Source organism: Rossellomorea vietnamensis (assembly GCF_008180615.1).
GTDB lineage: Bacteria > Bacillota > Bacilli > Bacillales > Bacillaceae_B > Rossellomorea > Rossellomorea vietnamensis_D.
Map to the genome: position 1 here is coordinate 1 of NZ_VTEH01000003.1, position 57,671 is coordinate 57,671.

The window sequence follows — 57,671 nt, forward strand, 5'->3', positions numbered from 1 at the left end:
CTCTTTGTATGAAAACTCCTTTGGCCAGAAGGCAACACTAAGCTAAGCCCTCCATCTTCTCATTTTTTTGGGGGCCAAGGATCATCTGTTAGCTAATTTATTACTTATTGATTATTAGGCAGACTTATCTTCTCTCAATTCTATGTTGTAGCCTTTCTTCTTTAGATATTGAATTATTTTTTGGTCTTTGTTTTGTTCTTTCTGCTGATAATAATCAGGGCCTAGTTCCTGATAGGGTTCTTTTGTTTTTAGAATGTTATAAGCAATTGTTAAAAGTAAATGAGCAGATGCGATACGAGCTTTGGCTTTCCCTTGTCGTTTCATAATTCTTTTTCGATGTGCAGAAATGCGGTTAACCTGTCTGTCTGTAGCGAATGAACACTCTACGGCAACCGTTCGGAGAGCTTTGTTTCCATWGGTCGTTTTACTTTTTTTTTAATCCCAGCACTCTCATAGTTTCCTGGACTTACACCAGCCCAAGACGCCAAACGCTTTGCTGATCCAAAAACCGACATGTCCACTCCCATTTCGGCTATAAAAATCGCGGCTGAGTCTTTATTCACGCCAGGTATCGTATCTAACAGTTCGCATTCCTCTCGATACGGAATGAGTACCTGATCAATCTGTTCGACTATTTTATCGATGGTCTGATCCAGGTAGGAGATATGTTCCCAATGAAAACGCAACATATCACAATGGTGTTTGCGGATACGTCCATTTAGCGCTTCGTAAATTTCTGTCAGGGAGGCCTTTACTCTTGGGTCCACCATTTGTTGAAGGGAGTGGAGTTCAATCTTTTCTCCGTTAATGAGAGCTTCAAGAATACGACAGCCGGTAACACCAAATAAATCTGAAAACACAGAGGTTAGCTTAATATTGGCGTCTTGAAGTATTTTGTGTATTCGATTGCGCTCGGCAGTACGAGAATTAATCAGCTTTTTTCGATACCGAGTTAAATCACGCAAATCACGAATATCCACTGGTGGTACAAAACTGCTTTCGATTAACCCTGATCGCAGTAATTTTGCCAGCCATTCGGCATCTTTAACATCTGTTTTCCTTCCTGGAACATTTTTAACATGCCGGGCATTGGCAAGCACCAGCCGCACACTATGTTCAAGTACATTCCAGACTGGCTTCCAATACACACCGGTGCTTTCCATGACGGCATCTGTTACTTCGTGTGAGGCTAACCAATCACTTAACGCCAGAAGACCTGATGTAGTGGTTGGAAAAGTTTGAATTTCTTTTTTAGGTCTCTTATCCAAAGGACCGAACAAAACACAAGCTACTACTGTTTCTTGGTGTACATCTAGGCCTGCACACCGCTCAATCATTGCTTCCATTTCAACGTCACCTCATAATAAATTACTAACAATACAAGCGACAGGCGAATTAATACAAAATTTTTGTATACGTACCACACACAGGCACAATAGATGGTTCTTCAAGTCTGTCACAACCAGTTTTTCGTACAGGGTATCTTCAATTAGAAGATCCACCAAAGAGTCTCCGGACTGGCAGTATTGTTAGGCTCATTATGGTCAGACAATTATAAAAGCAGACCTTTATATAGGGTAACGTCTATTTTGATGATAGATGGTGGCGGCGGGAAGCGCCGTCATGGGAGTTTTTCGTAAACTTTGTTATACAAGCGACAGGCGAATTAATACAAAATTTTTGTATACGTACCACACACAGGCACAATAGATGGTTCTTCAAGTCTGTCACAACCAGTTTTTCGTACAGGGTATCTTCAATTAGAAGATCCACCAAAGAGTCTCCGGACTGGCAGTATTGTTAGGCTCATTATGGTCAGACAATTATAAAAGCAGACCTTTATATAGGGTAACGTCTATTTTGATGATAGATGGTGGCGGCGGGAAGCGCCGTCATGGGAGTTTTTCGTAAACTTTGTTGCTATTTAACATTAAATGCGGAGATATCACCTTAAATCACCGAAAATAATGGGAAGAAAGAAAAGAGCTGCATCCTCTAATTAGAGAGGAAAACCTTAGTATCCGGGGAAAAATCCGGCTCTTGGGACTTTTCTGAAAGCTACAATACATGCGAAGACAGCCTTTTTGTATTGAGATTCTTTATTCCTTTAAGAGGGACTGTCCCTTTTAATACGGTGACGCAATGAAGTGTGCCCTTGGAAATTGGCTTGTTCTTATTCTAAAACCCTTCGAACTGAATATGAAAGTTATAAGGAAACTTCGAAGGGGATGGTTCCCATGAACATCGATGGTGTGTTTTCAGGCGGCGGAATCAAGGGGTTGGCACTAATTGGCGCTTACAAGGCTATCGAAGAAAAAGGCTTTAGATTTCAACGGGTTGCGGGGACGAGTGCCGGCGCAGTTATAGCCGGGTTCATTGCAGCCGGCTACAACAGTGACAGCCTGCTTAATATAATGGATGAAATTGATTTGCCAGATTTACTGGATAAAAATCCATTGCTTTCTTCATTGCCATTAGTCCGGTGGCTGAAAGTGTATTGGAAACTGGGGCTTTATAAAGGGGATGCTCTGGAGCAGTGGATAGAGGAAAAGTTAAGGGTCAGGGGAATATATACCTTTGCTGATCTGAGGCCGGGCGCGCTGAGGGTAGTGGCATCAGACCTGTCCAATGGCCGGCTGATGGTGCTGCCTGATGACCTGGAGAAATACGGTATTCCCAAAGAAACTTTTCCGGTAGCAAGGGCAATCAGAATGAGTGCGAGTCTGCCTTATTTTTTTGAACCGGTGAGGCTGAAATCACTGGATGGGTTAAGTATAGTCGTCGACGGAGGGGTCTTAAGCAATTTCCCGATGTGGCTCTTTGATAAAGAAAATACAAAGAAGGTAAGACCTGTCTTGGGGATCAAACTCAGTCATGATGCACAGGATAGACCGAAAAACGAAATCCACAATGCCATCGACATGTACGGAGCACTGTTTCAGACGATGAAGGACGCACATGACTCCAGATATATTTCCAGGAAGCATTCGGCAAATATCATTTTCATACCGACTGAAGGCGTGTTGACGACTGAGTTTGAGCTGACGGAAGAAAAGAAAAGAGAACTTGCCGGGTATGGATATAATCAGGCGAAAGAATTTCTGCGGATATGGAGTTACGGCTAAGAGAGAGGGAGACCATAGAGCGGTTGACATTGCTCAGAAGTAAGCTGATTTTTCCCCAAGAATTCATTTAATAAATAAAAAAATCGAGCTTAGAGAGAGGCTCGATTTTTTCTATTTTTTTTACCCTCAATCACTGTGAGGTTAGCCTGTGACTTTTTTCGGTATGACTTTTTGCGGAATGGGTTTGGAGCACTTGCTTTAACAGGTGCAGCTATTTTCTTATGATTATACCGCTTCTTGGATTGTCTTGCGGCCTTCAGGAAAGCTTTTTGATCCTTATTTTTTCCACTGCTTCCCCCGCCCATCATCACTTTCCGGAAAACAAAATAAATGATTCCCGCAATAGCTGCAAAAATGAGTATTCTTTGAAGAAGTGCAAGTGGATCTCCTATTAGCATGGAAACCAACCCGATTGATGCAAATAGAATAATAGCCCCTGCAATTAGCGTACGAGCACTCAAGAAGGTCACCTCCTTTGGAATTGGATATAAGCGCAGTAGTCCTTTACCTATATTTTAGACTATTTCTGTCCTTTTTAACCGTAATTCTGATTTGTTTTCCAGAAATTCTTTTCTCTGAACTATGGTTACATTAATAGAAAGAACTTCCATGAAAAGATAAAGGGGGAGTTTATTGTAAAAATAATATTTCATAGAAAAAATGAAGTAATGCAGGCTTAGTACAGATGGATTATCCAGTTTTCTCAAGTCAGATAGTGCTTGCTTATTTTTCAAAGTCCAGAAGGCATTAAAGTTCTTGAACTTGAAATTCACTCTATTTCCTTAATATCGGTATTAATGAAAAACTTTTAAGGAAATGGACATACTACCCAATGGAGGTGTTTATATGTCTGCAAGAGAACAAGAACCATCAAGTGATAAGAAGCTGGAACAGAATAAGCAGGAGAAACCATTATCATTTATTGGAATGGTGGTCACCACCGGGTTCGCCGGAGGGATTCTGTGGAGTCTGATATCTTACATCTGCTACATGTTCTCCTTTACTGAAATCGAACCTAATATCATTCTGGAACCATGGGCTGCGGGCGATTGGAAAGACAGCTGGCTTGGGATCGTCATTTCCATATTGGCATATGGCCTGATTTCCATTGGTGCAGCGCTGGTATACTATGCTGCTTTACGAAAACTTACATCCATGTGGGTGGGGGCGGGGTACGGCATAGCCCTGATGCTGGTTGTGTTTTTGGTATTGAACCCTCTGTTCCCGAGCATGAAAGGGTTGACAGATACCGATTATAACACGCTTATTACCGCAGCTTGCATTTATATCCTTTATGGTGTATTCATCGGTTATTCCATTTCTTATGAAGAGAATGAACTCCGCCATCAGCATGAAAAAGAAGATGCGGCAAGTCATTAGAGTTCAGACATTGTAGTAGGTTTGTCAATTAGTTTGTGTTAGAATGTTCATGTTGAACATTCTATTTTTATGGGTGAATACATATGGATAAAATTCTTCTGCTAAATGGTCCGAATCTGAACCGTTTAGGGAAAAGGGAACCAGAAATTTATGGAACCACCACGCTCGGGGAGCTTGTAGGCAAGATGAAGAAAGCTGCCTTGGCGGCCGGATATGAACTGACAGCGGAACAATCGAATCATGAAGGGGTACTTATTGATTTCATCCATATGGCTGAAGATGCAGGATATACCGGTATAATTTTTAATCCCGGCGCCTTCACTCATTATAGTTATGCAATCAGAGATGCCATAGCCGGAATAGATGTCCCTGTGATCGAAGTTCATATTTCAAATGTTCATAAACGGGAAACCTTCAGGCACAAATCTGTTCTTGCAGAAGTGACGGCCGGCCAGATTGTCGGGCTGGGTCTGCTTGGATATGAACTGGCCCTGCAGGCTCTTGTAAAAACATAAGGGAGATGAAGAGGTTGAGTAAAATTGATAAATTAAGAGAGAAATTTTCTGAAAACAATATTGATGGTATACTGATTACCAGTACATACAACCGCCGTTATATGACCGGATTCACTGGTTCATCAGGTGTGGCGCTTATTACGGCTGACAGCGCGGTTTTCATTACAGACTTCCGCTATACAGAACAGGCCGCTGAACAGGCGCAAGGGTTTGAAATCGTTCAGCATAAAGGACCGATTCCTAACGAAGTGGCAGCACAGGCAGAGAAACTGGGCATAGAGAAACTTGGATTTGAAAAAAATTACCTTACCTATTCTGCTTTTGAAAGCTACCGCAGCAAAGTTGGTGCTGAGCTGGTCCCTGTAAGCGGTCTGATTGAAGATATCCGTTTAGTCAAAACGGAAGCAGAAATGGCAATCATCAAGGATGCTGCTGATATCGCTGATGCTGCATTCAAACATATCCTTGATTTCATTGCTCCTGGGAAAACGGAACTCGAGGTATCCAATGAGCTCGAATTCTTCATGAGAAGAGCAGGGGCGGCTTCATCTTCTTTTGATATCATCGTCGCTTCAGGTCTGCGTTCTGCGCTTCCTCATGGTGTTGCGAGCGATAAAGTCATCGAAAAAGGCGATTTCATCACATTGGATTATGGTGCCTACTATAAAGGATACTGTTCAGATATGACTAGAACGGTTGCTGTCGGGGAGCCATCAGAAAAACTGAAAGAAATCTATGATGTTGTCCTTCAATCACAGCTGAAAGCAATGGATGGGATCAAGCCGGGTATGACTGGTGCTCAGGCAGATGCAATTGCAAGGGATTACATTAAAGAAAAAGGCTACGGTGAAAATTTTGGCCACTCACTTGGTCACGGCATCGGCCTTGAAGTTCATGAAGGACCGGGACTATCCCACCTTTCTGAAACAGTATTAAAGCCTGGCATGATTGTAACAGTTGAGCCGGGAATCTATGTCCAAGGTGTCGGCGGCGTTCGTATCGAGGATGATACAGTCATCACCGAAAATGGCAACGAAACACTTACACACTCAACAAAAGATTTGATCATTCTTTAATAAAATTTTTGCGGCAAGAACAGAATATGGCATAATGAACATGCAGTAAATAGTCATTCTTCGGCTATTCAAATATTAGGAGGAACACTCATGATTTCAGTAAATGATTTTCGTACAGGTCTTACAATCGAAGTAGATAACGGAATTTGGCGCGTAATGGACTTTCAGCACGTTAAACCGGGTAAGGGAGCAGCGTTTGTACGCTCTAAATTAAGAAACCTTCGCAATGGTGCGATCCAGGAAAAAACATTCCGTGCAGGTGAAAAAGTAGCGAAGGCACAAATTGACAACCGCAGAATGCAATATCTTTATGCAAATGGGGATATGCATGTATTCATGGATACAGATTCCTATGAGCAAATCGAATTGACTGCTTCAGCGATTGAATATGAATTGAAATTCTTAAAAGAAAACATGGAAGTTCAAATCATGATGTATCAAGGTGAGACACTGGGTGTTGAGCTGCCAAACACAGTTTCATTGACTGTAACGGAGACAGAGCCGGGCATCAAAGGAGATACGGCTACTGGCGGATCCAAGCCGGCAACCGTAGAAACGGGCTTGACTGTAAACGTACCTTTCTTCGTCAATGAAGGAGACACTCTCATCATCAATACAACGGACGGTTCATACGTTTCCCGCGGGTAATATTGATTGATCAAAAAGCTGGAGGGCTTAGCCCTCCAGCTTTTTTTGTTAGATAAGAGAGTATGCCGTTCCTGCATTTGTAATTAAGCAAGTTTTAGGGAGCCGTCTTCAGCACCAGAGGTCCGTCCTTACTGTGAGGAATCAGCCCCTCATATCCTCATTTGTATCTTAAAGGAAAACACGGCCCTCACAACCGTAGTTACTGCTCTTATACCTGTCTTAATGAATGTCCGCCACGACAAAAAGCAGTTTCACCTCATACAGATCTCAACGAAAATCAATTTCTCCAGACTGAAGCCGCCTCAACATTATACACATCTCAGTGATAATGCCTCTCTCCCAACCGAAGCAGTCCCACCTTCATACACATCTCGACGAAAATGCCTCTCTAAATACCGAAGCCACCCGAACTTCCTACAGATCTCAATGAGAACCCATCGTTCCTGACCGAAGTAATCCCGATAACTTACACATCTCAACGGAAATTCCTCTCTCCTGGCCGAAGTAGCTCCCTCTTCATACATGTCTAAGTGGGAATGAGCACTCTCCAGCCGTGGAGGGATATTTTCCCTCGCCCTTTAAAGGGGTACTTGCACTTTTTTAAGTAATAATCTACTGCTTTAAAGCACGAAAAGGGACTGTCCCTCTCCGCGCTTTAAAGCGCCGAAGCACAGTTTCTTTTAGTTTCTCTACAATAATAAAGTCATAATCTCCTGATCTCCGAATACATTTTAATAACAAAAGGCATGTACTACAAATTTCAGAATTGTACTTACAGCAAAATAAGGAGGAGGGAATATGGAAGAGGTCCTATCAATAGTTCCATCCATTATCGCAGAAAAAATCATTAGCATGCCATCCCATATTCAGCCGCTGATTGAAGAAATAAGAATAAGGATTGACCGTCCGCTGGAAGTGACAGCCAGGGGCATACCTTATTTTCTTCCCTATGTCGTAACAAGGAAAGATGGAGAGCAGTTAATCAATAAGCTGGCGAACCATTCGTTTTATACATTGGAAGAAGAGTTGAAAAGGGGTTATATCACGATAGAGGGCGGCCACCGGGTGGGACTTGCCGGAAAAGTGATTCTTGATGGAGGAAAAGTGAAAGCAATCAGGCATCTTGCCTCTTTTAATATAAGGATTGCCAGGGAAGCCATCGGAATTGCTGCTCCATTGATTCCATGCCTGTATGACGGGGGGTGGAAGCACACTATGATTATCGGGGCCCCACAGAGCGGGAAAACGACCATGTTGAGGGATATCGCTAGAATTGTCTCAACAGGCTTTTCAGAGAACAATATTGGGCCCTGTAAAGTTGGAATCGTAGATGAACGTTCCGAAATTGCTGGGTGCGTGCATGGAGTGCCGCAGCTTCAATTTGGGCCGCGAGTGGATGTGCTCGATGCCTGTCCTAAAGCAGAAGGGATGATGATGCTGATCCGATCGATGAGCCCTGAGGTCATAGTTGTGGATGAAATCGGACGCCAGGAAGATGGCCAAGCCATCCTGGAAGCCGTTAATGCCGGTATATCCCTGATAATGACAACCCATGGCCATTCGTTAGAGGAGATTTCCAAGCGTCCGAACCTTAAGGAAATTGTGGAGATGAATGTGATAGACAGATATATAGAATTGGCCAGAGGAGACCACCCAGGCCAGATAAAGGATATCAAAAATCAAGCGGGATATTCGCTTTTGAGCAAAGTGAGCGTGACATAAATGATCAAGATCATCGGTGCTGTGTTTATTATCCTCTCGACGTCCTGGGCGGGATTTGAAGCTTCAAGATATCTGAGTGAACGGCCAAGGCAATTAAGGATACTGAAGTCAGCTCTTCAATCGCTGGAAGCGGAAATCATGTATGGACATACTCCTCTTCATGAAGCTGCACGCAAACTCTCGAAGCAGCTTCAGCGTCCGGTTGCCTGGTTTTTTGAAGTGTTTGCTGAAAAGATTACCACCCAGGAAACAACTGTCCATGAAGCTTGGGAGGCCAGTCTGAAAGAAGTTTGGAAGTTGACGGCATTTAAGTCCAGGGAGTATGAGATCCTCAGTCAGTTCGGAGAGAGCCTGGGGAAACATGACCGATTAACACAGCAAAAGCATATTGTATTGACACTGACCCATTTGGAAAGAGAAGAAACAGAAGCACTGGATAAGCAAAAAAGATATGAAAAAATGACGAAAAGTTTAGGGTTTCTTTCAGGCCTGCTTCTCATCATTTTATTGCTGTAGTGATCAGGAGGAGAAAAGATGGGAATTGACGTAGATATGATTTTCAAAATTGCCGGAGTTGGAATAGTGGTGGCTTTTCTTCATACCATTCTCGATCAGGTCGGAAAGAAGGAATACGCCCAATGGGTCACGCTGTTTGGTTTTATTTACATTTTATTCATGGTGGCATCTGTTGTAGATGACTTGTTCCAAAAAATAAAATCAGTATTTCTATTTCAAGGGTGAGAGGGGGAACAGGCCATTGAAATCATACAAGTAGTGGGAATAGCGCTGGTATCCACTTTCCTCGCCTTAATTATTAAAGAACAAAAGCCTAACTTTGCCTTTCTGCTCGTCGTTTTTGTAGGCTGTGCCATCTTCCTCTTCCTGGTCGATCAGATTTACGAAATCATCCGTATGATTGAGAAGCTGGCAGCCAACGCGAACGTAAATATGATATACGTTGAAACCATCTTGAAAATCATTGGGATTGCTTATATAGCGGAGTTTGCATCACATATTACAAAAGATGCGGGACAGGGAGCGCTCGCGGCAAAGGTGGAATTGGCAGGGAAAATACTTATTTTAGCAATGGCGGTGCCAATCCTGACTGTCATCATCGAAACTATCATCAATATGATTCCTGCCAGTTAAGGATAAAGGAACTGCCTTCAGAGGTGAAAAGATGCGTCGATTATTGAAAATTATATGTTGTACTCTACTTTTTTTTATTCTTGGAACAGTCACTGCTGCAGCTGAAGGAGAAGACGCAGAACAGAATACACCAATGGGAGAAAAGTTATTGGAAGAGCAATTGGAAAGACTGGAAATGGATGAATTGAAAGTGTATTGGGAAGATGTGATGACCCAATATGGCGGCTTTTTGCCAGAAAGCCAAAAAGGCAGTCTGGTCGACTTTATTAAAGGGGACAAGCAGTTCTCATTCAAAGCGTGGTTTTCCGGAATCCTCCATTTTGCGTTCCAGGAGTTGATCATGAATGGGAAGCTTCTAGGGACCTTGATATTGCTGACCATTTTCAGTATGTTTCTGCAATCTCTGCAAAATGCTTTTGAAGGGGGCAATGTCAGCAAAGTCGCCTATGCAATAGTTTTTATGGTCTTGATCATCATTGCCCTCAACAGCTTTCATGTCGCAATTGATTACACCAAAGAAGCGATCGGAACGATGACTAATTTCATTATAGCGCTTATTCCATTGCTGCTGGCGCTCATTGCTTCTTCAGGTGGTCTGATATCAGCAGCGTTTTTCCATCCCCTCATCATTTTCCTGATGAATACAAGCGGCCTTCTTATACAGAATATCGTGCTTCCGCTGTTATTTTTATCAGCATTACTTAGCATCGTCAGTACATTGTCGCCGCAATATAAGGTAACCCAGCTGGCAAACCTTTTGAGAAACTGGAGCATTGGGCTTCTCGGGATTTTCATGACTGTTTTCCTTGGTGTCATTTCTGTTCAAGGAGCCACGGCAGCAGTAACAGATGGGATCACTGTCAGGACAGCCAAGTTTGTAACCGGTAATTTCGTACCAGTAATCGGAAGAATGTTTACAGATGCAGCCGACACTGTTATCAGTGCCTCTGTCCTGCTGAAGAACACCGTCGGAATCGCCGGGGTGGCCATCCTCTTGATGATTGCCGCCTTCCCTGCAATAAAAATCCTGATGATTGCTCTGATCTATAAGCTTGCAGCCGCCTTACTGCAGCCTTTAGGAGGAGGACCGGTCATCACGTGCCTGGACACGATCAGCAAGAGCGTCATTTATGTATTTGCGGCACTGGCAATTGTTTCGTTTATGTTTTTCCTCAGCATCACCATCATGATTGCTGCAGGAAATATCACTCTGATGGTCAGGTAAGGAGGGGGAAAATGTCATTTTTAACAGAGTGGATCACCAATATCATTGTTTTTATCTTATTGGCTAGTGTGGTCGATATGCTCCTCCCTAGTTCCAATATGCAGAAATACACGAAGGTTGTCACTGGGCTTCTTCTGATCACCATAATCCTGACTCCGCTCATGAAATTATTCAGTGCTGATTTTGAAGAAACCATTGGTGCCATCAATTTGGAAGGACCAATCAAGACGGCTTCAGTAGAAAATTCAGTAGAAATGAAGAAAAAAGAAATACAAGCCTCACAACGTGCATATATTTTAGAACAGATGGCTGTCCAAATGAAAAAAGATGTAGAAGAGGAGATGATGAACCAATATGATTTAACGGTTACGCATATCCAGCTGGAAGCGGAGGATCTCGAAAACCTGCCGGAAAGCATCTTGTCTGTATCCATTCACTTGGATACCTCCAAAGAAGAAGCAGTCACAGCAATTAAAACAGTAGAAATTGATACTTCCAAAAGTGTTCCAAAAGACGAAAGCAGCGACGGAATCCAAAGCATGCTTTCAGAAAAATGGAATATACCAGAAGACAAACTAGTGATCATGATTGAAGGAGGTGCAGAAACCAAAAATGAAATTTGATCGAGATCCGCTCCAATTCTTGAAAAATTTATTCTCAAAAGAATCAGAAGAGAAGGCAGAGCCCGGAAAGAAGCCGGGAAAGTACCAATACTTCTTAATTGTCCTTCTGTTTGGGGTCGCGATCATGCTCATCAGTGATATGTGGGGAGGCGGCGAACAAGAGGCATCAATGGTAATGGAGACTGGTACTCAACCTGAAGAGGATGTGCCGGCCTTTGGAAAAAAGGACTCTAAGGATTCCGTCATGGAACAATACGAAGACCGGTACGAAAACCAGCTGAGGGAAGCTCTTGAAGAAATTGCGGGAGTTAGTGATCCTACCATTGTCATCAATGTCGAGTCGACAGAGCGAAAGGTATATGAAAAGAATTCTTCTTCCCAGACGCAGTTGACGAAAGAAACAGACAGGGAAGGCGGCAATAGATCCATTGAAGATAAATCTTCGGATGATCAACTGGTCATCATTAGAAACGGAGATACTGAAGTTCCTGTCATTCTGGAGACAAAGAAACCTAAAATCAGCGGCGTTCTTGTAGTAGCCAAGGGTGCTGATAATATACAAGTGAAAAAATGGATCATTGAATCTGTGACTAGGGTGCTTGATGTTCCCAGCCACCGGGTAGCAGTAATGCCTAAAAATTAAGGGGGAAATTAAATATGTTATTGAAAAAGCAAACAGTATGGTTATTGACAATGTTGAGCCTTGTGATCGTTCTATCAGTCTATTACATTACTTCTCCGACACAGCAGGCAGCCGATATGGCCTCAAGTGAAGAAGGAACTCCGGCTCAAAGTGAAGAAACATCTGCAGGCAATGAAGAAACAGCTGCTGAAGGTGAAGTGGATGTCGTTACAGAAGCAGCCGGTGATGAAGTCTTTGAAACTCTTCGTATGGAGTTCCTAGATCAGCGTTCCAAGAGCAGAGAAGAATTGGAAACAAAGGTAGCATCAGCTGACCTGTCAATCGATGAAAAAAATGAGGCAATTGAGCAAATGGATCAACTTAAAGAACTTGCCGAAACTGAAACTGTCTTGGAAACGTTGATTAAATCTATGGGCTTTGAAGATGCATTGGTAAGAGCAGACGGGGAACAAGTCCGCATCACTGTTAAAGCGAAAGAACACTCTGCTGCAGATGCCAATAAAATCATCCGATTGGTGAATGATGAACTTGGCGGACCCATGCAAAAAGTGGCTGTTCAATTCCAGCCAGCAAACTAATAAGACCAGAGCCGGCGCCTTCAGAGGCGGCGGCTTCTTTTTATGGGGCTGCATTAAGGTTAGACCGCATGAAAAGGGGATGATTTATATTGGAACCTCATTGCCCGCTAGTGACACAGTAAATCGTCTCTCTGCAGCAAGGCTAGGGAGGATCTTTTCATAGTATTTCGGAACATCATAGACATAATTAAGCGGACTAATCAGGTAAGAAACTATAAAACCGACTAATCAGATAAGCAACTATAAAACCAACTCTTTAATAGAGTAACAAGCGGTAAACATTAAGGGAATATTTCACCGTTAAACAAATATTTCCTTCTCAATTCACACTAAATAGAGGAAGGTTTTTCCCTTATAAAAAGAAAAGTATCTATTTTTCAAGGTTTTTAGTCAAATAAGAGAAATTTTTCCTCTATTTGAGCTATTTTCACGGTTATTATGGAAATAAGGGAAACTTGTTCCTCTAACCGAGAAACGGGGAGTGCATGAAAAGTTGCCCGCTGGTTCCGCATGAGTCCGCATCCCTTCCTCTCCAACCAATCCTTCGATAGAGATAGAACCTAAATTTAATGAAGTTAAACATTGTACCTCAGCAAACAAATCTTGTAATATCAATGTCCAGTCCTCTTTATGCAGAATTAAGCTACCCTTTGACTTCCATTCCCCTGCCTCAAATAAATTTTTGAAAACTAACGCCATAATGGAACGGAAATCTCCTGTTCAGCAGGAATTACTGATTAGGGAAAAAAGTTCCGAGTTGAGTGGGGATATACGGGACTTGAGATTTCCAAGAGAGCGATAGTTTATAAAAAACTTTCTTTAAAGACTTTTTAACCAGAAAAGCGAGAAAACCTATTTGCACTCGAGATCTCCTCAGAAGCACCTTATGAATCTTGTTTCTATTCAAAAAAGGCGCAGCCATTAAGAGGATGCACAATGATCCAGCCTTGAATTTCAGGGAGATATTTACAAGAATGCCTCCCTGTGACTTTGAAAATATGAAAAAGAAGCTTACAATAGAAATAGGACTAAGTATGGGATGGTATAGCAAGCTCTTTTTAAAGGAAGTTGTTTTCTATAGGACTTGAACTCCTTCTTGATGGTATGTGGATTAGAGCCGAAGGTGTGCGCCTGGGACGGAACTCCAAAAGAGCATTTTAGTAAGAAAACAAGGATTCAATAAGATTAGTTGTATTATCATATTGAATTCTTACAAGGTCTTATCGTATGATATTAGTAGCTAGTCCTAATTTTGATTAATTACTCTAAGGGGTGTCATTATGTTAAAGATCCAAGAATTACGCGAGTTGATTAAACTTGTTGATCAATCAAGCATTGATGAGTTTTCATACGAACTGGATGGCAGCAAAATTAAAATGAAAAAGAATAAGGCTGTTACCTATGTGGAAGAAAAAGCAGCAATTCAAAATAGCGAAGTACATAAAGTGGAAGAAGCAGTTTCAACTCCGGCGGCACCTGCACAAGCGCCTAAAGCACCAGAGGCTCCGGTTAAAGAGGAAGCCCCTGCTCCTGCAGCGGATGAGAACCTTCATAAAATTGTCTCTCCGATGGTGGGGACTTTTTATCAATCTCCTTCACCAGATGCGGGTGCTTATGTAAAAGCGGGAAGCAAAGTTACGGACGATTCAGTTGTGTGCATTGTGGAAGCGATGAAGCTTTTCAATGAAATTGAAGCGGAAGTAAAAGGCGAGATTGTAGAAATATTAGTGAAAGACGGTCAATTGGTTGAATACGGTCAGCCGCTATTTTTGGTTAAGCCTGAATAAGGAGCGAACATTCTATGATAAAAAAGCTGTTAATAGCAAATAGAGGAGAAATAGCTGTACGTGTCATTCGAGCCTGCCGCGAAATGGGGATAGAAAGCGTGGCTGTTTATTCCGAAGCTGACAAAGAGGCGCTTCATGTACAGTTAGCCGATGAAGCTTATTGCATCGGGCCGACTGCAAGCAAGGACAGTTATTTGAATTTCACCAACATCATCAGTGTAGCCAAGCTGACGGACTGTGATGCCATCCATCCGGGATATGGATTCCTTGCAGAAAATGCTGATTTTGCAGAGTTATGCCGGGAATGCAACATTACCTTTGTTGGTCCTTCACCGGAGGCAATCTCCAAAATGGGTACCAAGGATGTAGCGAGAGAGACGATGAGGGAAGCCGGAGTCCCGATTGTACCGGGTTCACAGGGAATCGTAAAGGATGCCGAGGAAGCGGTTTCATTGGCAGAACAAATCGGATATCCGGTTATTATTAAAGCAACAGCTGGCGGCGGGGGCAAAGGAATCCGCGTAGCTAAAACAGAGCAAGAACTGGTTAAAGGCATTAATATCACCCAGCAGGAAGCAGCGACTGCTTTCGGCAATCCTGGTGTGTATATTGAAAAGTTTATTGAAGATTTCAGGCATGTTGAAATTCAGGTCCTTGGCGACAACTTTGGAAACGTAATTCACCTTGGTGAAAGAGATTGCACCATCCAAAGGCGCTTGCAGAAACTGATTGAGGAAACTCCTTCACCTGCTCTGGACGAAAAAATCAGGAGCGAGATGGGAGAGGCTGCGGTGAAAGCCGCCCAGGCTGTTGACTATTCAGGTGCGGGTACAGTGGAATTTATTTTTGACCATGTGAACAAAAAGTTTTACTTCATGGAAATGAATACACGTATCCAAGTGGAGCATCCTGTTACGGAACAAGTAACAGGAGTCGATCTTATAAAGCAGCAGATAAAAATGGCTTCTGGGGAACAATTGGAGTTAAAACAAGAAGCCATCGAATTCAATGGATGGTCAATTGAATGCCGGATCAATGCTGAAAATCCCGAGAAAAATTTCATGCCGTCAGCTGGAAGAATTGAATTATACCTTCCTCCCGGCGGATTGGGTGTAAGGGTCGATTCGGCAGCTTATCCCGGTTACATGATTCCTCCTTATTATGATTCCATGATAGCCAAGCTGATCACGTATGGTGCGACAAGGGAAGAAGCCATCGCCAGGATGAAAAGGGCATTGAGTGAGTTCGTCATTGAAGGTGTTCATACAACTATTCCGTTCCATCTGAAAGTATTGGAGCATGAAACGTTCGTAAGCGGTGATTTCAATACGAAATTTTTGGAGATACATGAGGTAATGAAGTCCTAGTCAAAGCTGTGATATAATAAAATATAAGTATTCAGGCGAAATCAGTGGAGGTGTACATTCATGGCTGAAAATCAAAACCAAAACCAAAGCCTATTGCAAATGTCACATGGTAAAGATGGTTTAGGGAAAATTGAAATAGCACCGGAAGTAATTGAAGTCATTGCCGGCATTGCTGCTTCAGAGGTAGAAGGAGTTGCGTCCATGCGCGGTAACTTTGCCAGCGGTGTTGTAGAAAGGCTTGGAAAGAAGAACCATGGCAAGGGAGTTAAAGTCGAGCTTGCCGAGGAAGGCATCCAAGTGGATGTTTATTGCATCATGCAATTTGGTGTATCCATCCCGAATACCGCTCAAAAGATTCAAGACAACATCAGACAGGCGCTTCTTAATATGACAGCATTAGAAGCTGACGAAGTGAATATTCACGTTGTGGGAGTCCAGTTTGAGAATCAGAAGACAGAGCAGGAACTGGAAGAAGAAGAATAAGCTGGTGAAAAAATCAATGACTGAATGGTAAAAACCAAAGGCTGCAGCCTTTGGTTTTTGTTTGTAAACTGGAAGATGAGAAGTTTAATAAATCATCAATTGTGATAATTTTAAACAAGACACTTTATTGAAGGTGCAAAGACTTTTAAGAGGAAAAGTTACTTGGCATCTCTTGTTATATGTCAAAGAGCACATTTTTCAGAATAGCGGATTTATTGGTGTTTGCGTGCTTTCATACACTGGGTTATGCTATTATCATTGATATGACGAAATTTGATGAGAATAAAAGGAGTACAAAGGAATGAAAAGACGTACAGCGCGTGAAAAAGCTTTACAAGCATTGTTTCAAATGGATATGTCCGGAATGACTGCTGAAGAGGCATTAGTGAATATATATGAAGATGCCCCTTCTGATGAATATCTGGACAGCCTTGTGAACGGGGCGACAGACAACAAGGAAAAAATTGATGGATTGATCAGGGAAAACCTAGAAAAGTGGTCTTTTGACCGATTGGCTAAAGTGGATAGAAATATCCTGCGTGTAGCCGTTTTTGAATTATTGGAAGTGAATGATGTACCAAATAAAGTCGTCATTAATGAAGCAATCGAGATTGCCAAGTCATACGGAGATGACCAATCAGGAAAGTTCATTAATGGTGTGCTCTCAAAAGTTAATTCAATGATTGAAGAGCAGGGTGAACAAGGGGGATTATAATGCCCGCAAAACTGATCGATGGAAAGAAAATTGCCAATCACTACAGAAACTCCATTGCCGAGGAAGTTAAACAGCTTAGGAAAGATGGTATGGCACCGGGGCTTGCTGTCATCCTTGTAGGCGAGGACTCCGCTTCACAGACTTATGTTCGTATGAAACGGAAAACCTGTCAGGAAATGGGGATTCATTCAATATTAATAGAATACGGTAACGAGGTCGGCGAGAACGAACTTCTTGAAAAAATCCAGCAGCTTAATGATGATAAGGCCATTCACGGAATCCTGGTTCAATTGCCCCTTCCAGAAGGGATCCAGACGGAGAAGGTGATTGAACAAATCTCTCCTGACAAAGATGTTGATGGGTTTCATCCTGTGAATATAGGAAGAATGATGATAGGTGAAGATTCCTTTCTTCCTTGTACTCCATATGGGATTATGAAAATGCTTCAATATGAGGGAATATCACCCTCAGGAAAGCATGCAGTTGTAGTGGGCCGAAGCAATATTGTCGGAAAGCCGGCTGGTCAGCTGCTTCTTAGGGAGAATGCAACCGTAACGTATTGCCATTCAAAAACGGAGAATCTTGTCTCCTATACAAGAAGTGCCGATATTTTGATATCTGCTGCAGGACGTCCAAATTTCATTAGTGGAAAAGATATCAAACCAGGTGCGATTGTGATTGATGTAGGAATGAACCGTGATGAGAATGGCAGGCTGTGTGGAGATATAGATTTTGAGACCGCAAAAGAAACAGCAGGTTATATTACACCGGTTCCGGGCGGTGTCGGACCGATGACTATTACCATGCTCATGTTTAATACAGTCAAATCTGCGAGGCGGGCAATCGGTTAAAATTAACCTGAGAGTATGTTTTTGGTACACCCGCCCGATTTTTTGTTAAAATAGTACTATCCAGAAGGCTGCATTCCAGACAACGGAAAGCAGCTTTTTGTTAAGATTGGCGCTTACATAATGAGTGTTAGTTAAACGATAGATTCAATAATAATGAAATTAGATTATTATAGTGACAAAAAGGCTGAGGGGAGACGAATAATGGATAATTCCCAATACCTGACGATTCAGGCATTAACAAAATATATCAAAAGAAAATTTGATAAAGACCCTCACCTTTCAGGAATTTATGTGAAGGGTGAAATTTCGAATTTCAAACGCCACTCAAGCGGCCACATGTATTTCACCTTAAAGGATGAACGGGCAAGGATACTGGCTGTGATGTTTTCTTCCGCAAACGCTTCAATGAAATTCAACCCTGAAAATGGAATGAACGTTCTGGTGAGGGGCGATATTTCTGTCTATGAGTCAGGAGGGCAGTATCAAATATATGTAAAAGAGATGCAGCCGGATGGCATCGGTGACCTATTCCTGGCCTACCAGCAGTTAAAGGAAAAACTTGAGAAGCAGGGGTTATTCTCGGAAGGCCGAAAGAAGCCTATCCCTAAATTTCCCCGCAAAATCGGTGTTATCACCTCGCCGACAGGTGCAGCTGTCAGGGATATCATCACGACCATCGAGCGCAGATATCCTATTGGAGAAATCGTTGTTTATCCCGCTTTAGTTCAAGGGGAAAGGGCTGCACAATCAATCGCGGAATCCATCAAAAAAGCTAATAAAAATGAAGAAATTGATGTTCTGATTGTTGGGAGAGGCGGCGGCTCGATTGAAGAACTGTGGGCTTTCAATGAAGAACGGGTCGCACTCGCTATTTCTAACTCAGAAGTGCCAGTGATTTCTGCCGTCGGGCATGAGACTGATTTTACGATTGCCGACTTTGCAGCAGATATGAGGGCCCCGACCCCGACGGCCGCTGCTGAATTGGCCGTTCCTCATATCGATGATCTCCTGGAACGGGTACTAAACCAAAAAATCATGCTCATCAGAGGGATGAAAACCAGGTTGAAGAGTGAAAGGGCAAGGTTGAAAAGCGTCACTTCTTCCATTATCTTCAGAAATCCACGCCGATTGTATGAACAGAAAATCGAGGCTGTTGACTATTTAACAGAAAAACTGAATAGAAACCAGCGTGTAAGGATGCAGGCGGGAAGAGAAATACTCGGGCACTTGGATTCAAACCTGAAGAGAGTACATCCCAGAAGACTGTGGGAACAGAAAAATGAGCAGCACCTGCGTACCGCTAAGCAGCTTCAAACCAATTTCTCCACGATTTTAAGGCAGAAGCAAAACGATTTCAGCAGGACCATTTCTACACTAGAGGCCTTAAGCCCGCTGAAAATAATGGATAGAGGGTACAGTCTTGTATACTCCAAAGACGTAAAACTCGTTAAATCGAAAGATGCTGTAAATGAAGGGGAAAAGGTAACGGTTCACCTTCAGGACGGGAAGCTGCATTGCCATATAGATTCAATAGAGGAGAGTGAAAAATGATGGCTGAAGAAAAGAAGATGTCATTTGAAGAAGCAATGGAAAGACTGGAAACCATTGTCCAGCGTCTGGAAGAAGGAGAGGTTCCCCTCGAGGAAGCACTGCAGCAATATCAAAAAGGCGTAGAGCTGTCGAAGTATTGTCACGATACACTTAAACACGCTGAAAAACAAATGACGAAGTTAATGACGGATGAAGGAGAAAAAGAATTCTCATTATCTGAGGAGGAGAATTCGTGACTGCTGTATCATTAGAAAGTTTTACAAAAAAATATAAAGAATTGGTAGAAATCCGGCTGGATGAGCTGGTTACAGGACTTCAAGCCCCTGAAAAAGTCAAAGAAGCTATGAGCTATTCCTTAAAAGCAGGCGGAAAAAGGATCCGGCCGGTACTTTTATTTGCGACTCTGCACGCTTTTAGAAAAGATCCTGCAATCGGGCTGGAAGCTGCTGCTGCCCTTGAAATGATTCATACATATTCTTTGATCCACGATGACCTGCCAAGCATGGATAATGATGATCTCAGGAGGGGGAAACCCACAAACCATAAAGTTTACGGCGAGGCAACAGCTATTCTGGCGGGTGACGGACTTCTCACTTACAGCTTTGAAGTACTGTGCGGAACCAAAGGCAGCTCACCTGAGAAAATCATACGCCTTATTTCCCTGTTAGCAAAATCAGCTGGTCCGGAAGGCATGGTGGGCGGACAGGCTGCCGACATGGAAGGTGAGAATAAAAGCCTTACAGTTGAAGAGCTTCAATATATACATAAGAATAAAACAGGAAGACTCCTCGCCTTCAGCGTCATGGCAGCTGCCATTCTTGCAGACGCATCCGAAAGCCAGGTAAGGTCATTAGAGGACTACGCCTATCATATCGGTCTCGCCTTCCAGATCCAAGATGATATCCTTGATGTCGAGGGCAGGGAGGATAAGATGGGGAAAAGAGTAGGAAGCGATGAGAGTAAATTCAAAAGCACATACCCTGCACTTTTAACGCTTGAAGGAGCAAAAGAAAAGCTGGAAAACCATCTTCAAAAAGGGAAGTCGGCCCTTTTGTCTTCTGATCTCGATAACGGTCTTCTAGTGGATATCGCTGAAATGATTGCATCGAGAGATCACTAGTTCTGCCTATTTGAGATATTGGCCGATTCGTGATATAATGATGGTAATTGAATAAGGATGGTGCAGTATTCTAGTCGATCTACCAGTTCTGAAGGTGGGCCTAAAAATCCACTAAAGGGCACATCGATGAAGTTCCTGGTTTTGGCTTGAGGCGCCCAGCCTTGGGTCGAAGCTGGGAGTAAGGCACAAGGGCGATCCACAATGGCATGTGGGCGTTGACCCTTGCGCCGCGGAGGTTCCGTTTCTAGGCCGGCACGATGCATGAGCAATAGAACGGAGTATAGACCTGCGATGCGGTGACAACCGCTAGCAGCGTAGCCTGCCTTGAGTGAAGTGTGAGGGGATTATGGTTACAAGGTACACATCAGTTGGCCATTGATATGTGCTTTTTCGCCCATATGAAATCCACTTTGCAAAAGAGGCTAAGAACCTGGTTAAAGGTTGTTGAGGAAAACTCCTAGACTGTTCCCATTTGAGACATATATTGAGGATTATAGTGCGGACTAAGTGGTAATCCAGTCTAACTGCTGGTGACACAGTTAAGTCGGGTTTAAAGGGAAACCGCCGGTATGGCGACATCCGGTATCCGATTGGGAAAACCTACTGGACCTAAGCTGCAATTTTTACTCAATGTATGACCATCCTTTTACATATGAAAAAATATCCTTGCCTAACATAGATTATTTATATAGAAACGGTGTGTATCTGCCTTATGAAGGACGTTTTGAAAAATTCAATAAAATGGAGTCTCAGCATTGCCGTTATCACGTTTGTGTTAGCGGCAATTTTTTCAATCATTTCCAACTTAATTCTGAACGAAGTTACCTGGGTGATCGGCCTCGTAGTTGTGCTTATCATTGTTTTTATAGGTATCTTTTTTGATATGCTTGGAATAGCTGCTACAGCTGCAGATGAAACCCCTTTCCATGCAATGGCTGCCAAAAAGGTCTACGGAGCAAAGCCATCCATTCGTATTGTCCGTAATGCGGACAGGTTTGCCAGCTTTTGTAACGATGTAATCGGGGATATTTCCGGAATTATAAGCGGGGCGGCCGCAGCGATTGTGCTGCTTGGCCTGACCATCGATCTGCAGATTAACAACGGTTCTCCTATGGAGTATGCGATAAATGTATTTTTGACAAGCTTCCTAGCGGCTTTGACCGTCGGGGGGAAAGCCATCGGAAAAACAATGGCCATTCAGTATTCTAAGGATATTATCTTTCAAGTAGGAAAAGTGTTACAATTTGTGGAGGATAAATTTCACATTACCATTATAAAAGATAAAAAAGATAAACAACGAAAAAAACGTGAAAAGTTAAAACAAAACATTTAGGTATGAAAGTTGGTGAACTGGATGGATCTGTTATCAATTAAAGACCCTTCCTTTCTTAAATCATTATCTCAGCAAGAACTTGAACTATTGAGCAAGGATATCAGGAAATTTTTAATAGAAACCTTATCAAAAACAGGCGGACATATCGGTCCCAACTTAGGTGTGGTTGAACTGACAGTTGCCCTTCATAAATGTTTTGACAGCCCCAAAGACAAAATCCTTTGGGATGTGGGCCATCAATCTTATGTTCACAAAATATTGACGGGCCGGGCCGGTCAGTTCGGTACCCTCCGCCAATATAAGGGCTTATGCGGCTTTCCGAAAATGGTGGAAAGTGAACATGATGTATGGGAAACAGGACATAGTTCTACCTCATTGTCTGCTGCTATGGGAATGGCGATTGCAAGAGATGTTAAGAAAGAAGACTCCTTCATAGTACCGGTAATCGGTGACGGAGCATTGACTGGCGGTATGGCGCTTGAAGCATTGAATCACATAGGTCACGAACAGAAGGATATGATTGTCGTACTGAATGACAATGAAATGTCAATTGCGCCTAATGTAGGTGCCCTTCACAATGTGCTTGGAAGGCTGAGGACCGCGGGCAAATACCACTGGGTCAAGGATGAACTTGAGTATATCCTTAAAAAAATCCCTGCTGTGGGCGGCAAGTTGGCGGTTACGGCAGAGAGGGTCAAAGACAGCCTGAAGTATTTGTTCGTGTCGGGAATGTTCTTTGAAGAAATGGGTTTCACTTATCTCGGGCCTATCGACGGACATGATTATAATGATTTAATGGAAAACATCCAGTATGCCAAAAAGACGGAAGGCCCTGTCATTTTGCACGTTATCACAAAAAAAGGAAAAGGCTTTCATCCTGCGGAAGCTGACAAAAAAGGCACTTGGCATGGGACAGGCCCGTACAAAATGGATTCGGGTGACTTAATAAAGCCGGTAAACGCACCTCCGTCCTGGAGCGGTTTGATCAGTGAAACAGTCCGGAGATTAGCAAGGGAAGATGAGCGGATCGTAGCCATTACTCCGGCTATGCCGGTCGGCTCAAAACTGGAAGGATTCGCAAGCGAATTCCCTGACCGCATGTTTGACGTGGGGATTGCTGAACAGCATGCAGCTACAGTGTCTGCGGGACTTGCTACTCAAGGAATGAAACCGTTTCTGGCTATATACTCAACCTTTCTTCAGAGAGCCTATGACCAGGTTCTTCATGATATATGCCGTCAAAACCTGAACGTCTTCATCGGTATCGACCGGGCGGGACTGGTAGGGGCGGATGGTGAAACGCATCAGGGTGTATTCGATATAGCCTTCATGCGCCACTTGCCGAATATGGTGCTGATGATGCCTAAAGATGAAAATGAAGGCCAGCATCTCGTTAATACAGCCATTCAATATAATGATGGACCGATTGCTTTGAGGTTCCCCCGGGGCAACGGACTCGGCGTGAAGATGGACAAAGAGCTGAAAACAATTCCTATCGGAGAGTGGGAAGTGTTAAGGGAAGGTGATGATACCGCCATATTAACCTTTGGGACAACGATTCCGATGGCTTTAGAGGCTGCAGAGCAGCTTGAGAAACAAGGGGTTTCCGTGAAGGTTGTGAATGCAAGGTTCATCAAGCCTCTGGATGAGGAAATGCTCACTGCCATTATGAAGAATGATACGCCGATCTTGACGATCGAAGAGGCAGTCCTGCAAGGCGGGTTTGGAAGTGCAGTGTTGGAATTCGCTCATGATCAAGGATTTAAGGAAGCCAGCATTGAACGTATCGGGATACCTGATCAATTTATTGAACATGGCAGCGTAAATGAGCTGTTAAAAGAAATTGGCATGACAACAGAAAATGTAGTGGACCGTGTTCATTCTATGACACCAAAAAAACAAAAAAGGGCTTGAAAATGAAAGTAAAAAAACAACGATTAGACGTACTCCTCGTTGAACGGGGAATGGCCGAAACAAGAGAAAAAGCAAAAAGAGCCGTTATGGCGGGTTTGGTATACAGCAAGGAATCCAGACTGGATAAACCTGGAGAAAAAGTGAATGAAGATATTCCCCTTACAATAAAGGGGAAGGTTCTTCCTTATGTCAGCAGAGGCGGACTGAAGCTGGAGAAGGCATTGAAGCACTTTGATTTAAATGTAGAGGGAAAAACGATGATCGACATCGGTTCTTCCACTGGCGGATTTACAGATTGTGCCCTTCAAAACGGTGCAAAAATGTCTTATGCCCTTGATGTCGGCTATAATCAGCTTGCCTGGAAATTGAGACAGGACGAACGAGTTGTTGTCAAGGAAAGAACCAATTTCCGTTATGTAAAACCGGAAGATCTTTCAGCAGGCATGCCTGACTTTGCCACTATCGACGTTTCTTTCATTTCTTTGTCACTTATCTTGCCTGTTTTGAAAACACTGCTTATCCCAGGCAGTGATGTCATTGCGTTAATCAAACCGCAATTTGAGGCAGGAAAAGAGCAGGTTGGAAAAAAGGGTATTGTTAAAGACCCTAAAGTTCACCATGCTGTTATAGAAAAAATTGTAGAATTGGCCGTCCAAGAGGGCTATGATGTGCGGGATCTATCCTTTTCTCCGATTACGGGCGGAGAAGGAAACATCGAGTTTCTTATTCACTTATCATGGAATCAAAGAGAAATCGGTGAAAATCAGCTCTCGTACACCATACAATCAGTCGTGGACGATGCTAAGGGTGAATTTAAGGCGAAGGAATAGATCTTTTCAATCAGCCCGAGAACATGTCACAGGGAGATAATGAAAGTAATTATATCTGCCTCTTTAGACTACGACCACTTGGAGATTATCGGTATATCAAAGGAGAAAGAATAAACTCAACGTTTATTCTTTTTTTCTTTCAAGAGATGAAATGGATATTCTAATGGATCGGTAAATAGTGTTAGCCATCTTATTCTTTTTTTCGTTGGCTCTTTTTGTAAACTTTGGCGCCGTTTTATACTAAATCCGTAAGGTAATGCCAATTATCGGCGGAAGCGCAGTTGAAGGTCTATGCCCTTGCCGGAGTATAGTATCTAGCGGGGAAATAAGCGGAATTTTTCCGGTTAAATGCAGGGCTGAGCCTTTTTATTGGTGAATAAGCGGAGTTTTTCCGCTTAACTAATGCAGAAGTGCCTATTTGATAGTCATTTGAGTTAAATAAGCGGAATTTTTCCGTCTATTCCCGTGATTTCCGGTGCTATTTTTGAAATAAGTGGAATTTCTCCGCCTAATTTAAAAAGCAGAAGCGGCCGCGTCCTGAAAGAGATCGCATTCTGGTATGCCATAAGAAATGAGCGGTTCACCTGTGTAGAATGAAAAATCTTAGTGTCCGAAATGAGACTCTGCGGCAAGCAAAATTAATGCTTAAACAGTCTATTCTATTTAAAAAGACAGTTTTTTTAATTAATTGCTGATTTAGAATGAGCTTTACCTTCATCCCCCTTACCGTAGGAAGATTGAAGCGGAAGGCTTTTGATCTCCTGCGGGACAAGCGTTCGTCTAGTTCCAGCGCCTAGCCCCTCGGGGTCAAATAACCTCAAGAGAATAAAAGGGAAGACCGCCTTTTTTTCTCTTGAGAACATTTGCCTGTCGGGGCTGTTCGAGGCGCTTCTACTTTTGGTGCCGTCTAGTTCCAGCGCCTAGCCCCTCGGGGTCAAATAACCCCAAGAGAATAAAAGGAAAAACGCCTTTTTTTCTCTTGAGAACATTTGCCTGTCGGGGCTGTTCGAGGCGCTTCTACTTTTGGTGCAGTGTTTTTTATTGAGTTAATAATTCAAATAAGCTAACATGAATAGAGAAGTATAAATATACAGCAGTTAATGAGTTAGAGGTGTGGGTATTATGATGAACAAAGGTCAAAGATTGATTAAAATCAGGGAACTCATTTCCAACCATGATATTGAGACGCAGGATGAGCTTGTCGACAGACTGAAGAATGCAAACTTCAATGTGACACAAGCTACTGTTTCCCGTGATATTAAAGAACTGCACCTTGTCAAGGTTCCTCTGATGGACGGCCGATATAAGTACAGTCTTCCGGCTGATCAGAGGTTCAATCCGCTGCAAAAATTGAAAAGGACTTTGACGGATGCGTTCGTAAAAATTGATTCTGCAGGACATATGCTTGTAATGAAAACGCTGCCAGGAAATGCGAATGCGATAGGTGCCCTTATCGATAATTTAGACTGGGAAGAGATACTAGGGACCATTTGCGGTGATGATACATGTTTGATCATCTGCAAGACAGAAAAAGATACGGAGAAAATATCGCAGCAATTTCTTGATATGCTTTAATTGAGGTGAATCAGTATTGTTACAGGAACTTTCGATAAAAAACTTCGCAATCATTGACGAATTGACAGTCTCCATCGAAGAGGGACTGACGGTGCTTACAGGAGAAACAGGTGCAGGAAAATCCATCATAATCGATGCCGTTCATCTCCTAGTAGGCGGCAGGGGATCATCCGAGTTTGTCAGACATGGTGAAAAAAAGGCTGAAATTGAAGGGTTATTTACTTTGGAAGATGAAAAACATCCCTGCTATAAAAAAGCGGAAGAATTCGGGATTGAAGTCGAAGAAGGTATGATGATCCTTAGAAGGGATATTTCAGCACAAGGAAAAAGCGTCTGCAGAATAAACGGAAAATTGGTTACGATTGCGATCTTAAGGGAATTAGGCTCAACGCTCATCGATATCCACGGCCAGCATGAACACCAGGAACTAATGAATGAAACTCTTCATCTTACCTTGCTGGATCAGTTTGCTTCAGCTCAGTTGAAAACATCTCTTCAAAACTACCGGGAAGTTTATAAAGAGTTTGAAGCTGTTCAAGACCGTTTGAAAAAATATAACGAGAATGAACAGGAAATGGCTCACAGGCTTGATTTAATTCAATTTCAGTTGTCTGAGATAGAAAATGCCTCTCTGGTTCCCGGAGAGGATGAGTCACTCATCGAAGAGAAGAATAAGCTGATGAATTTCGAGAAACTCTTTCAATCCCTTCAGAACTGTTACAACAGTATTCAGGGAGAAGGCCGCGGTTTGGATTGGACAGGCCTGGCCATGAGTCACTTAGAGGGTGCAGCTGAAATCGACTCTAAATACGACGGGCTCATGGAAGCAGTCTCTAACAGTTTTTATCTGCTGGAGGAAGCTGCAGGAACCGTGCGTTCCGAATTGGATGAGCTGGAATTTGAGCCGGACCGGCTGAACGTCATTGAAGGCCGCTTAAATGAAATTAATACACTGAAGAGAAAATATGGCTCATCCATAGAAGAAATCCTGGAATACAGTTCTGCCATTGAGGAAGAAATCGAAACAGTGACAAATAAAGATACACTTATTCATGATTTGGAAAAGAAGCTGCAGTCATTAGAGAAGGATTTGTACTTGGAAGCAGAGCAGCTTTCTTCTATTCGCAAGAAAGCGGCAAAAAGGCTGACAGCTAAGATTCATGAACAATTGAAGGAACTGTATATGGATAAAACCACCTTTGAAGTGCGATTTATTCAGGAGCCTTCCAAGTCCGGCGGATTCAAATACAGAAAAGATGGAGCGGATCAGATAGAATTTTATATCTCCCCTAACCCAGGGGAACCATTAAAGCCCCTTTCAAAAGTGGCTTCAGGAGGAGAGCTTTCGCGAGTCATGCTTGCTTTAAAAACGATCTTTTCAAAGCACCAGGGCATCACATCGATCATATTTGACGAGGTGGATACAGGTGTAAGCGGGCGTGTGGCACAGGCAATCGCCGAGAAGATTTATCAGGTGTCGGTAAATTCACAAGTAATGTGCATTTCCCACCTTCCGCAAGTAGCTGCGATGGCTGATTCCCATTTGTATATTGCCAAGAAATCAACAAGAGGCCGGACAAGCACTTCCGTTACGTCCCTGAAAGTAGAAGAAAAGATAAGGGAAATCGGAAGGATGATATCCGGTGTTGAGATTACGGATTTGACAAGGGAGCATGCCAAAGAACTGCTCAGCCTTGCAGAGTCCATTAAAAGTAAATAATTATGAGAAGCTTCAGAACCACAACGGTTTTGGAGCTTTTTTTTTTTCTATGTATAGTTTTACTGGGGCTGTGTCAATTTAATCCTATTATGTCTGATGTGCAAAGATTTATTCATCTTTTACAGCATTCCCACTGCTATCCAAAATGGGTAGCTTTTTTTACTGAACGGCTGTTATAAATGTTCTCTTTCAAGGCAAAATTAAAACTGTAGCCAAGAAGAAAGTGTGTGTGGATTAGAAGCGAGGAGAGTGAAAAAATGAATTCAGATTTACTAAGGAAATTGATTGGTGGAATTCTCCTTGTTTCACTTTGCTTCATAGGTTTTTTGAAACCTGTTCAACAATATATCCAACTTCCAAATAAAATAGTCATGATGCAGGATGAAGAAGTTATTCTTCCGAAGGCGGCACCTGTATCGGCGATGTCAGCTTCTCATTCGAAATTGGCACTGAAGGATACGACGGAAGCTTTAACGATTCAGGCTGATGCTGCCGGGAAAGAGGAAGTACTCCTTGAACTCGCAGGTGTTCCTATAAAGAAGGTTGATGTGGAAGTTATCAAGGACTTCAAAGTCATTCCGGGAGGGCAGTCCATTGGAGTGAAATTGAATACCTTGGGTGTACTGGTGGTAGGTCACCATTTGGTTCAGACGGAAGGCGGCAAAGTATCCCCTGGTGAGAAGGCGGGAATACAAGTCGGAGATATGATTACGGAAATAAACGGCGAAAAAATTGAAGAGCTTGCAGATGTGGCACCTTTTGTTCAAGAAGCAGGTGAAAGTAAGGATGCTTTAGATGTTATTGTCAGAAGGGATCAAGAAACAATCCAAACTGAATTGAAACCAATGAAAGACAGTAATGAAAATTCCTATAAACTTGGGTTATATATCCGTGATGCTGCGGCAGGAATCGGTACGATGACATTCTACGATCCAAACTCCAAAAAGTATGGAGCTCTGGGCCATGTGATTTCTGATATGGATACCAAGAAGCCAATCGTTGTAGAAGATGGCGAAATCGTCCACAGTACGGTCACTTCAATTGAGAAGGGCAGCAACGGCAAGCCTGGAGAGAAACTGGCCAGGTTCACCGGAGATAAAGAAATCATCGGGGACATTACACGCAACAGCCCGTTTGGAATATTTGGAAAACTTAACAGAGATATCAAAAATGGAATGCTGGATAAAGCACTGCCGATTGCTCTGTCTCATCAAATCAAAGAAGGGCCTGCTCAGATACTGACTGTGGTGGATGGTGAAGAAGTGGAGCTTTACGATATTGAAATCGTCAGCACCATCCCACAGAAATTCCCTGCGACAAAAGGGATGGTCATCAAAGTGACAGACCCTGACCTTTTGGATAAAACAGGAGGTATTGTACAGGGAATGAGCGGCAGTCCGATCATCCAGGACGGAAAGTTGATCGGTGCAGTGACACACGTATTTGTAAACGATCCAACTTCGGGGTATGGTGTTCACATCGAGTGGATGTTAAACGAAGCAGGGATCAACATCTATGAAGAAGGAAGAGAAAAAGCTAGTTGACAGGCGGGTGATACCGTCTGTTTTTTTTGTTAAATAAAGGCTCTTTTCGTAAACTTGGTTGCTATTTCAGTTGATTTTTTAAAAAACGTACCATAAAAAAGTTGGAATTCATAAGAAAACGGTACGATAAAGCCAAGTGCAATCGATGAACTTATATAAAGTGAACAGGAACCTATAAGTTGTTCAAAACAAAGGTTAAAATGAATAATATCAACGAAGGAAAGAAGGCCCAGAGTAAGTCCAGTTAAGGAGAGAAACCTCATTAACGGTTTAAAAAAGCAGGTTTTTCAATCAACATATTTCTGTTAAAATACAGATGTAAAGATTTTTCGACAAACCAATAAAGCTGATATCGAATCAGGTCGAAAATAAGAGAAATCTAAAGGAAAGGCAAGAAAATATATTATTTTTGAGATTTTTTTAAAAAATAAGAGGATTTCTTATTGCTTTGTCGAAAATTTACTTTAGAATGAAAATAGAGATTGGATATGGAACATATCGGATTGAGGAGGAAAACTGTAGTGAATTCAATTAAAGTGTGTGTAGTAGATGATAATCGTGAGTTAGTATCGTTACTTGAGGAGTATATTTCATCCCAAAATGACATGGAGGTCGTTGGGGTCGCCCATAATGGACAGGAATGCCTGGAAATGCTCGATGAAGTGGAGCCGGATGTTATTGTATTAGATATCATCATGCCGCATCTGGATGGCTTGGCGGTGCTTGAACGCATCAGGGAACGCAAGGTTATTCCTAATGTAATCATGCTGACTGCTTTCGGACAGGAAGACGTAACAAAGAAAGCTGTTGATTTAGGGGCTTCCTATTTTATTCTAAAGCCATTTGACATGGAAAATCTGGTCAGCCATATCCGTCAGGTAAGTGGAAAATCAAGTCCGATCTTCAGAAAATCATCTACGACACGATCTGCTGCAGAATCTAAGCCCAGGAATCTTGATGCCAACATTACAAGCATCATTCATGAAATCGGTGTTCCTGCCCATATCAAAGGATATCTTTATTTGCGAGAAGCCATCTCCATGGTATACAAAGATATAGAGCTTTTGGGTTCAATTACTAAAGTTCTCTATCCTGATATTGCCAAGAAGTTTAATACGACCGCCAGCCGGGTGGAACGCGCTATCCGTCATGCCATCGAAGTTGCCTGGAGCCGAGGAAATATTGATTCCATTTCCAATTTATTCGGATATACAGTAAGCATGAGCAAAGCTAAGCCTACCAACAGCGAATTCATCGCGATGGTTGCCGATAAGCTTCGTTTGGAGCATAAAGCTTCTTGAAAGAGTGAGGATTAATAAAAGCAATTATACTTTATAAGGGTAAATATAAACAACCTGGTAAATCATTTGGTTTACCAGGTTTTATTTTTCGTTAATGTGATAGAGGGTATGGACTCATAGAGGCCGATAATCTTTCAGCCGTATGAAAAGGAGTTGTTTTTTATGACATTGATATTTGCACACCGTGGATCTGCAGGCACCCACCCCGAAAATACCATGGAAGCTTTTGTGGAGGGAGAACGAGCGGGTGCCGCTGGAATGGAGCTGGACGTACAGCTTACTAAAGACGGTGAAGTAGTCGTGATTCATGATGAAACTGTTGACAGGACGACAAATGGAAAAGGTTTTATCAAGGATTTAACACTTAAAGAAATTAAAAAGCTGGATGCCAGTTTTAAATTTAAAAAGCTATTGCAAAAGGTACGGATTCCGACTCTCAGGGAAGTTTTTGACTGGATGAAAACAAATGAAATGATTTGCAATATCGAATTGAAGAATGGAATCATTCCCTATCCTCAGCTCGAAGAAAAGGTGTTGTCACTTATTGAGGAATATGGTTATCAGGACAGAACCATCATCTCTTCATTTAATCACTATTCAATTGTGCATTGTTACAGACTCAATCCAGAAGTCGAAATTGCCCCTCTGTACTCTAATGGCTTGTTCATGCCATGGGTATATGCCCAGTCAATAAATGCCAAGGCGATTCATCCTAATGTAAAGGTTGCGCCGGATGCACTGATCATTGACTCCATGAAAGCTGGAATTGCAGTGAGGCCTTACACGATAAATAGTGAGGCACTTATGGAAAGGCTGTTTGCTATTCAGTGTTCAGCCATAATAACAGATTATCCTGAGAAAGCTGTTGAGCTTAAAAAGTCAATGGGAGTGTAAGTATACAAACTGGATGGCCATCATCAAGTTATGAATTTAAAGCGTAATTAAACTTATTCAGTAAAATAAATGGCGTTTTAACTCTTCATCATTTCGAACCAAAAAAAATCTATCCTCTGAAATAAGGGTAGATTTTTTTGTTCGGGAAATTTTTGAGTAACCTAAGGGGGATAACTTTTAATCGTGTAATTATCAGTTTCTGCGCTCGGGGGTTCATTTTGAGATTCAAACGGACTCAGCTCCTCGGGGTCAAATAACCCCAAGAGAATAAAAGGAAAGACCGCCTTTTTTTCTCTTTCGAACATCTGCCTGTCGGAGCTGATCGAGGCGCTTCCGCTTTTGTTCCGTCCAGCTTCAGCGCCTAGCTCCTCGGGGTCAAATAACCCAAAGAGAATAAAAGGAAAGACCGCCTTTTTTTCTCTTTGGAACATTTGCCTGTCAGAGCTGATCGAGGCGCTTCCGCTTTTGTTCTTAAGATTTCCTGTCTCTGAAACGGTCTTGAACTTTATTTCTTTTTCGATCTCTATGAAGGATGAAGCCGGCAATGAAGCCTAAGCCCCCTAAGAAAAACAGAAGTCCCAGAACGAATTGCAGCCAAAGCGCTGGAAAAGGCGGTTGAAGGATTCCAAAAAGCATATCTCTCATCAATTTTATTCCCAATGCTGCCAATGCTCCCGGGATCAGCATGATGATCAAAGCAATCAATCTTTGCATAGCTGTATTCTCCTCTAAATTTTGATTCAGGAGTCATTATATCACATAAGAAATTTGTCAACCAAAGGAAGTTGCGCTAAAATAAGAGAGTATGAAAGATATTGCAGTCTCAATACCAAGAGGTGGAAAGAACTTGCAAAAGGTTTTAGTAGTTGGCGGTGGAAAAGGCGGAATAGCAATTCTAAGAATTTTGGGGGAAACCTCAATGCTTGAAGTGGCAGCTGTTTGCGACCTGAATGAAGAGAGTCCGGGAATCCGATATGCAAAAGATAATGGAATACCTTTCGGAAATGACTGGAGAAATTTTCTCAATGAAGAAATAGATATCATTATAGAAGTCACGGGTGACCAGGCTGTATTTGAGTCCCTCAGAGAAGCCAGAGGGAAAAATGCTGTCGTCATTCCGGGAAGTGTAGCCTATTTGGTTGCGAAGCTTCTGAAGGAAAAAGAACATCTTATTGACGAAATGAAGTTCGGCAATTTCAAGCGTGATCTTATCTTGAATTCTACTGGAGATGGGATGGTAGGGATTGATACCAGCGGAACCATTATTTTATTCAATAGAAGTGCTGAAAAAATGATTGGGACGGCTGCCGCGGATGCTCTGGGTAAACACATTTCCGAAGTAATTCCTAAGAGTGAGCTGCCGCGAGTGCTTGAAACACAACGAAATGAAATCAATAAAGAGCTCGTTTTGGAAAATGGGTTAAAAATCATTACCAACCGAATTCCGATGATTACAGAGGATGACGAGGTCATGGGAGCCTTTTCCGTGTTCAAGGATATTACGGACGTCGTTAATCTGGCAGAGGAAATTACCGACCTCAGAGAAATTCAGACCATGCTTCAAGCCATCATTCAATCAAGTGATGATGCCATATCGGTAGTGGATGAAGAAGGAAAAGGAATTTTGATTAACCCTGCATATACAAGGATAACCGGTCTCACCGAGGAAGAAATCATCGGTAAACCGGCAACTGCTGACATATCTGAAGGGGAAAGTATTCATTTGAAGGTCCTTCAGACCAGGAGAGCTATAAGAGGAAGCAAGATGAGGGTCGGCCCCAACAAAAAAGAGGTCATTGTTAATGTTGCCCCCATTATTGTTGATGGAAAACTCAAAGGCAGTGTCGGTGTCATTCATGATGTCTCCGAGATCCAGTCATTGACGAATGAATTGGACAGGGCCAGGCGGATTATTAGAACCCTGGAAGCCAAGTACTCCTTCGATGATATCGTCGGTGTTTCGGAAGAGATGAACCTGGCAGTCGAACAAGCGAAACTTGGTGCCAAGACACCTGCGACCGTTTTACTCAGAGGAGAATCCGGAACGGGAAAAGAGTTATTCGCCCATGCTATCCATAATGCCAGTGACAGGAAATATAATAAATTTATTCGAGTGAATTGTGCTGCGATTTCGGAGAACCTTCTTGAAAGCGAACTTTTCGGTTATGAGGATGGTGCTTTCTCCGGGGCCAAGCGCGGAGGGAAGAAAGGGTTATTTGAAGAAGCGAATAACGGCAGTATCTTTCTTGACGAAATCGGTGAATTGAAAGCGGATACCCAGGCCAAGCTCCTGAGAGTACTGCAGGAAAGCGAAATTGTAAGAGTGGGCGGAACGAAATCCATTAGTATTAATGTAAGGGTGATTGCGGCGACCAATGTGAACCTTGAAAAAGCAATCGCCATCGGAAGCTTCCGTGAAGATCTTTACTACAGGCTGAACAGAATGCCGATTCAGATCCCTCCTTTGCGGACCAGGAAAATTGATATTCCAACTTTATGCGAGGTGCTCATTCATAAAATCAACCAGGATTACGGGCGTAATGTTGAAGGGATCAAGCCTTCCGCAATGGATAAGCTGATGGATTATCACTGGCCGGGTAATGTAAGGGAGCTGGAAAACATCCTCGGACGTGCGATAATATTCATGAAATACAATGAAACGATCATCGAACCGAAACATCTCCCTTTTTTAGAAAAAGCTCCAGAACGGAAGGACGCGGTGATTCTGCCTGCAGGTCCAGAAGGAAGTGACCTGGCTTCCATGCTGGTACAGTATGAAAAGAATATTATTAAAGAAGTTTTAGAGCATAATAAAGGCAATAAAACAGCTGCTGCCAAAGCACTGAATATTTCGGTGAGAAATTTGTATTATAAGCTTGAAAAACATAAAATTGAAGAGGATGGCATGCAGAATCTTGCAGACTGAGAAATATTTTGCATATGATTATTCTCGATAATTAAGCGTTTTCATGTTTTGATAGTTGGCATGAATCTTGCATGTGTATAAAAGTGTGAAGGCTAGTTTTAGGAAAGGGGTTGAAACACCTTATGAAATTAGACAATTTAATAGAACAGGCAACCCAATTGAAAGATGCGACAGTTGCAGTCGCTGCGGCTGAAGATAGAGAAGTCCTGGAAGCTGTTTCTATGGCAGTGGAACGCGGTATGGCAAAATTCCTGCTATTTGGTGACAGTGAAAAGATAAATGAAATTTTGAAAGCTGTTTCACCTAAGCTTTTAGAAAGTCCTGTTGTATCTGTTCTCCACGCAGGCAGTACGAAAGAAGCTGCAGAATCAGCTGTGAAGGCTGTGCGTAACAACGAGGCAACCGCTTTGATGAAAGGGAATATTGCCACTGCGGTGATACTAAAAGCAGTTTTGAATAAAGAATACGGTCTAAGAACCGGCAGTGCCTTATCCCACGTAGCGGTTTTCGAGATTCCGGGATATGACAGGCTGACTGTTTTGACAGATGCAGGGATGAATATCGCACCGGATCTTGAGCAGAAGGTACAAATCATCAATAATTCCGTCGGTGTTGCCAGACGAATCGGCATCGAGAACCCGAAAGTGGCTCCGCTTGCTGCTGTTGAAGTGGTAAATCCATCCATGCAGGCTACAGTGGATGCTGCGGTTCTTACCCAAATGAACAGAAGAGGGCAGATCAAAGGCTGTGTAGTTGATGGACCGCTTGCACTTGATAATGCCGTTTCGCTTGAGGCTGCGGAGCATAAAGGAATTCACAGCGAGGCTGCCGGCAAGGCTGATATTTTACTTGTTCCAAATATTGAAACAGGTAATGCACTATATAAATCACTTATATATTTTGCAAGGGCTAAGGTTGGAGCAGTCATTGCGGGAGCAAAGGCGCCTATCGTCCTTACTTCAAGAGCGGATAGTGCTGAAAGCAAAATGTATTCATTGGCATTGGCAATCTGTTCTGCCTCTAAATAAAAGGCTGTTTGCGCATATATTGTTGCTTGAGGAAAATCCCAAGAGCCGGATTTTTCCCCGGATACTAAGGGATTTTCTCTGAGCCGAGCCAAATAAACATAAAAACATACTCAGGGAGGAAACAAAAATGAAAATCTTTACTTACATGGAGAAATACGACTACGAGCAATTACTATTCTGCCAGGATGAAAACTCAGGATTGAAAGCGATCATCGGCATTCACGATACTACACTTGGGCCTGCTCTTGGCGGTACCCGCATGTGGACCTATGAATCCGAGGAAGCAGCCATTGAGGATGCTCTTCGCCTTGCAAAAGGAATGACATACAAGAATGCGGCAGCAGGCCTGAATCTTGGTGGAGGAAAGACTGTTATCATCGGAGATCCCCGCAAAGATAAAAACGAAGAGATGTTCCGTGCATTCGGACGTTTCATACAAGGTTTGAACGGACGCTACATAACTGCAGAAGACGTGGGAACTACTGTGGCTGATATGGATCTTATCCATGAAGAAACTGATTATGTAACAGGTATTTCGCCGGCATTCGGTTCTTCTGGTAACCCTTCTCCAGTAACGGCATACGGTGTGTACCGCGGAATGAAAGCAGCTGCTAAGGAAGCTTTCGGAACAGATTCACTTGAAGGTAAAACGATTGCCGTCCAAGGTGTAGGAAACGTTGCCTTCACACTTTGCCGCCACTTACATGAAGAAGGCGCAAAGCTGATCGTTACGGATATCAACAAAGAAGCTGTTCAGCGTGCCGTTGAGGAGTTCGGTGCCAAAGCAGTAGACATCAATGAAATTTACAGTGTGGATTGTGACATTTATGCTCCATGTGCATTGGGAGCAGTAATCAATGATGAAACGATCCCTCAGATAAAAGCAAAAGTAATTGCAGGTGCTGCAAACAATCAGCTTAAAGATACAGCACATGGTGACACTATTCATGAAATGGGTATTGTTTATGCCCCTGACTATGTAATCAATGCCGGCGGAGTAATCAATGTTGCTGACGAGCTTTATGGTTACAATCGTGACCGTGCGATGAAAAAGGTAGAGGGAATTTACAATAACGTTGAGCGTGTAATTGAAATCGCAAAGCGTGACGGAATCCCAACATACCTTGCAGCTGACCGCATGGCTGAAGAGAGAATCGAAAGAAACCGCAAGTCTCGCAGCCAGTTTCTGCAAAACGGGAAGCACATTTTAAGCTACCGCTAAGCAGCAGGAAGAAACGCTTGGCTTCAGAGAGGCGAAGCGTTTCCCTGTTTATAAGAGAGCTTCTCAGGGCAGTTGATATTCTGCCCGCAATGAACAAGGGGTGCAGGAACAGATCTAGAAAAAAGGGGCCACTAAAGAAGGGCATAAGCTTTTCTACATTGGAGGTAACAACATTGGAAGCGAAAGAACATCGAATTCTGGTCATCAATCCTGGTTCTACTTCTACAAAGATTGGTGTATTTGATAATGAAATCTCGATTTTTGAAAAGACATTAAGGCATGATGCTGAAAAAATTAATGAATTTGAAAGCATCATTGATCAATATCAGTTTAGAAAAGAAACAATTCTTGAAACTCTTGATGAAGAAGGCATCAATATTTCAAAGCTTAGTGCCGTTTGCGGGCGCGGCGGACTATTGAAGCCGATCGAAGGCGGAACCTATTCGGTAAATGAAGAAATGCTGAAGGACTTGCGCGAAGGATATTCAGGCCAGCATGCGTCCAACCTGGGAGGCATTCTTGCCTACGAGATTGCCGAAGGTCTCAACATACCTTCTTACATCGTCGATCCGGTTGTGGTCGATGAACTTGCACCGATTGCAAGAATATCGGGTGTTTCCCTTATCGAGAGAAAAAGTATTTTTCATGCCCTCAACCAAAAAGCGGTTGCAAGAAGGGTTGCGAAAGATCTGGACAAGAAATATGAGGACCTTAACCTGATTATCACCCATATGGGCGGTGGTATTACCGTCGGAGTCCATAAGAACGGCAGGGTTATAGATGTGAATAACGGCCTTCATGGCGACGGTCCTTTCAGTCCTGAACGCGCGGGTACAGTTCCGGCCGGCGACCTGGTCGACCTATGCTTCTCCGGAAATTATTATCGTGATGAAATCATGAAAAAACTTGTGGGACAAGGCGGGCTGGTTGGATATCTTGGAACCAATGATGCTGTCAAAGTTGAGAAGATGGTGGAAAAAGGGGACAAGAAAGCAAAGCTTGTATACGATGCTATGTCTTACCAAATTGCAAAAGAAATCGGATCAGCAAGTGCGGTGCTTGAGGGCAAAGTAGATGCGATTGTCCTGACCGGCGGATTGGCTTACGGAAAAGGATTCGTGAAACAAATCAGTGAAAGAATCAATTGGATAGCGGATGTCATTGTTCATGCGGGAGAAAATGAGCTTCAGGCACTAGCCGAGGGAGCGCTTCGCGTGTTGAAGGGTGAAGAGCAGCAAAAAAACTATCCAGGGAATGTGAAAACAAAAGCGACAGTGTAATATACAGGAGGAGGAATACCATTGGCTGAAGAGTATGATGTAGTCATCCTTGGGGGCGGGACAGGCGGTTATGTTGCTGCCATCCGGGCTTCACAATTAGGTTTAAAAACAGCTATTGTCGAAAAAGGGAAATTAGGCGGAACTTGTCTGCATAAAGGCTGTATCCCTAGTAAAGCGCTTCTTCGCAGTGCCGAAGTGTATGCCACTGCCAAAGAGGCCGATACATTTGGAGTCATGATCAATGATGTAAAGCTTGACTTTGCACGTGTTCAGGAAAGAAAAGAAAAAATTGTTGAAGGCCTTCATAAAGGTGTGCAGCACTTAATGAAGCAAGGGAAGATTGACGTGTTTGAAGGAATGGGGAGAATTCTTGGGCCTTCCATTTTCTCGCCTATGCCAGGAACAGTCTCTGTTGAAATGAACAATGGAGAAGAGAACCCAATGCTGATCCCTAAGAATGTCATCGTTGCTACAGGGTCCCGCCCAAGAACGCTGCCAGGGCTTGATATTGATGGCGAATTTGTTCTTTCTTCTGATGAAGCGCTTGAACTTGAGAAACTTCCTGAGTCTATGATTATCGTGGGCGGCGGTGTTATCGGAATTGAATGGGCTTCCATGCTTTCTGACTTTGGAGTGGACATTACTGTTATCGAATACGCTGACAGAATTGTTCCGACAGAGGATCACGAAATCTCCAAAGAAATGAAGCGCTTGATGAAGAAAAAAGGCGTCAAAATCATAACTGGTGCTAAGGTGCTTCCTGAAACCATTGAAAAAGACAGCGGTGTCAAAATCAAAGCTGAAATCAAAGGAGAGCAAAAAGAATTCTCCGCAGATCAGCTGCTGGTTTCAGTAGGACGACAGGCAAACACAGAAGGAATCGGTCTTGAAAATACTGATATCGTTGTAGAAAAAGGGTTCATCAAGGTCAACAAACATATGCAGACAAAAGAGTCTCATATCTATGCCATCGGTGATGTGATCGGCGGTCTTCAGCTGGCACACGTTGCCTCTCATGAAGGAATATCAGCTGTTGAGCATATGGCCAATGAAAATCCTGAGCCGATTGATTACAGCCTCGTATCAAAATGTATCTACAGCAATCCGGAGATTGCGAGCGTAGGGCTGACTGAAAATGAAGCAAAAGAAGCAGGTCACAATTTGAAGGTCGGTAAGTTCTCTTTCCGTGCTATTGGGAAAGCGCTTGTTTATGGTGAATCAGACGGTTTTGTCAAAATCATTGCTGACAAGGACACTAATGATATCCTTGGTGTTCATATGATAGGTCCTCATGTAACAGATATGATTTCCGAAGCAGGGCTTGCCAAGGTGCTCGATGCGACTCCATGGGAAGTGGCGCACACGATCCACCCTCATCCATCGTTGAGTGAAGCAATTGGGGAAGCAGCATTGGCGGTTGACGGAAAAGCGATCCACTCTTAAGTTTGCAGAATATTTTTCCCACATCCAATCCAGGATGTGAGCACATACAAGGAGAAGGAGAGCCAGCAGGTTCTCCCTCTATAAATGTTTGGGAGGTAAAATAAATGGCTGAAAATCGTCATGAAGCTCTTGGTCTATCCAATGAGAAAGTATTAGAAATGTATGAAACTATGTTGATGGCTCGTCGTATCGATGAGCGGATGTGGTTATTGAACCGTTCGGGTAAAATTCCTTTCGTTATTTCCTGTCAAGGCCAGGAAGCAGCACAAATTGGTGCAGCTTTTGCATTGGATCCAGAAAAGGATTACGCACTGCCTTACTACCGTGATATGGGAGTGGTCCTTACTTTCGGAATGACGGCAACAGAACTTATGCTTTCTGGTTTTGCAAAAGCAGAAGACCCTAACTCAGGCGGCCGTCAGATGCCTGGTCACTTTGGACAAAAGAAAAATAATATCGTAACAGGTTCATCTCCGGTTACAACGCAAGTACCGCATGCTGTAGGTATCGCCCTTGCAGGGAAGATGGAGAAAAAGGATCTGGTTACATTCGTTACTTTCGGCGAAGGTTCATCCAACCAAGGTGACTTCCATGAAGGCGCTAACTTTGCGGGGGTACATAAGCTTCCAGTTATCTTCATGTGTGAAAATAATAAATATGCCATTTCTGTTCCTATCGAAAAGCAGCTGGCTTGTGAAAATGTTTCCGACCGTGCAATCGGCTACGGTATGCCAGGTGTGACAGTTGACGGAAACGACCCTCTTGAAGTATACAAAGCGGTGAAGGAAGCAGCAGACCGCGGCCGCAGAGGCGAAGGCCCTACTTTAGTTGAAACAATCTCTTATCGTCTGACTCCTCACTCCTCAGATGATGATGATCGCAGCTACCGTTCTCCGGATGAAGTAGCTCAAGCGAAAACAAAAGATCCAATCATCACATTTGGTGCTTACTTGAAAGAAACAGGCGTTATGAATGATGAGCTCGAAAAAGAAATCAATGACCGTGTTATGAAAATTGTCAATGAAGCAACGGATTATGCTGAAAATGCACCATATCCAGAGCCTGAGAGCGCACTGAAACACGTGTACGCAGAAGAGAAGTAAGGGGGAATAATTCATGGCAGTAATTTCTTATATTGATGCAGTTACAATGGCAATACGTGAAGAAATGGAAAGAGACGAAAAAGTATTTGTTCTTGGTGAAGACGTCGGTAAAAAAGGCGGAGTGTTCGGTGCAACAAGAGGTCTTTATGATCAATTTGGCGAAGATCGTGTCCTGGATACACCGCTTGCTGAATCTGCTATCGCTGGTGTTGGAATCGGTGCGGCAATGTACGGTATGCGCCCAATCGCAGAAATGCAGTTCGCTGACTTCATCATGCCTGCAGTGAATCAGATTATTTCTGAAGCATCACGCATCCGTTACCGTTCCAATAATGACTGGAGCTGTCCTATGGTTATCCGTGCCCCTTATGGCGGCGGTGTCCATGGAGCGCTTTATCACTCTCAGTCGGTTGAAGCAGTATTTGCTAACCAGCCTGGACTGAAAATTGTCATGCCTTCTACACCTTATGATGTGAAAGGACTGCTAAAAGCAGCCATCCGTGATGAAGATCCTGTTATGTTCTTTGAACACAAGCGTGCTTACCGATTGATCAAAGGTGAAGTTCCTGATGATGACTACGTTCTTCCAATTGGAAAAGCAGATGTTAAGCGTAAAGGTGAAGACTTGACTGTCATCACTTACGGACTATGTGTCCATTTCGCTCAACAGGCTGCTGAAAGACTTGCTGAAGACGGCATCGAAGCAGAAATCCTTGACCTTAGAACCATCTATCCATTGGATAAAGAAGCAATCATCGAAGCAGCTTCCAAAACAGGTAAAGTACTTCTTCTTACAGAGGACAATAAAGAAGGAAGCATTATGGGTGAAGTGGCGGCCATCATCTCCGAGAACTGCCTGTTTGACCTTGATGCTCCTATCATGCGACTGGCGGGACCTGATGTTCCTGCAATGCCATATTCACCTACAATGGAGAAATACTTCATGGTGAATCCGGATAAAGTCGAAAAAGCAATGCGGGAATTAGCCGAATTTTAATAATAGAGACTAAACAAAATGCAGTTAAGGAGGGTTCCTCTTTGGGTATTGAAAAAATGAAAATGCCTCAGCTCGGGGAAAGTGTTACAGAAGGTACAATCAGCAAATGGCTTGTAAGTCCTGGAGATCAAGTTAACAAATATGACCCGATTGCCGAAGTGAATACAGATAAAGTCAATGCGGAAGTACCATCTTCATTTACAGGAACAATCAAAGAATTGATCGCTGAAGAAGGAGACACTTTGGAAGTTGGCGAATTTATCTGTTCTATCGAAGTGGAGGGCGGCGGCTCAGCTGAAGAAGCTCCAGCCCAACAAGATCCAGTAAGTGATTCTGCTCCTCAGGAAGAAAAGACAGAAGCTAAGAAACCTGTAAAGAAAGCTGAAAAAGGCGAGGGTAAAGTCCGCTTTTCTCCAGCGGTCCTGAGATTGTCCCAGGAACATGATATTGACCTTGATCAAGTTGAAGGTTCTGGAAGAGAAGGAAGAATCACTCGTAAAGACCTTCAAAAGCTGATTGACTCAGGAAATATTCCTAAAGCCGGCGATGCCAAAGCATCTGCACCTGCGAAGGAAGAGCCTAAGCAAGCTCCTGTAGTGGAAGCACCGGCACCGGCTGCCGCAGCTCCTGCCAAAGCATCTGCAGCACCTAACGTACCGGTTATGCCTGGCGATATTGAAATTCCTGTAACAGGAATCAGAAAAGCGATTGCTTCCAACATGCTTCGCAGCAAACATGAAGCGCCACATGCTTGGACGATGATGGAAATCGATGCTACAAACCTTGTGGATTACCGCAGCAAGATCAAAGGTGAATTCAAACAGCGTGAAGGCTACAACCTTACTTTCTTTGCTTTCTTTGTAAAAGCAGTAGCACAGGCTCTAAAAGAATTCCCAATGATCAACTCAATGTGGGCAGGGGACAAAATCATCCAGAAGAAAGACATCAATATCTCAATCGCCGTGGCGACAGATGATGCTCTTTTCGTTCCAGTCATTAAGAATGCGGATGAAAAAACAATCAAAGGCATTGCCCGCGAAATCACTGAGCTTGCAGGGAAAGTCAGAAGCGGCAAGCTGAAATCAGAAGACATGCAAGGCGGAACATTCACAGTGAACAACACAGGTTCATTCGGGTCTGTTCAATCAATGGGGATTATTAACTATCCTCAAGCTGCCATCCTGCAGGTTGAATCAATCGTTAAGCGCCCGGTTGTCATGGACAATGGCATGATCGCCGTAAGAGACATGGTGAACCTATGTATGTCACTCGATCACCGTGTACTGGACGGATTGGTATGCGGACGCTTCTTGCAGCGCGTCAAAGAAATCATTGAAAACATTTCAAAAGAGAATACTTCAATCTATTAATAGTAGTAAAAAACCGGTCTGCCCAGTGCAGATCGGTTTTTTAGTAAGCTTTATCCCTTTAAAGCGAGAAAAGGGACAGTCCCTCTAACACTTTAAAGCAGTTGAGCGCATTTATTAAAGTTTCACCGCTATCATTGAAGTGGCCGTAGTTTTTTTATATACTGAAATAGCATTAGTATAAAAATTTTGAATAGTCTACAGGTTTTATGAAACCGATTACAAAAATCGGGAGGGGGAAGCGTTAAGCGAAAATATGGACATAAATAAGATGAAAACGGCCTCATTTGAACGAGTGGGTTTCCAAGAGTGGAAGGCGAAAGCCGAGGAATCTCTTAAGGGCAAGCCGATAGACCATATATATAAGGAAACATATGAAGGATTTACCTTAAAGCCCTTGTACACAAAGGAAGATATTGATAAAAAACAATCAACAGAGCGTCATTCTTCAAAGAGGGACTGGAAGGTAGCGCAAAGAGTCACAGCAGAAGATGAGGACAGTCTGCCGGATTTGCTTTCCACCGCTCTGACAAGAGGGCAGGACACAGTGTCTTTTACAGATTACCACGGAAGTCTCAGCAAGAATGTTATGGAGAAGATTTTCACTCTGGCAATCAAAGAAAAAGCGCCTTTATTTCACATTGCCTCTCTAGATTCAGAAGGCTTCAGCCTGCTTAAAGAAGAATATTCTCGCCTGACAGGTGTATTCGGAGCAGATCCTGTCACTGAAATGGTGGGGGAAAACTCTTCAGAAAAAATGAATACTTGGATAGAACACATTACATATTTAAAGGAGAGCGCTCCCCAATTAAGAACCATTGTGGTGGATACATCCTCATTAAATGAAGCCGGAGCTAATGCCATTCAGGAAATGGCCTATGCGCTGGCTGCAGGAGTTACAGTATTAGAGAAACTGAAGAATGAGGGATGGTCTGCGGAACAAGCTGCAGGGAAGCTGATCTTTAATTTCTCCATAGGAAGCAGCTTCTTTACAGAGATAAGCAAGCTCCGCGCTTTCAGGACACTTTGGAAAAATGTTGCGGAAGCATACGAGCTAAGTGATACAGAGGCAGTCATCAGTGCAGAGACCTCTGTGTTCACAAAGTCAAAGCTGGATCCTTATGTGAATATGCTGCGTGCCGGAAATGAAACTTTTTCAGCGGTGCTTGGCGGAGCAGACTATATTCACACAGCCCCTTTCGATCAAGTGTCAGGAACAACTTCACCTTTCTCAGAGAGAATCGCCCGCAATACTCAGCTTATTCTAAGCCAGGAATCCCACCTGAACAAAGTGAGCGACCCCGCAGGTGGTTCATACTACATTGAATCACTGACAAACACTTTGGCAGAACAAGCGTGGAAGAAATTCCAGGTGCTTGATGGAAACGGCGGTTTGATAAAGGTGCTGAGAGATGGAACTCTACAAAACGAAATCAAGCTTGTGTTTGATAGAAGACAGAAGGACGTTGCCACAAGAAAACAAAACTTGATTGGAACAAATGTATTTTCCAATCTGGAGGAATCCTCTGCAGGAAATTTGTCTTCTGAGCAAAAGCAGCAGCTGCATGGAATGAAGCGCCAGCGCCTTTCTGCTGAATTTGAAAATCTTCGTCAAAGAGCTATTAGCTTGAAAGATAAACCTCTAGCCGGCTTGATCCTTCTCGGAAAGATTAAGCAGCATAAAGCCAGAGCCGACTTTGTAAGCGGGTTCCTCGCTGCGGGCGGCATCGGCGTGCTGCGAAGCAGGGACTGTCTAGGGGTACAAGATGCTGTATCATTTGTTGAAGAGTCGAAAGCGGACTATTTCGTGATTTGCGGAAGAGATGAAGACTATGAAGCTACGGCAAAAGAAATTCTGGCTTCTATTAAACGTGAGGGCCGGCAGATAGATTTAGCAGGAAGACTCAGTAAGGATGCAATGGAAGAATTACAGGAAGCCGGACTGGACAGCAGCATTTACCTGGGGCAGAACATGACAGAAAAATTAGATGAGCTTTTAAGAGGATGGGAGGGTACTTCATATGAAAAGTAAACCTGATTTTCAAAACATAAATATAAAGCAAGTAAATCATAGTGAAGGTCACCAAATCCCAGCCTCTGTTTTTGAGACCAACGAGAAAATTCCAGTAAAGCCTTTTTACAATGAACAAGATACAAAAGATATCTCACATGGCGACGACCTCCCGGGAATTGCCCCCTTTACAAGGGGACCATACCCGACAATGTATGTAAACAGGCCATGGACTGTGAGACAGTATGCAGGTTTTTCAACGGCGGAAGAGAGTAATGCGTTTTACCGCCGTAATCTCGCAATGGGCCAAAAGGGATTATCGGTTGCCTTTGACCTAGCGACTCACCGTGGGTATGATTCAGACCATCCCCGTGTTGTCGGCGACGTTGGGAAGGCTGGTGTGGCTATAGATTCCATTCTGGATATGAAGGTTCTTTTTGATGGGATACCGCTTGATCAAATGTCCGTGTCAATGACAATGAATGGTGCCGTATTGCCGATACTCGCCTTTTATATCGTGACGGCTGAAGAGCAGGGAGTCTCACCAGAGAAATTATCAGGAACCATACAAAATGATATCTTAAAAGAGTATATGGTACGCAATACTTATATCTACCCGCCGGAAATGTCTATGAAAATCATAGCGGATATATTTGAATATACATCAAAAAATATGCCGAAGTTCAACAGCATCAGTATTTCGGGTTATCATATGCAGGAAGCTGGAGCTCCGGCAGACATAGAACTTGCCTATACACTCGCAGACGGCCTGGAATATGTCAGGACAGGTCTCAAGGCAGGCATACCGATTGATAAATTTGCGCCAAGGCTATCTTTCTTCTGGGGAATCGGTATGAACTACTTCATGGAAGTGGCGAAAATGAGGGCTGCCAGAAGGATTTGGGCAAGCATGATAAAGACGTTTGGTCCACAAAACCCTAAGTCGATGGCGCTAAGGACACATTCTCAAACATCTGGATGGAGCTTGACGGAACAAGATCCGTATAACAACGTCACCAGAACGTTGATTGAAGCGCATGCTGCGGCGATGGGGCATACACAGTCCCTTCATACCAATGCCTTGGATGAGGCTATAGCCCTGCCGACCGATTTTTCAGCCCGGATTGCAAGAAATACACAATTATATCTGCAGGAAGAGACAGGGATAACGGATGTGATTGATCCGTGGGCGGGATCTTACTACGTTGAAAGCCTGACAAAGCAGCTGATGGATAAGGCATGGGAGCATATCGAGGAAATCGAAGAATTAGGCGGCATGACAAAAGCGATTGAAACCGGCTTGCCTAAAATGAGGATTGAAGAAGCTGCTGCTGAAAGGCAGGCGAAAATTGATTCAGGTAAAGAAGTCATTATCGGTGTAAATAAATACCGCCTTGAAAAAGAAGATGATCTGGAAGTATTGGATATCGACAATACCGAAGTCCGCCGCAAGCAAATCGAAAGGCTGGAGAGATTAAGGTCGGAGCGTGATGACAATACAGTAAAAGCGGCGTTAGATGAACTGGCAAACGCAGCAAAAACAGGAAAGGGCAACCTTCTGGAATTTGCCGTTTCAGCTGCCAGGGAACGAGCTTCGCTTGGAGAGATATCGGATGCGATTGAAAATGCGTCGGGCCGCCATAAAGCCGTAATACGCTCAATCAGCGGTGTCTACAGTTCCAATTTTTCAAATGAAGAAGAAATCAACAAGGTGAAAAGAATGGCGGAAGAATTCAGCGAGGATGAAGGGCGCCGGCCTAGGATCATGATTGCCAAGATGGGGCAGGACGGCCATGACCGTGGTGCTAAAGTAATTGCCACCGCATTTGCCGACCTCGGATTTGATGTGGATATCGGACCTCTTTTCCAGACGCCTGAAGAGACTGCACTGCAAGCCGTGGAAAATGATGTCCATGTCATAGGAGTCAGTTCCCTTGCAGCCGGACACAAAACGCTGCTTCCTGCTCTAAAAAAAGAGCTTGCTAATCTGGGCAGAGAAGATATCATTATCGTCATCGGCGGCGTCATTCCGCCTAAAGATTATAGTTTCTTAATGGAAAACGGGGCTGCAGCCATTTTTGGGCCGGGAACAGTCATACCGGTTGCTGCGCAAAAAGTGATAGAAGAAATCTACCGCAAACTCGGGTATGAGGAAGTGACAGAGTAGATGCCGGATTCCTTCAATCAGGGAAACAAGCTAAAGAGATTCAGGAAAAAATCACAAGCTTATCAACCTATTCATGAACTGATACAGGGAGTGAAGTCGGGAAACAGACGAGATCTTGCCAAAGCCATAACACTGATTGAAAGCAATTCACAGGAACATTTTCAGCGGGGGCAGGAGCTGCTCAAAGAATTGACTCCCCACACAGGAAACAGTATCAGAATTGGCATTACCGGCGTTCCGGGTGCAGGGAAAAGCACTTTTATAGAAACGTTTGGTGAATCGCTTTGTGAGCAGGGGTATAAAGTAGCCGTGCTGGCGGTGGACCCCAGCTCTACTGTTACAGGAGGAAGCATCCTCGGTGACAAAACAAGGATGGAGAATCTGTCACGGAACCCAAATGCTTTTGTCCGGCCATCTCCTTCAGGAGGAGTGCTTGGCGGGGTACACCGGAAGACACGCGAAACGATGCTTCTATGTGAAGCGGCAGGCTATGATGTCATTCTGGTAGAGACGGTAGGTGTCGGGCAGAGCGAGGTCATTGTGAGGGGAATGGTGGACTTCTTCATGCTGCTCGTTATAACTGGAGCGGGAGATGAACTTCAAGGCATGAAAAAAGGCATCATGGAGCTTGCAGATTTGATTGTGGTCAACAAAGCGGATGGAGACAATCTGCCTGCAGCCGAGAAAACGAGAAGAGAATATAAAGGAATTCTTCATTTCCTGCAGCCGGCGACTAAAGGGTGGGAAACTCAGGCTGTTACCTGTTCGGCGCTGCATGGGAAAGGGATAGGAGACATATGGCAAGCCATCGCAGATTTCCAAACTGCAACAAAGAGTAGCGGAGTTTTTTCCTCACGAAGGAAATCTCAAACAAAAGAATGGCTTCACTCCATGATTTCAGACAGGATTTTGAACAGCTTTTTTCATGACCCTGAGATAAAAAGAAACTTTCCAGATATTGAAGCAGAAGTGATTTCTGGAAGAAAGACTGCTTCTCAAGCGGTCGAACGGTTAATGGAGCTCTATAAAAAATGACAGCAGGCAGCTTATCTGAGAATCCGCTTAGGAATCTGGATAGCTGCCGTTATTTATATATCATGAGTCTATTTATTTTAAAAAAAATGCCTATAGTAATTCCTTCTTCAACCAATGAATTTGGCGAGCCGGCATATTATTTGAAAACGCTCTTTTCAACATCGTTGCTGCTATTTAATATAGGGTATTAGTGTAGCGCCTTTATTCAAATATATTCAAAAATCCTCCTGTTTTTAGATGATGATTGGAGCGGAAAGTGTATGACCTCCTGCGGGAATAGCGGGACAGGTGAGACCCCGAAGGCGACGCGAGGAGAGGCTGCGGGAAACATTCATACTATATAAAAACACCAACTAGTAGACCGATTAATAATCTTAATACAAGTGCTAGGTACCCAAGTTCTTAGGGGGGATGTAAAAGGTTACCAAGCGAGCGTCTAGGTGCCCAAACTCTTGTGGAAATTCAAAAAAGGTAACCAAGCGAGCCTCTAGGTGCTTGAACTCTTATGAAAAAGCAGAAAAAGGTAACCAATCGAGCATCTAGGTGCTCGAACTCTTGTGGTAAACCCAAAAAAGGTAACCAAGTCCACAAGCGAGCATCTAGGTGCCCAAACTCTTATGGTAAACCCCAAAAAGGTAACCAAGCGAGCGTCTAGGTGCCCAAACTCTTGTGGAAATTCAAAAAAGGTAACCAAGGGAGCATCTAGGTGCCCAAACTCTTGTGGTAAATTCAAAAAAGGTAACCAAGGGAGCATCTAGGTGCCCAAACTCTTGTGGTAAATTCAAAAAAGGTAACCAAGGGAGCATCTAGGTGCCCAAATTCTTGTGGTAAAACCAAAAAAGGTAACCAAGAGAGAGTCTAGGAGCCCAAACTCTTGTGGTAAACCCGAAAAAGGTAACCAAGCGAGCGTCTAGGTGCCCAAACTCTTGTGGTAAACCCAAAAAAGGATACCAAGCGAGCGTCTAGGTGCCCGAACTCTTGTAGTAATCCCAAAAGAGGTAACCAAGCGAGCCTCTAGGTGCCCAAACTCTTATGAAAAGGCAGAAAAAGGTAACCAATCGAGCGTCTAGGTGCCCGAATTCTAGGGGTAAATCAAAAAAAGGTTACCAGGAGGCTCACCGCCCGCCCCGCGGAGTCGCGCACCCGGAGCGGAAATCTACTTATTTCAGAACAGACAATATGAAAATATAGAAGTGGTCAGGCATCAGTTGCTGACCATTTTTTTTGAGAATAACATTGATACTGGGCTCCGTATAACTCTACCATTTTATTTGTAAATTAGAAGTTTGCAAAACAGAACCCATAACCATCTTTCCGAAAGGCTGTTTTCGCATATATTGATGCTTTCGAAAAAATCCCAAGAGCAGGATTTTTTCCGGGATACTAAGAGTTTTATCTCTTATCGAGGTAGAGTAGCTCTTTTCTTTTTGGTGTAATCAGTTTTCATCCCCCTTAATATGGTGTTTCTGAAATTAGTATCGATTAGCAACAAAGCTTGCGAAAAGAGCCTTACGAAAACAGCCATTGAAAATATGTATCGGATTCTGTCCTCCAGGTTAGGTTAAGTCTGCGGATACCAAACTAGAGTTTATGCAGACAGGAGAATGAGCAAATGCAAAAAATGTTAAATCTTCCCGCACTATTGATTCTGGATGTACAAAATGGTTTCGATGATCCCTACTGGGGACAACGCAATAATCCAGAAGCCGAATTAAATATAGCAAAGCTGCTGGCTGAATGGAGAAAGAGAAGAGGCACAGTACTTTACTCTAAGCACTTATCCTTGCAGCCAAACTCGCCTCTGTATCATCGAAATCCAGAAGGCACCCAATTCAAAGATATTATACAGCCGGCTTCAGGAGAAAAAATCTTTCCGAAAAACGTCAATAGTGCTTTCATTGGTACAGATCTTCAATCGTATCTCGACAAGCAAGAAATAAACTCTCTCGTGATAACGGGCTTATCAACGCAGCATTGTGTTTCGACAACCACACGTATGAGCGGCAACTTTGGGTATCAAACCTATCTCGTTTCTGATGCCATTGCGGCTTTTGAAGTAACCGATTCGAAAGGTAAGAAACATTCACCTGAGTACATCCAGGAGGCTGAGCTGGCTATGCTTCACAAAGAATTTGCCACTATTATCACCACTGATGAAATACTTAATGAGGTAGACCAGTTACCCTTACAGCAGTAGTTTTCATGGATTGCTCAGGAATTAAGCCTATTAAAGCTTCAGGCGGCGATTCTGCCTGAAGCATTTTTTCTGTTTCCTCATATTCCCGCCATGGGATAAGAAGGGATTTGTCTCCTTATAAAGAAGTAGTAGAGAGAAGAAAACAGGTAAAGGAGAATAGTGGAATGGACAGCATTATTTTTGATTTGGACGGAACTTTGTGGGACTCGATGGATACGGTCCTGACAGCTTGGAACAGCATCACCAAGGAACATCCTAAAGTGTCATGCGAATTCACAAGGGAGGAGTTCAGTTTTACAATGGGCCTGCAAATTCAGGAAATTGGACAGCGGCTTTTCCCTTCCTTATCTGAAGTGGAGCGGAAGGCTCTACTAAAAGAGTGCTGCGACCTTGAAAGTGAATACTTAGGAAATCAAGGCGGCGTTCTTTACGAGAAGATCGAGGAAGTACTTGGTGTTCTTGCAGGTAAGTATAAATTATTCATAGTCAGCAATTGTCAGGATGGATACATAGAGGCATTTTATAAATTCCATGGGCTTGAAAAATATTTTATGGATTATGAGAATCCTGGCAGGACAGGGCTTTCCAAAGGAGAGAATATCAAACTCATCATGAAACGAAACAATCTGTCCAGTCCTGTATATGTCGGAGATACTGAAGGAGATCTGAGGGCGGCAGAATATGCCGGCATTCCATTTGTTTACGCAAAGTATGGCTTTGGTGAAGCAAAGGAATGGGATTATTCCATAGAAAAATTTGAGGAGTTAACTGATTTGTTCATTTAGTATTAAAATTTTCGAAATAATGAAACTTTTTCCATTTAGTAATCTTCTAATTAGAAAAATCAATAAGAAGGTGAAGAAGATGGAAAACTTTAATATAGAAGAGAATACAACAATTAAATCAGATAAAAGAAAATTTTGGCTTGCCAAAACGTTGTCTGTTGTCTTCATAGCTGCCAGTTTCTCTCTACTTATGTTTTTTGGAGCAGCGGAGTCAGGATTGATTGAAAGGGGAAATGGAGAAGTTGCCCCTTCAGGTTTCTTTAAAACGGAACGATCTCAGATAGAATTACCTTCACAATTAAAATTTCCCGGATTTGTTCCTTTTGAGGTAGCAGAAACCTCACCTGTGGAAAAGATAGAAATGGAAGCTCCTTCTCTAAACCCTTACTGGATTAAGATAGAAGGGAAGGAAGAACAAGTCCTGCATCTCAGGTATACACCAGGAGCACAGTTTGTAGATCAAACTGGCGAGAACCTCCCGGAAGCTGTGAGGGAAACCTCTGTAAAGATAGAAGCAGTGACGGTTAATGGAAAAGTTGGAAACTATCATGAAACCAGATATTCGAGCATTCTTTCATGGCAGGAGGAGGATGTTTCAATGACGATTTCTTACGACCGTGGAGGCTCTGATAAAATGCTGGGCAAATCCGACCTCATCTTGGTGGCAGAATCCCTTAAATAAATACTGACAGAAGAAGTGGACGTTTCCGTAAACCAGCGGCCTCTTTTTCTATGGTTTTCTTGATTCCTTTTACTTCAACATTATTTTTAAATAAGGCTCTTTTCTTAAACTTTGTTGCTATTTGATAATAATTTTGAAAAAATAACCCTATTACGAAGATGATGGTAACACCGAAAAGAAAAGAGCTGCTCTTTCCCGTTTAGAGTTAAAACTCTTAGTATCCGGGGAAAAATCCGGCTTTAGGGATTTTTCCGAAAGCAACAATATATACGAAAACAGCCTTAAATAAAGAAAAGTCGGATTCATCTTCTCTTGCTGTAGTTTCAAGGGATTTGTATTGTCGAAAGTGCCAGTAAAAAAGTGACTTTAAACCATTACGTAGAACTGTACACTTTATTAGAAAGAGAGTATAATAACGCTGAGGTGATTTATTTGGGAAGTTGTATAAGATAGGTGAACTGGCTAAAGTCTGTGAAGTTTCCAGGCGAACTATCGATTACTACACGAGAATGGGGCTTCTTGAATGCACCAGATCTGCTAATAACTATCGATATTATGATACCAATGCCCTGGAAAACTTAAAGTTGATTGAACACTGCCAGCAAAATCACATGACACTGGCTGAGATCAAACAGAGATTGTCACTAAAGAAATCAGATAATATAGATTATAGAGTGGTTGAGGAGCAAGTCAATCATATCCAGAATGAGATGGATTATTTGAATGGTGAGATCAATGACATTCTTCAAGTTGTTAATACACTAAATGAAGAAGACAAAAAGAAAGTTTTGAACAAAGTGTCCCCTCAAGCGGTAGCATTGCTGCAATCACTGGTAATGCTTTCGGTTTGATCAATATAAATAATAGTTGAAAATATTTTAGGAGCGTGACGTTTTTTTGGACGATATACCACTGTATTCATTGATTTTTCTAGGTGTTTTAATTTTACTTTCTGCCTTTTTCTCTTCTGCAGAAACTGCATATTCAAGTGTCAATAAAATCAGATTAAGGAATTATGAGAGTGAAGGCGCAAGAGGCAGCAAGAAGGCACTTTATATTGCTGAAAACTTTGATCGTGCCTTATCAACAATTCTGATTGGAAACAATATTGTAAATATAGCAGCTGCAAGTATTTCAGCTAAACTGGCAACTGATCTTTTTGGAGGAAACGCAGGATTGGTCATCAGTACTTTTGGCATGACTATATTAATCCTGATTTTTGGAGAAATTCTGCCAAAATCATTGGCTAAAGAAAATGCTGAAACCTACTCATTGCAAATATCAGGCATACTCTATCTTTTAATTAAGGTTTTAACGCCAGTTAATTTCTTCTTTATTAAATTAAAGGATTGGGTATCCAGGGTTTTTTCCAAAAACGACTACATGCCATCAGTCACTGAGGAAGAGTTAAAAGTGATGCTTGATATAAGTGAAGAAGAAGGAGTCATTGACAGAGATGAAAGAGAATTGATTCACCGGTCAATGGATTTTGATGATATCATGGTATCGGAAGTATTGACACCGAGAATTGATGTCATGGCAGCAGAAGTGAACCAGTCTGTTGAGGAAATAAAAGAGATCTTTTTCGAAGAGCGTTTTTCACGTATTCCTATTTATGAAGATCACATAGATAATGTTATCGGTATCCTTTCAGAGAAGGAATTCTATACTCACTTATTAAAATATGGTGAAGCGAATATCAGGGAATTGATACGAGAACCAATGTTTGTCTTTGAATCAGCCAAAATTTCTACTCTGCTGACTAAATTGCAAAAAGATAAAGTTCATATGGCAATCGTGGTGGATGAATTCGGAGGAACAACCGGTTTGATCACACTTGAAGATATTCTTGAAGAGATAGTTGGAGAGATTTGGGATGAACAAGATGAAAAATTTCATTCCATGAAAAAAATCAGTGACAATGTCTATACATTCGATTCCCAGTATCAGCTGGACGAATTCACTGATTTACTAAATCTTCCTGAACCTGAAAGCTCCTACCATACTATAGGCGGATGGGTAGTGGAAAGCTTTGAAGATATCCCTTCAGAGGGAGAAAGCTTTGACTATGAGAACGTAAAAATCACGGTTGAGGAAGTAGATAACCGGAGAATCAGGACGATTAAAGTGGAAGTCTCAGAAGAGGCAGCTGCTGAATAAATAGAATCATTGAAAGGCGTCAGGTACATGCTGGCGTCTTTTTTTGTTGGAGGAAAAACCTCTTTCAGATATGAGCTAAAGGCTTCTATCTCCAATTTAGAGGGAGGATTTTTTATGAATAACTTATGTGACTTACCTGCAGAATGAAAGCATCTCATCTTTAAGTGATGCTCTATTGCTCATACTAGCCTGTAAACTAAACATAGATTCAAATTAACTCCAATTTTAATTCTATATTTATTGAACTATTAATTCTACTATTATAGAATATAAAAAGGGAGGTTTTAGAATGGATATTTATTCTATAGGAAGCAGGAAAAGAGAAACATACAGGATTGAGTTTAAATTTTCCCTTTTGTGGGAGGCAGCACTGGGAATTGCAGCAATCACCAATGAATCTCTGGTTGAAACTCTTGATTTTTCCAAAGAAGAACTGGACGGGATACGCAGGTCCTTCTCCAGGGAACTAAATGACCAGCTTACATATGTCAAAGAAAATAACACCTGGAAAACACTTCTTCAGTTGCTTCATCAGGAGGACTTTCAAGACTCAGTCTCTTTTGACTCCTATGTCATGGATTTATCTGAGGAAGAGCTCAAGAGGGCTGCCATTCCTTACTTAGGGAAAAACCTGAACCCAGCAGTTTCACAGCTTTTACAAGGCTCTAGGGAAGCGTTGGAGATGCTGCAGGATGAAACTAGGGAGAACTCATTTATTCCGGCCTATTTAGAGTTCATTTTTACAGTAGAGGCGGAAGAGTTAAAACACCATCTGATTACAGTTATGAAGGGCTGGTATGACTCTGTGATAAAGTCCCGGGAAGGTACCTTAAAGGCGATTCTTCGAAGAGATATGGAAGCGAAGCGTAACATGAGTGAGAAGATGGAACCGGAGCATTTTGTCGAGTGGGCAACGGATGGCATTAAATATAGGCCGGAACCAAGTGTGTTCACTGTTTTATTGATTCCTCACTATTTTTATCGTCCATGGAATGTTGAGGCTGACCTGGAAGGCACCAAGGTTATATATTATCCTGTAGCGAATGAAAGTCTTTCACCAGACAACCAATATGTTCCCGATAAAATGCTCGTTCAACGGTATAAAGCATTGGGAGATGCTAACCGTTTGAAAATCCTGAAACTCATCAGCGAAAAAGAGAGGACCCTTCAAGAACTGACTGAGATTATGGGAATGGGAAAAACGACTGTTCATCATCACTTAAAGCTTTTGAAATCGGCTCGTCTTGTAACCGACAGTGCATCGAAATACTATATAAATGAACAAATTCTTCATTCAGCGGCAGAAGAACTTAAAAACTTTTTAAAAAAGTAACAGCGCAGGGGGAGACGGAATGGAAGAGTTAATGAGGAAGGTGCCAATCGAGAAGGAACAGCCCCAATTTAAAAAGAATTATCAGGTGTTTAGGTTTATTGGGGGAAACCTGGTGTCATTCTTTGGAGATCAAATTTACATGATAGCTCTGCCGCTCATCGTGCTGGCTATTACCGGCTCTCCGTTGAGCATGGGAATCGTGGCTGCGCTTGAAAGGCTGCCGATCCTATTACAGCCGCTTGCGGGTGTTTTTGCTGACAAACTGAATAGAAAAAGGATCCTGCTTTTCTGTGATGCGGTGAGGTTCATAATAAGCGGGATAATGGGAATTCTTTATTTACTGGACAATCTTTATATCTGGGAAATCTACCTTGCAGCACTCGTGATGGGGATTTTGACTCAACTCTATAATACTTCTCAATTTGCATCCGTTCCAAAGCTGGTGCGGAAAAATGATCTGCAGCTGGTGAATTCCATCAATACAGGGATTTTTCAAACAGCTGTTTTCATTGCCCCCGGGCTCGGCGGCATTTTGATCAGCATATTTAATCCAGGGGTTGGTTTGCTGATCAACAGTTTATCGTTTGCGATGGGATTCTTGGTTGTGTTCAGCTTGAATATTACTCATGAAAAGCGTGAGAAGGGCAGCGGATGGCTGGCTGAGTTAAAAGAAGGCTTTGTGTTTGTAATTAAGGAAAAGCCGATTCTTTATACCAATCTGGCCATGCTCTTTTCGGTTTTTGGAACCACGCTTTTTATTACCATGCTGGTGGTCCACCTTAAGTTGTCAGCAGGTTTCAGTTCCGCCGAAATCGGATACCTCTTGTCAATTGGAGGCGCTGCAGCGATTATGGGTGCTTTGCTGACGAACTTCATCAAGAAGGCTTTTACATACAGGATGATTCTTTTTACAGGAGGAACGATTGGAGGAGTTTCGATCATCGGATTTGGACTGGCCGACTCATTTGTTCTTCTGGCAGTGATGAACGCAATCGGGACAATTTCGGCAGCCATTATGAGCACCTGCATCGTGACAATCCGCCAAATCTTAAGTCCGGAGCAATTGCTGGGGCGTGTTGGAGCGACAAGCCGGTTCATGACCTGGCTGTTGATGCCCCTGGCCGCATTGACAGCCGGGGTGATAGCTGAAACGTTTGGAACCGGCCATGCTATTGTCATTGGCGGTTTGATAGCAGTCCTGTCTTCATTCATTTATTTGGCTCCGTCACTTAAAACCATAAACTAATGGCTGTATTAGCTGGCACATAAGATTTTGACACAGTGTACGTCTTTTGCTTGGAGGGACTTTAATCTCCTTCGCCGGGAAGACTAAAGGTCCGGCATATAGTTAATATAAATGAGTAAATCTAGTAAGCTGGAATGAAAAAAGCTGTTCTCCAGTTTAGAGAGAGAACAACTTAGGATCCCATGGGATTTTTCCGAAAGCAACAGTATGTGTAAAAACAGCATTAAAAACAGCCTGTTTTCGCAAAGATAGTGGCTGTTTTAAAAGTGATGGATTTCCACTCCAGGCGCGCGACTCCGCGGGGCGGGCGTTGAGCCTCCTCGGCTTCGCCTGCGGGGTCTCATCTGTCCCGCTAGTCCCGCAGGAGGTCGCACGCCTTCCGCTCCAATCCTTCTACGTATGAGGAGATGTAGGAGAAATTTGCATTTAAAAGCAATAATCTTTTTGAAAGGTTTTTTCACAAATTTTTTTTTTTGAAAGATCCCCAAGATACGTGATTACCTCGGATACTTAGGTCTCTCTTTAACATGGAGGGAGTAGCTCTTTTTTTTTTTTTTTGCTTACCAGGATAGCTCCAATGAATGATAACGTCACTTTACGACATTCATATTATATAGCAACAAAGTTTACAAAACATCCTATAAAAGAGATATATTTCCAATTTGATATGGTGTCCTCTTAGTAAATTCTTATTACAACAAAGTTTTCTAAAAGAGCCTCTTAAAAGGCTCCTTAAGAAGATATAAATTCTTCAGCCGTTACTGTTTCGGCAAACCAGCGCAAAACCTCGTTATGATGCTCAATGATAGAAGAGGCTGAAAGGGTTTCCTTATGGAAAGTCGAATGAGCATCCTTAACTAAGGTCATCTTGTAGCCAAGGCTGAATCCTATTCTGCAGGCTGTATCGACACAGGCTTCAGTCTGGATGCCGGTTATGATCAGGTGTTCAATTTCCATTTGGCGCAAGTATTTCTGCAGGCTGGTTTCATAAAAGCTGTCAGGCGTTTTCTTATGTATGAT

At 42.8% G+C, this 57,671-nt stretch carries 53 protein-coding genes (1 of these 53 running past the window's edge); 47 read left to right on the forward strand and 6 right to left on the reverse strand.

Features of this window, described 5'->3' with window-relative positions; genetic code table 11:
• Nucleotides 1-114: 114 nt before the first annotated feature.
• Entirely contained in the window at nucleotides 115-324 is a 210-nt protein-coding gene (locus FZC79_RS23560) for a hypothetical protein (protein WP_148946797.1), read from the reverse strand.
• Between the two features lie 59 nt (nucleotides 325-383).
• Nucleotides 384-1,346, reverse strand: coding sequence for an IS110 family transposase (locus tag FZC79_RS05300; RefSeq protein WP_252183258.1), 963 nt, complete (start codon nucleotides 1,344-1,346; stop codon nucleotides 384-386).
• 891 nt (nucleotides 1,347-2,237) lie between these two features.
• Here FZC79_RS05300 and FZC79_RS05305 point away from each other — a divergent pair.
• Nucleotides 2,238-3,125, forward strand: coding sequence for a patatin-like phospholipase family protein (locus FZC79_RS05305; RefSeq protein WP_148945808.1), 888 nt, complete (start codon nucleotides 2,238-2,240; stop codon nucleotides 3,123-3,125).
• A gap of 89 nt (nucleotides 3,126-3,214) precedes the next feature.
• Here FZC79_RS05305 and FZC79_RS05310 read toward each other — a convergent pair whose 3' ends face one another.
• The gene (locus tag FZC79_RS05310; RefSeq protein ID WP_148945809.1) at nucleotides 3,215-3,586 is read right to left on the reverse strand and encodes an SA1362 family protein; all 372 of its coding nucleotides are present in this window, start codon (nucleotides 3,584-3,586) and stop codon (nucleotides 3,215-3,217) included.
• A 385-nt stretch (nucleotides 3,587-3,971) separates the two neighbouring features.
• Here FZC79_RS05310 and FZC79_RS05315 point away from each other — a divergent pair, with 385 nt between their 5' ends.
• The 12 genes from FZC79_RS05315 to FZC79_RS05370 all read left to right on the forward strand — a co-directional run bounded on the left by FZC79_RS05315 (nucleotide 3,972) and on the right by FZC79_RS05370 (nucleotide 12,684).
• Nucleotides 3,972-4,505, forward strand: a complete 534-nt coding sequence (locus tag FZC79_RS05315; RefSeq protein WP_148945810.1) for a YqhR family membrane protein — start codon at nucleotides 3,972-3,974, stop codon at nucleotides 4,503-4,505.
• A gap of 83 nt (nucleotides 4,506-4,588) precedes the next feature.
• Nucleotides 4,589-5,020 carry a type II 3-dehydroquinate dehydratase gene (aroQ, locus tag FZC79_RS05320; RefSeq protein ID WP_148945811.1) on the forward strand — a complete coding sequence of 144 codons (432 nt, stop codon included), beginning with the start codon at nucleotides 4,589-4,591 and terminating at the stop codon, nucleotides 5,018-5,020.
• 14 nt (nucleotides 5,021-5,034) lie between these two features.
• Entirely contained in the window at nucleotides 5,035-6,096 is a 1,062-nt protein-coding gene (locus FZC79_RS05325) for a M24 family metallopeptidase (protein ID WP_148945812.1), read from the forward strand.
• 90 nt (nucleotides 6,097-6,186) lie between these two features.
• Nucleotides 6,187-6,744, forward strand: coding sequence for an elongation factor P (efp, locus tag FZC79_RS05330; RefSeq protein ID WP_148938765.1), 558 nt, complete (start codon nucleotides 6,187-6,189; stop codon nucleotides 6,742-6,744).
• 798 nt (nucleotides 6,745-7,542) lie between these two features.
• Nucleotides 7,543-8,466, forward strand: a complete 924-nt coding sequence (gene spoIIIAA / locus FZC79_RS05335; protein ID WP_148945813.1) for a stage III sporulation protein AA — start codon at nucleotides 7,543-7,545, stop codon at nucleotides 8,464-8,466.
• Entirely contained in the window at nucleotides 8,467-8,982 is a 516-nt protein-coding gene (gene spoIIIAB, locus FZC79_RS05340) for a stage III sporulation protein SpoIIIAB (RefSeq protein ID WP_148945814.1), read from the forward strand. It abuts the gene before it with no gap.
• A gap of 18 nt (nucleotides 8,983-9,000) precedes the next feature.
• Nucleotides 9,001-9,207: a stage III sporulation protein AC gene (gene spoIIIAC / locus FZC79_RS05345; RefSeq protein WP_113930880.1), complete on the forward strand. Its 207-nt coding sequence runs from the start codon at nucleotides 9,001-9,003 to the stop codon at nucleotides 9,205-9,207.
• Between the two features lie 15 nt (nucleotides 9,208-9,222).
• Nucleotides 9,223-9,615, forward strand: a complete 393-nt coding sequence (spoIIIAD, locus tag FZC79_RS05350; protein WP_187442673.1) for a stage III sporulation protein AD — start codon at nucleotides 9,223-9,225, stop codon at nucleotides 9,613-9,615.
• Nucleotides 9,616-9,646: 31 nt separating this feature from the next.
• Nucleotides 9,647-10,840, forward strand: a complete 1,194-nt coding sequence (gene spoIIIAE, locus FZC79_RS05355) for a stage III sporulation protein AE (protein ID WP_148945815.1) — start codon at nucleotides 9,647-9,649, stop codon at nucleotides 10,838-10,840.
• Nucleotides 10,841-10,851: 11 nt separating this feature from the next.
• Entirely contained in the window at nucleotides 10,852-11,463 is a 612-nt protein-coding gene (gene spoIIIAF, locus FZC79_RS05360; protein WP_148945816.1) for a stage III sporulation protein AF, read from the forward strand.
• Complete coding sequence (gene spoIIIAG, locus FZC79_RS05365) at nucleotides 11,453-12,106, forward strand: stage III sporulation protein AG (RefSeq protein WP_148945817.1); 654 nt, start codon at nucleotides 11,453-11,455, stop codon at nucleotides 12,104-12,106. Before spoIIIAF ends, spoIIIAG begins: the two co-directional genes overlap by 11 nt.
• A gap of 14 nt (nucleotides 12,107-12,120) precedes the next feature.
• Nucleotides 12,121-12,684, forward strand: coding sequence for a SpoIIIAH-like family protein (locus FZC79_RS05370; RefSeq protein ID WP_148945818.1), 564 nt, complete (start codon nucleotides 12,121-12,123; stop codon nucleotides 12,682-12,684).
• 390 nt (nucleotides 12,685-13,074) lie between these two features.
• Here the strand turns inward: FZC79_RS05370 and FZC79_RS05375 are convergent, their stop codons facing one another.
• Complete coding sequence (locus FZC79_RS05375; protein ID WP_148945819.1) at nucleotides 13,075-13,383, reverse strand: hypothetical protein; 309 nt, start codon at nucleotides 13,381-13,383, stop codon at nucleotides 13,075-13,077.
• A 581-nt stretch (nucleotides 13,384-13,964) separates the two neighbouring features.
• Between FZC79_RS05375 and accB the strand changes: the two genes are divergently transcribed.
• The 16 genes from accB to FZC79_RS05460 all read left to right on the forward strand — a co-directional run bounded on the left by accB (nucleotide 13,965) and on the right by FZC79_RS05460 (nucleotide 31,669).
• Nucleotides 13,965-14,471, forward strand: a complete 507-nt coding sequence (gene accB / locus FZC79_RS05380) for an acetyl-CoA carboxylase biotin carboxyl carrier protein (protein ID WP_148945820.1) — start codon at nucleotides 13,965-13,967, stop codon at nucleotides 14,469-14,471.
• Nucleotides 14,472-14,485: 14 nt separating this feature from the next.
• On the forward strand, nucleotides 14,486-15,838 hold the full coding sequence (gene accC, locus FZC79_RS05385; RefSeq protein WP_148945821.1) for an acetyl-CoA carboxylase biotin carboxylase subunit: 1,353 nt from the start codon (nucleotides 14,486-14,488) through the stop codon (nucleotides 15,836-15,838).
• A 60-nt stretch (nucleotides 15,839-15,898) separates the two neighbouring features.
• Nucleotides 15,899-16,321, forward strand: coding sequence for an Asp23/Gls24 family envelope stress response protein (locus tag FZC79_RS05390; protein WP_148945822.1), 423 nt, complete (start codon nucleotides 15,899-15,901; stop codon nucleotides 16,319-16,321).
• A gap of 301 nt (nucleotides 16,322-16,622) precedes the next feature.
• On the forward strand, nucleotides 16,623-17,036 hold the full coding sequence (nusB, locus tag FZC79_RS05395) for a transcription antitermination factor NusB (protein WP_148945823.1): 414 nt from the start codon (nucleotides 16,623-16,625) through the stop codon (nucleotides 17,034-17,036).
• Nucleotides 17,036-17,887, forward strand: coding sequence for a bifunctional methylenetetrahydrofolate dehydrogenase/methenyltetrahydrofolate cyclohydrolase FolD (folD, locus tag FZC79_RS05400; RefSeq protein WP_148945824.1), 852 nt, complete (start codon nucleotides 17,036-17,038; stop codon nucleotides 17,885-17,887). The genes nusB and folD overlap by 1 nt, the downstream gene beginning before the upstream one ends.
• A 201-nt stretch (nucleotides 17,888-18,088) precedes the next feature.
• Nucleotides 18,089-19,438, forward strand: coding sequence for an exodeoxyribonuclease VII large subunit (xseA, locus tag FZC79_RS05405; protein ID WP_148945825.1), 1,350 nt, complete (start codon nucleotides 18,089-18,091; stop codon nucleotides 19,436-19,438).
• Entirely contained in the window at nucleotides 19,438-19,674 is a 237-nt protein-coding gene (gene xseB / locus FZC79_RS05410; protein ID WP_148946123.1) for an exodeoxyribonuclease VII small subunit, read from the forward strand. Before xseA ends, xseB begins: the two co-directional genes overlap by 1 nt.
• Nucleotides 19,671-20,558, forward strand: a complete 888-nt coding sequence (locus FZC79_RS05415; protein ID WP_148945826.1) for a polyprenyl synthetase family protein — start codon at nucleotides 19,671-19,673, stop codon at nucleotides 20,556-20,558. The genes xseB and FZC79_RS05415 overlap by 4 nt, the downstream gene beginning before the upstream one ends.
• Nucleotides 20,559-21,270: 712 nt before the next feature.
• The gene (locus FZC79_RS05420; protein WP_148945827.1) at nucleotides 21,271-21,891 is read left to right on the forward strand and encodes a hypothetical protein; all 621 of its coding nucleotides are present in this window, start codon (nucleotides 21,271-21,273) and stop codon (nucleotides 21,889-21,891) included.
• Nucleotides 21,892-21,912: 21 nt separating this feature from the next.
• Nucleotides 21,913-23,805 (forward strand): 1-deoxy-D-xylulose-5-phosphate synthase, encoded by a 1,893-nt coding sequence (gene dxs / locus FZC79_RS05425; protein ID WP_148945828.1) that lies wholly within the window; start codon nucleotides 21,913-21,915, stop codon nucleotides 23,803-23,805.
• Between the two features lie 2 nt (nucleotides 23,806-23,807).
• The gene (locus tag FZC79_RS05430; protein WP_148945829.1) at nucleotides 23,808-24,635 is read left to right on the forward strand and encodes a TlyA family RNA methyltransferase; all 828 of its coding nucleotides are present in this window, start codon (nucleotides 23,808-23,810) and stop codon (nucleotides 24,633-24,635) included.
• 1,125 nt (nucleotides 24,636-25,760) lie between these two features.
• Complete coding sequence (ahrC, locus tag FZC79_RS05440; protein ID WP_113930949.1) at nucleotides 25,761-26,210, forward strand: transcriptional regulator AhrC/ArgR; 450 nt, start codon at nucleotides 25,761-25,763, stop codon at nucleotides 26,208-26,210.
• Nucleotides 26,211-26,226: 16 nt separating this feature from the next.
• Complete coding sequence (gene recN / locus FZC79_RS05445) at nucleotides 26,227-27,930, forward strand: DNA repair protein RecN (RefSeq protein WP_148945831.1); 1,704 nt, start codon at nucleotides 26,227-26,229, stop codon at nucleotides 27,928-27,930.
• A gap of 257 nt (nucleotides 27,931-28,187) precedes the next feature.
• On the forward strand, nucleotides 28,188-29,474 hold the full coding sequence (gene spoIVB, locus FZC79_RS05450) for a SpoIVB peptidase (protein WP_148945832.1): 1,287 nt from the start codon (nucleotides 28,188-28,190) through the stop codon (nucleotides 29,472-29,474).
• 521 nt (nucleotides 29,475-29,995) lie between these two features.
• Complete coding sequence (spo0A, locus tag FZC79_RS05455; protein ID WP_148938746.1) at nucleotides 29,996-30,775, forward strand: sporulation transcription factor Spo0A; 780 nt, start codon at nucleotides 29,996-29,998, stop codon at nucleotides 30,773-30,775.
• Between the two features lie 162 nt (nucleotides 30,776-30,937).
• Complete coding sequence (locus FZC79_RS05460; protein WP_148945833.1) at nucleotides 30,938-31,669, forward strand: glycerophosphodiester phosphodiesterase; 732 nt, start codon at nucleotides 30,938-30,940, stop codon at nucleotides 31,667-31,669.
• Nucleotides 31,670-32,140: 471 nt separating this feature from the next.
• On the opposite strand, the gene FZC79_RS05470 is transcribed toward FZC79_RS05460, so the two are convergent.
• Nucleotides 32,141-32,383 carry a DUF2627 domain-containing protein gene (locus FZC79_RS05470; RefSeq protein WP_148938744.1) on the reverse strand — a complete coding sequence of 81 codons (243 nt, stop codon included), beginning with the start codon at nucleotides 32,381-32,383 and terminating at the stop codon, nucleotides 32,141-32,143.
• 133 nt (nucleotides 32,384-32,516) lie between these two features.
• On the opposite strand from FZC79_RS05470, the gene FZC79_RS05475 reads away from it, so the two are divergent.
• The 18 genes from FZC79_RS05475 (at nucleotide 32,517) to FZC79_RS05560 (ending at nucleotide 56,651) form a co-directional block, all read left to right on the forward strand.
• Nucleotides 32,517-34,595 (forward strand): sigma-54 interaction domain-containing protein, encoded by a 2,079-nt coding sequence (locus tag FZC79_RS05475; protein ID WP_148945835.1) that lies wholly within the window; start codon nucleotides 32,517-32,519, stop codon nucleotides 34,593-34,595.
• Nucleotides 34,596-34,717: 122 nt separating this feature from the next.
• On the forward strand, nucleotides 34,718-35,623 hold the full coding sequence (yqiS, locus tag FZC79_RS05480) for a phosphate butyryltransferase (protein ID WP_148945836.1): 906 nt from the start codon (nucleotides 34,718-34,720) through the stop codon (nucleotides 35,621-35,623).
• 127 nt (nucleotides 35,624-35,750) lie between these two features.
• Nucleotides 35,751-36,845, forward strand: coding sequence for a branched-chain amino acid dehydrogenase (bcd, locus tag FZC79_RS05485; RefSeq protein WP_148945837.1), 1,095 nt, complete (start codon nucleotides 35,751-35,753; stop codon nucleotides 36,843-36,845).
• Between the two features lie 173 nt (nucleotides 36,846-37,018).
• Nucleotides 37,019-38,125: a butyrate kinase gene (gene buk, locus FZC79_RS05490; protein WP_148945838.1), complete on the forward strand. Its 1,107-nt coding sequence runs from the start codon at nucleotides 37,019-37,021 to the stop codon at nucleotides 38,123-38,125.
• Between the two features lie 21 nt (nucleotides 38,126-38,146).
• Entirely contained in the window at nucleotides 38,147-39,568 is a 1,422-nt protein-coding gene (gene lpdA / locus FZC79_RS05495) for a dihydrolipoyl dehydrogenase (RefSeq protein ID WP_148945839.1), read from the forward strand.
• A 104-nt stretch (nucleotides 39,569-39,672) separates the two neighbouring features.
• Complete coding sequence (locus tag FZC79_RS05500) at nucleotides 39,673-40,671, forward strand: thiamine pyrophosphate-dependent dehydrogenase E1 component subunit alpha (protein ID WP_148938738.1); 999 nt, start codon at nucleotides 39,673-39,675, stop codon at nucleotides 40,669-40,671.
• Between the two features lie 13 nt (nucleotides 40,672-40,684).
• On the forward strand, nucleotides 40,685-41,668 hold the full coding sequence (locus tag FZC79_RS05505; protein WP_148945840.1) for an alpha-ketoacid dehydrogenase subunit beta: 984 nt from the start codon (nucleotides 40,685-40,687) through the stop codon (nucleotides 41,666-41,668).
• Nucleotides 41,669-41,709: 41 nt separating this feature from the next.
• Nucleotides 41,710-43,038, forward strand: a complete 1,329-nt coding sequence (locus FZC79_RS05510; RefSeq protein WP_148945841.1) for a dihydrolipoamide acetyltransferase family protein — start codon at nucleotides 41,710-41,712, stop codon at nucleotides 43,036-43,038.
• Between the two features lie 253 nt (nucleotides 43,039-43,291).
• Nucleotides 43,292-45,067, forward strand: a complete 1,776-nt coding sequence (locus FZC79_RS05515) for a methylmalonyl-CoA mutase family protein (RefSeq protein ID WP_148945842.1) — start codon at nucleotides 43,292-43,294, stop codon at nucleotides 45,065-45,067.
• Entirely contained in the window at nucleotides 45,057-47,213 is a 2,157-nt protein-coding gene (gene scpA, locus FZC79_RS05520) for a methylmalonyl-CoA mutase (RefSeq protein ID WP_148945843.1), read from the forward strand. Before FZC79_RS05515 ends, scpA begins: the two co-directional genes overlap by 11 nt.
• A complete protein-coding gene (gene meaB / locus FZC79_RS05525) occupies nucleotides 47,214-48,248 on the forward strand; it encodes a methylmalonyl Co-A mutase-associated GTPase MeaB (RefSeq protein WP_148945844.1) in 1,035 nt (344 codons plus the stop codon).
• A gap of 1,621 nt (nucleotides 48,249-49,869) precedes the next feature.
• Nucleotides 49,870-50,445 carry a cysteine hydrolase family protein gene (locus FZC79_RS05530; protein ID WP_148946124.1) on the forward strand — a complete coding sequence of 192 codons (576 nt, stop codon included), beginning with the start codon at nucleotides 49,870-49,872 and terminating at the stop codon, nucleotides 50,443-50,445.
• 164 nt (nucleotides 50,446-50,609) lie between these two features.
• Nucleotides 50,610-51,230, forward strand: a complete 621-nt coding sequence (locus FZC79_RS05535; RefSeq protein ID WP_148945845.1) for an HAD family hydrolase — start codon at nucleotides 50,610-50,612, stop codon at nucleotides 51,228-51,230.
• A 79-nt stretch (nucleotides 51,231-51,309) separates the two neighbouring features.
• On the forward strand, nucleotides 51,310-51,912 hold the full coding sequence (locus FZC79_RS05540; RefSeq protein ID WP_148945846.1) for a hypothetical protein: 603 nt from the start codon (nucleotides 51,310-51,312) through the stop codon (nucleotides 51,910-51,912).
• A 440-nt stretch (nucleotides 51,913-52,352) separates the two neighbouring features.
• Nucleotides 52,353-52,763, forward strand: a complete 411-nt coding sequence (locus tag FZC79_RS05545) for a MerR family transcriptional regulator (RefSeq protein ID WP_148945847.1) — start codon at nucleotides 52,353-52,355, stop codon at nucleotides 52,761-52,763.
• Between the two features lie 46 nt (nucleotides 52,764-52,809).
• The gene (locus FZC79_RS05550) at nucleotides 52,810-54,072 is read left to right on the forward strand and encodes a hemolysin family protein (RefSeq protein ID WP_148945848.1); all 1,263 of its coding nucleotides are present in this window, start codon (nucleotides 52,810-52,812) and stop codon (nucleotides 54,070-54,072) included.
• A gap of 289 nt (nucleotides 54,073-54,361) precedes the next feature.
• On the forward strand, nucleotides 54,362-55,405 hold the full coding sequence (locus FZC79_RS05555; RefSeq protein ID WP_148945849.1) for an ArsR/SmtB family transcription factor: 1,044 nt from the start codon (nucleotides 54,362-54,364) through the stop codon (nucleotides 55,403-55,405).
• A gap of 19 nt (nucleotides 55,406-55,424) precedes the next feature.
• Nucleotides 55,425-56,651, forward strand: coding sequence for an MFS transporter (locus FZC79_RS05560; RefSeq protein WP_252183259.1), 1,227 nt, complete (start codon nucleotides 55,425-55,427; stop codon nucleotides 56,649-56,651).
• Nucleotides 56,652-57,383: 732 nt separating this feature from the next.
• On the opposite strand, the gene FZC79_RS05565 is transcribed toward FZC79_RS05560, so the two are convergent.
• A protein-coding gene (locus tag FZC79_RS05565) for a cysteine hydrolase family protein (RefSeq protein ID WP_148945850.1) crosses the window boundary here: on the reverse strand, nucleotides 57,384-57,671 show its 3' portion. The gene runs 234 nt beyond the window's last position; only the last 288 of its 522 coding nucleotides appear in the window; its start codon lies off the right edge, out of view — the gene reads right to left on this strand; its stop codon occupies nucleotides 57,384-57,386.

What these genes read in the sequence shown, in the direction of transcription:
- FZC79_RS05375 (WP_148945819.1), bottom strand. Translation starts at nt 13,383, where the DNA reads ATGGCGTTAGTTTTCAAAAATTTATTTGAGGCAGGGGAATGGAAGTCA.
- FZC79_RS23560 (WP_148946797.1), bottom strand. Translation starts at nt 324, where the DNA reads ATGAAACGACAAGGGAAAGCCAAAGCTCGTATCGCATCTGCTCATTTA.
- spoIIIAG (WP_148945817.1), top strand. Translation starts at nt 11,453, where the DNA reads ATGAAATTTGATCGAGATCCGCTCCAATTCTTGAAAAATTTATTCTCA.
- scpA (WP_148945843.1), top strand. Translation starts at nt 45,057, where the DNA reads ATGAAAAGTAAACCTGATTTTCAAAACATAAATATAAAGCAAGTAAAT.
- aroQ (WP_148945811.1), top strand. Translation starts at nt 4,589, where the DNA reads ATGGATAAAATTCTTCTGCTAAATGGTCCGAATCTGAACCGTTTAGGG.
- spoIIIAC (WP_113930880.1), top strand. Translation starts at nt 9,001, where the DNA reads ATGGGAATTGACGTAGATATGATTTTCAAAATTGCCGGAGTTGGAATA.
- accB (WP_148945820.1), top strand. Translation starts at nt 13,965, where the DNA reads ATGTTAAAGATCCAAGAATTACGCGAGTTGATTAAACTTGTTGATCAA.
- FZC79_RS05370 (WP_148945818.1), top strand. Translation starts at nt 12,121, where the DNA reads ATGTTATTGAAAAAGCAAACAGTATGGTTATTGACAATGTTGAGCCTT.
- FZC79_RS05500 (WP_148938738.1), top strand. Translation starts at nt 39,673, where the DNA reads ATGGCTGAAAATCGTCATGAAGCTCTTGGTCTATCCAATGAGAAAGTA.
- ahrC (WP_113930949.1), top strand. Translation starts at nt 25,761, where the DNA reads ATGAACAAAGGTCAAAGATTGATTAAAATCAGGGAACTCATTTCCAAC.
- folD (WP_148945824.1), top strand. Translation starts at nt 17,036, where the DNA reads ATGCCCGCAAAACTGATCGATGGAAAGAAAATTGCCAATCACTACAGA.
- FZC79_RS05305 (WP_148945808.1), top strand. Translation starts at nt 2,238, where the DNA reads ATGAACATCGATGGTGTGTTTTCAGGCGGCGGAATCAAGGGGTTGGCA.
- meaB (WP_148945844.1), top strand. Translation starts at nt 47,214, where the DNA reads ATGCCGGATTCCTTCAATCAGGGAAACAAGCTAAAGAGATTCAGGAAA.
- FZC79_RS05470 (WP_148938744.1), bottom strand. Translation starts at nt 32,383, where the DNA reads ATGCAAAGATTGATTGCTTTGATCATCATGCTGATCCCGGGAGCATTG.
- FZC79_RS05390 (WP_148945822.1), top strand. Translation starts at nt 15,899, where the DNA reads ATGGCTGAAAATCAAAACCAAAACCAAAGCCTATTGCAAATGTCACAT.
- FZC79_RS05460 (WP_148945833.1), top strand. Translation starts at nt 30,938, where the DNA reads ATGACATTGATATTTGCACACCGTGGATCTGCAGGCACCCACCCCGAA.
- FZC79_RS05430 (WP_148945829.1), top strand. Translation starts at nt 23,808, where the DNA reads ATGAAAGTAAAAAAACAACGATTAGACGTACTCCTCGTTGAACGGGGA.
- FZC79_RS05535 (WP_148945845.1), top strand. Translation starts at nt 50,610, where the DNA reads ATGGACAGCATTATTTTTGATTTGGACGGAACTTTGTGGGACTCGATG.
- FZC79_RS05530 (WP_148946124.1), top strand. Translation starts at nt 49,870, where the DNA reads ATGTTAAATCTTCCCGCACTATTGATTCTGGATGTACAAAATGGTTTC.
- FZC79_RS05505 (WP_148945840.1), top strand. Translation starts at nt 40,685, where the DNA reads ATGGCAGTAATTTCTTATATTGATGCAGTTACAATGGCAATACGTGAA.
- spoIIIAE (WP_148945815.1), top strand. Translation starts at nt 9,647, where the DNA reads ATGCGTCGATTATTGAAAATTATATGTTGTACTCTACTTTTTTTTATT.
- xseA (WP_148945825.1), top strand. Translation starts at nt 18,089, where the DNA reads ATGGATAATTCCCAATACCTGACGATTCAGGCATTAACAAAATATATC.
- FZC79_RS05555 (WP_148945849.1), top strand. Translation starts at nt 54,362, where the DNA reads ATGGATATTTATTCTATAGGAAGCAGGAAAAGAGAAACATACAGGATT.
- FZC79_RS05540 (WP_148945846.1), top strand. Translation starts at nt 51,310, where the DNA reads ATGGAAAACTTTAATATAGAAGAGAATACAACAATTAAATCAGATAAA.
- FZC79_RS05315 (WP_148945810.1), top strand. Translation starts at nt 3,972, where the DNA reads ATGTCTGCAAGAGAACAAGAACCATCAAGTGATAAGAAGCTGGAACAG.
- FZC79_RS05560 (WP_252183259.1), top strand. Translation starts at nt 55,425, where the DNA reads ATGGAAGAGTTAATGAGGAAGGTGCCAATCGAGAAGGAACAGCCCCAA.
- spoIIIAA (WP_148945813.1), top strand. Translation starts at nt 7,543, where the DNA reads ATGGAAGAGGTCCTATCAATAGTTCCATCCATTATCGCAGAAAAAATC.
- dxs (WP_148945828.1), top strand. Translation starts at nt 21,913, where the DNA reads ATGGATCTGTTATCAATTAAAGACCCTTCCTTTCTTAAATCATTATCT.
- bcd (WP_148945837.1), top strand. Translation starts at nt 35,751, where the DNA reads ATGAAAATCTTTACTTACATGGAGAAATACGACTACGAGCAATTACTA.
- xseB (WP_148946123.1), top strand. Translation starts at nt 19,438, where the DNA reads ATGGCTGAAGAAAAGAAGATGTCATTTGAAGAAGCAATGGAAAGACTG.
- nusB (WP_148945823.1), top strand. Translation starts at nt 16,623, where the DNA reads ATGAAAAGACGTACAGCGCGTGAAAAAGCTTTACAAGCATTGTTTCAA.
- yqiS (WP_148945836.1), top strand. Translation starts at nt 34,718, where the DNA reads ATGAAATTAGACAATTTAATAGAACAGGCAACCCAATTGAAAGATGCG.
- FZC79_RS05515 (WP_148945842.1), top strand. Translation starts at nt 43,292, where the DNA reads ATGGACATAAATAAGATGAAAACGGCCTCATTTGAACGAGTGGGTTTC.
- spoIIIAF (WP_148945816.1), top strand. Translation starts at nt 10,852, where the DNA reads ATGTCATTTTTAACAGAGTGGATCACCAATATCATTGTTTTTATCTTA.
- spoIIIAB (WP_148945814.1), top strand. Translation starts at nt 8,467, where the DNA reads ATGATCAAGATCATCGGTGCTGTGTTTATTATCCTCTCGACGTCCTGG.
- spoIVB (WP_148945832.1), top strand. Translation starts at nt 28,188, where the DNA reads ATGAATTCAGATTTACTAAGGAAATTGATTGGTGGAATTCTCCTTGTT.
- accC (WP_148945821.1), top strand. Translation starts at nt 14,486, where the DNA reads ATGATAAAAAAGCTGTTAATAGCAAATAGAGGAGAAATAGCTGTACGT.
- efp (WP_148938765.1), top strand. Translation starts at nt 6,187, where the DNA reads ATGATTTCAGTAAATGATTTTCGTACAGGTCTTACAATCGAAGTAGAT.
- FZC79_RS05420 (WP_148945827.1), top strand. Translation starts at nt 21,271, where the DNA reads ATGAAGGACGTTTTGAAAAATTCAATAAAATGGAGTCTCAGCATTGCC.